Source organism: Nocardia sp. 852002-51101_SCH5132738 (genome assembly GCF_001665695.1).
GTDB lineage: Bacteria > Actinomycetota > Actinomycetes > Mycobacteriales > Mycobacteriaceae > Nocardia > Nocardia nova.
The window spans coordinates 1-55,333 of record NZ_LZML01000159.1 but is presented as its reverse complement, the minus strand read 5'-3'; the positions used below and the strand labels follow the sequence as shown (position 1 = coordinate 55,333).

Sequence of the window (55,333 nt, the reverse complement as noted above, 5' to 3'; positions counted from 1 at the left end):
CGTGGGCCGCCTTGCTCGAAATCCTCTTCCACGGCGGCTACTCGGCGTAGAAAAGAGGTCATGGGAAGACAGGCGACCGTTGTTGTCTACGTGCTCGCACTGGTGGCCGTCGTGGTCGGCGTGGACGTGCTGTTCTTCAGACACCATTTCTGGGCGCGGCTGCTGGTGAATATCGGGATCGTGCTGGTGTTCGCCGCGTTCTACCTCAGGTTCGTGCAGCGTTCGTGACGTGCCGGAATCGAGACGGTCGACGGTTCGGGCGCACACCGCCGATATCGCAACCGCCGAGCCGATGAATTCGCCTCCGCCCCTTCGTCTGTAGTGGGAACGCTCGTCCGCCCTGCGGGGACACCGTTGATCAGCGGCGCGGGCACCCGGACTGGAGGTCGTGGATGTCGAACAGGATCGCTCGCGCGGATATCTGGGCTATGGTCCGGGCCGAACGGGCAGCGCTGGCCGAAGAGCTCGCCGGCTTGGACGAGCAGCAATGGGACCGGCCGACGTTGTGCGGGGAGTGGACGGTGGAGGAGGTCGTCGCCCACCTCACCGCGACGGCCACCATCGGCCGGTTTCGCTGGCTCCGGAGTGTGCTCGGCGCCAGGTTCGACTTCGACGAGCACAACGATCGGCGACTCGCCGAGCATCGGGGCGCGACTCCCGCCGAAACTCTGGCCCGGTTTCGAGTCGTCGCCACCAGCACGGTCGCGCCGTCGGGACATACCGCGGCCTGGCTCGGTGAGGTGGTGGTCCACGCGCAGGACATCCGCCGCCCCCTCGGACTGTCCGGCACGCCCTCCGTGGACGCCGCCACCGTGGTCGCCCGCTTCTACGCCGGACGCAATTTCACCGTGTCCAGCCGCAGCAGGATCGAGGGGTTGCGGCTGGAGGCGACCGACGGCCCCTTTACAGCCGGGACCGGTTCACCGGTCGCCGGCAGCACGATCGCACTGACCATGGCGATGGCCGGCCGAATCACCTACTGCGACGACCTCTCCGGTTCCGGAGCGGCCGTTCTGCGCGATCGGCTGAGCACGGCCACCGATCACACCATCGCATGAGTCCGGACCGAGATGAGGCCCGGAATACGCTGTAGCTCAGTGTATTCCGGGCCTCCTCACGCGCGCGGTGCGGCGATCAGGGTTGAGGTTGCGCGCTGCGCGACATCCCGCGCCGGGTGAAGGGATTGCGCAGCCGCGGCTTCGGCGTGGCCGCCGATTCCGCGGGCGCGGTCTTCGCGACGGCCGGCTGCGCCGGCGGTGTCTTCGCGAGATCCTGACGAGTGGCGGTCATTTCGCGGCGCGACTGCCGCAGTTCGCGGCGTATCTCCGCATGCCGGCGCGCGGATGAGAACGCCCCGCTCAGGGCGATGCCCAGGCCGAGCATGCCGACGGCACCGACCGCGGCACCGGCGGCGAACAGTTCGTTCTGAGTAGGGGTGAAATGGGCTCCGAACACGGTGAATTCGCTCGCCAGCACGTGCGTGTCGCCGGAATTGGCCAACGCTGCGGCGATTCCGACGACCAGCGCGGCGAACAGAATGATCAACCCGATGAATACGATCATGGCTACTACCGATTCTCAACATCGATGGACTGGTGTAGTTGGGAAATAACCCGCTTCCGGATCGTCAAACAGCGGTCTCGACAAGCGCTTCGGATGCGCACTGGTGTCCCCGCCTCCGGAACCGGTCCCACTCAACGCTTTCGGACGGGGTCTACACCCTACGCGCGGTGGAGCTCCTGGACGCCGGGCCCGACCCCTTCCGGCACCCCGTCACGAACACCCAGCCGATCGAATATCCGAGAAAATCAAGAACAATTCATTGGCAAATACATCGCGCACGGCCGCACGCGCTCTTCGGTCGTGGGCGCAGCGTTCGACTGCTGTAACCGCATCTTCGAATGATGCGCGTCCCGGGGCGGTCGCGCGGCGACAATGGGCCCTCGAGAACGTGTCGTCGAGCATGCGGCTTCCGGCCGCAGCGAACGATCCGGTCAGCTCGGGTGACGATCCTCCACGGCGGACGACGACGGAGTCGCCGGTTGCGCGGGCGGCAGCGGTGCCGCGGGCGCCGGCCGGTGACCCGCACCCGGGGCGCTCGGGGATGCGGTGTTCGGTGGGCCGGAGTCGCCGGACTGCATTTCGCTCATTTCGCTCTTGAAGATGCGCAACGAGCGGCCGAGACCGCGGGCGGCGTCGGGCAGGCGTTTGGCGCCGAACAACACCACGATCACCAGTGCGATGATCAGCCAGTGGGTCGGACTCAACGAACCCATCGAAACCTCCGTTCGTGCGCCGCAGTCGCTCCGACGGCGACCACCGGCTCGGCGGATTCCGCCGACGAGATCGTTCGCTCCGGCGGCATCATTGAACGAGTCCATGATAACTTGCTGAGCCGATACGCACAGCGAATTGCTCTCTTACCTGCTTCGATCAGTCTCACCAAAAATGCCAGAGAGCGTGAATATGAAGTAACATACGTGCGTTGCCGACATGGTTGCCACCAGGCCGGCAGGTAGAGAGTCGAAGAACCGGCCGCGGTTGACGTGCGCCGGACCGCAGCTGGAGGTTGCCATGGGTGTCGAGATCGCCGCGGCCCCGTCGTCCGTCGAGCAGCTGCCCGTCCAGTGGGCCGAACACGATGGGGAACGAACCGCCCGGGCACCGAGCCCACACCTGCCGCACGCCACACCGGCCGACGAGATCACCGGGCTCTGCCACGAGGTGCTGCGCGAATTGTCCTCCGGTGGACGCTGTTCGAGCGCGGCCGCACGACTGGCCGAGGCCGCGGACCGCTGGGCCCGGCGCGGCTCGAGCCTGGAGACCGTTCATCACACGGTGTTCGAAACATTCCGGCTGCACCTGGAGGCGCTGCGGACTTCCGGCGACAACCTCGACACGATCATGACGTCGGTCGGCCGTGTGCTGGACGCCCTCGAAATCGTGACCACCGGTGTCGCGGACGCCTATTCGGCGACGGTCCCCGATGCGCCCGAGGACTACCGGCCGAGCAGCGACGCGGTGACCTCCGCGCTGCTCGGCGGCCGGTCCGCCGCAGCGGCGGCGAGGGAATGCGGAGTGGAACTCGCCGACCACTATCACGTGCTGGCGATCTCGCTGCCGGCCGAATCCGCCGGGCACGCTCCGGCGGCCGATGTGTCCGTTCAGGCGCGACTGGCGATGCGCCGGGCCCGGGCCGTCCTGGAACGAATGGGCAACGGCGCGGTGTTGTTCCAGTTGTCCCCGAGCGGCGGCACCGTCTTGCTGCCCTACCCGTTCGTCGGTTCCGACCGCTGTCTCGATCACGTCGTGCACACGCTGGCCACGGCGACTCGGACACCGATCACCGCCACCGCGGTCCACGCCGCCCGCGCGGCTGTCCCCGCGGCGGCCACCCAAGCCCACGAACTGCTGAACACCGTGCACGCGTTGCGATGCCGGCCCGGGCTCTACCGCATGCGCGACCTGGCCCTCGAATACCAGCTCACGCGGCCCGGACCGGCGCTGGAAATCCTCGGCACCCTCCTCGACCCGCTCGACGACCATCCGGAACTGACCGAAACGCTGGTGCGGCACTGCGGCAACGAACTGAATCGGCAACGCACCGCACACGAGATGCGGGTCCACACCAATACGGTCGACTACCGGCTCAAACGCATCGGCCGGCTGATCGGAGTGGATCCGACCTCCCCGTCCGGGCTGCTCCAGGTCCGCGCCGCGCTCGTCGCCCGCGCCTATCGTGCGCACACACCGGCCCGCTGAGAATCCGACGGGCCGGATGCGGCCGAGGTGGAGCGCGGCGCTGCGGCTCAATGCGCGGCACGGGCCCGCGGCCGGGGGCATCGCACCGTCGCACCGGACGGCGTACATACTGGCCACGGAGAGACCAGACACGACGACCTCGCACAACGCTGTGGCGCGTTCGGGGCGGCGTGGTCGACGACGAAAGTGGGCAGGTGCGTAGCGGATCGACGGATGACATGCCGGAAGACAGTGGCGCCCTGGCCCGTTCGACGGTCCCGGCACCACCCTCGTGGTCCTCGATCCCGCCCGGTGACCAGGATGTGCGACTGGTCGTCTGCGATATGGACGGCACTCTGCTCACGGATTCCGGTGCCGTGCCCGACACGTTCTGGCCGCTGCTCGACGTGATGCGGGCGCGGGGAGTGACCTTCGTGCCGGCCAGCGGGCGGCAATACGCGACACTCGCCGCCCTGTTCGAGCAGGCTCCGGACGAGGTCTCGTACATTGCCGAGAACGGTTGTCTCGTCGTGCATTCCGGCGTCACCGTGTCCGCGACCTGCCTCGATGTCGAGATCGTGCACCAGGTCGTGCGCGCGGTGCGGGAAGCACCCGCCGCCGCCGAGCTCGGTCTGGTGGTGTGCGGCTTGGACAGCGCCTATATCGAGCGTACGGATCCGGCATTCGTCGACGAGGCGGCGAAATACTACGCCCGCCTCGAGCGCGTCGACGACCTCACCGCGGTGACCGACAAGGTGCTGAAATTGGCGATCTACGACTTCACCGATGCCGAGCGGACAGCCGAGCGGGTGTTCGGATCGATCGCCGCCCGCGAGCAGGTCGTGGTGTCCGGGCACCACTGGATCGACATCATGAGCCGTGACGCGGACAAGGGTCGCGCGGTGCAGTCGCTGCAGGAGGCGCTCGGGATCCCGCCCGCCCGGACCGCGGTGTTCGGCGACTACCTCAACGACCTCGAGATGCTCGATGCCGCGCGGTGGTCGTTCGCGATGGCCAATGCGCACCCCGAGGTTCGTGCCCGCGCCCGCTACCTCGCACCCGCCAACCACGAGGACGGCGTCGTGACGGTGCTGGCGCGGATGTTCGGTTCCTGAGCACCGTTCGTCACACCGCGCGCTCGGGTGCGCCGGCCATCCGGAGCACCGCGGCGGCCACCTGATCCGGGCACTCGGCCGGCACGATGTGCTCGGAGTCGGCGTCCTCGAATCGGCCGCTCACCTGATCGGCGAATCGGCGTTGGTACTCGCGAATGGTGTCGTGGTGGCGAGCATGCAACCGGTTGGCGCGCCGCGCGGAGATAAGCACGACCTCGCCGCGCGGCGGCTGCGGCGGGTTGTCCCGGAACGGGCCGATGCCGGTGGCGAAGGCATCGAATTCGCTGCGCGTGCAGGCGATGCCGGCGGGGCTGAAATCCTCCCGCAGCATGGTCTCGTAGGTGTCGGCGGGAAACATCCGTCCGTAGGAGGCCGTCAGCACCCGCATCACCGGGCGCACCCGGGCGAGCGACTGTTGCACCGCGAGAACGCGATCCGTCTTCGCCGCGGTCGCCGCCCAGTCCGCGTAGAAGGGAGCCGCTTCCGGAGTCGGATCGACCAACACCATACCGATCGGCTGCGGCACAAGATTTTCCGCGGCGCGGCGCACGATCAGCCCGCCCATGCTGTGCCCGGCCAGGATCAGCCGACGCGGCGCCAGCGCCTCGACCAGCGCGGCCAGCGTGGCCGCCATCTCGTCGATGCTCTGCGGCGGCCGCACCCGGGCGCTGCGGCCGCGGCCGGCACGGTCGTAGGTGACGGTCCGCACGACATCGCCGAGCCGGGACACCACCGGATCCCACAGGGTGCGCCCGGCGCCGGCGCCGGATTCGAAGAGCACGCAGGTCTCCCCCGCACCGCCCTGCTCGACATAGATCTCGATGCCGCGCACCGTCATTCGTTCGCCTGGCACGTTCCGCATCCGAATCCCCTCTCGATCAATACCAACTTTGGAAATGGTACCAATAATGGGATAGTTGAGCGATGGACCCTGCCGATCTCCTTCTGCATCCGGTGCGACTGCGCATCGTGCACGCGCTGTCCGGGGACGCGCCGCGCAACGCGGGCGAGTTGTGCGACCGCCTGCACGACGTGCCCCGGACGACGATCTACCGGCACCTCGGCCTCCTGGTGGAGGGCGGCATCCTGGAGGTCGCCGACGAGCGGCGGGTTCGCGGTGCGGTCGAGCGGTCCTATCGGCTGCGCGCGGACCGTCCCGTGATCGACGCCGAAGCGGCCGCGGCCATGACACTCGACGACCACCGCCGCGGATTCGCCACCGCCATGGCCGTCCTGATCGCCGAATTCGACGCCTATCTCGCCGAGCCGGACGCCGATCCGGTCGCGGACTCGGTCGGCTATCGCCAAGGCACGCTGTGGCTTTCACCCGAGGAGCGCAACGCCATGCTCGACGGGTTCCGCCGCGTCGTCGCCTCGGTCAGCGGCAACGGTCCCGGCCCGGATCGCCGGCCCTATCTGATCAGCCCGATCATGTTTCCCGGCGCGCGAACGCCCGGCTGAGGCAGTCGCACGGCGTTCGTCATGCGTGCGGGAGGTGGACGTGCGAGGCTGAGCGACATGTCCGAACGTGCGGATGTCTCACCGAATCTCACCGAGCAGGGCCGCGGGCCGGCCATCGCGCGCGTCGCCATCGAACTGATCGCGTGGGTCGCGGCGCCGTGGGCGCTGGCGTCGTGATCCGTGGTGGCGGCGGTGATCGCGGTGGTCGTGCTGATCGGCGTCCCGGCGATCTTGGCGACCCGCGGCGACAAGAAGCAGGTCCTCGTCGCCGTCCCGGGCTGGGCCACCATCGCGATGATGCTGGTGCTGATCGCCGCGGCGGTGCTGGGCGCCTGGTTCGCCTGGCCAGCCTGGGTCGCCGTGCTCGTCACCGTACTGGCGGTCGCGACCGTCGGCACCGAGCTGCCGCGCTGGCGGTGGCTGGCCCGCGCGCCCTGACGCCGCTTTCTCTCCCGAGACGTTCTGTTTACGGCCTTCGAGGCCGGGTATCTGCGATTTGTTATCGCAGTACGGCCGAACGCGGCAGCGCCTGGATAACAAAAGGCAAAGGGAGAGTTTCACATGATTATTCTGGGAGTCATCCTCCTCGTACTCGGGTTCGTTTTCAGCATCCCGATCCTCTGGACTCTGGGCATCATCGCCGTCGTGATCGGCGCGATCCTGGCCCTGCTCGGAGCGTTCGGACGTCCGGTCGCCGGCCGCGCACATTATTTCTAGCGACGGCGAATTCCTTTCTCCGGAGCGCGTACTCCCACCGTGTGGCGGGAGTACGCGCTTCGCCGTTCGCGGGTGCGGACCGCATCGCTTCGGCTCAGGGAACAAAACCCGCGTCGGGCATCCTTGGACGGTATACGCCGACCCAGAAGGAGACCCGTAGTGACCGAACTGCTTCCGCTCACCCCGGACGAATTGCTGACCACCACGCGTGCGGTGCGCCGCCGTCTGGATCTGACCCGGCCCGTACCGCTGGACGTGATCCGCGAGGCGCTGGAGGTGGCCTTGCAGGCACCGTCCGGAGGCAACCGGCAGCATTGGCACTGGATCGTTCTCACCGATCCGGAAGTCAAGGCGCAGGTCGCGGAGCACTACCGGCGCTCACATCTGGCCTACCGGGAGGCCGGGGGCGAACCCGCCGACGAGAGCGCCGCCCGCATCGCCACCAGTTCGGATTATCTGCGCGAGGTGATGGCGGAGGTCCCGGTGCTGGTGATCGGCGCGATCAGCACGGGCACCAGCGGGGCGCTGCCCGACAACCAGGCGGGGCTGTGGGGTTCGCTGCTCCCGGCGGCGTGGAGCCTGGCGCTGGCACTACGCGCACGCGGCCTGGGAACCACTTGGACCACACTGCATTTGCAGTACGAGCGCGAGGTCGCGCAGATTCTCGGCATTCCCGACGACGTCCGTCAGGGTGTGCTCCTCCCGGTCGCCTACACCAAGGGCACCGACTTCCGGCCCGGCCCGCGCGTCGATCCGGACTCGGTGCTGCACATCAACGGTTGGTGAGCGCGTTCCGGAAGACGTTCGAAGCCACCGGGTTTCCGGATGTTGTGAGACAACCCATATGCCACTCGAGTGAGACATGTTGTGGCGCTTGGGGTTCGGGGTAGGTCTGGAGTATCGACCGATCGCGGAAGGAGAGAGCTCGTGAACGTTTCGATCACCGCTTCCCACCGTCGCCGCCGGGCCACCCCGAACGACACCGAGGACGACCGTTCCGCCGTCCTCGTCTTGATGGTCTGGGCCGCCTTGATCGTCGCGGCCGGGGTGCTGCTGATCTCGCTCTAGCGTTTGCCGCTCGGCTGTCGAGGTAGTCCGCTACGAACCTCGAGAAAGGACGCATCATGTCCCATCCGAATCATCCGAACGACGACGACACCGAGGAACCGCGGGGCGGGCGGCCCGGACCGGTGGACGAGGGCGACAACGGCGGGATGGCGACCCGGGAGGTCGCCGACGATGTCGGCACCGAGGAGAACGCCCAGGAACCACCCGACTGAGTCGGGACTTCAATCGGGCGGGCCGCTCGGCGGCGACGGACCACGCGAGGGCGGCACCCCAGTCGTGGCCGACCAGATGAAAGCGCTCGACGCCCGCCGCGTCCACCAGGGCGTACACGTCACTTGTCATGCGAGCCGTGGCATAAGCCGAACGCGCCACCGGGCGCGCACCCGGCGAGTAACCCCGCAGGTCCGGTGCCAGCACCCGATAGCCCGCCGCGGTGAGTGCGGGTGTCATCGCATCCCAGCAGTGGCGATCCTCCGGAAATCCGTGCAGCAGCAACACGGTGTCCGCCGCTTCGCTGCCCGAGTCGGCGGCGTATCGGTGACGTCGAAGACGAATCCTGCGTGCGTGATCGTGTCCATGTCCGTGCCTTCCCCTGACTGTGCGCGAACAAGTCACCGCCGCGAGCGTCAGGAGCCTTGTCCCCGGCGCGCTTCCGCCCGCTCCCCTGCCTCGTCCTCTCGCCGGCTGTCGTCGTGACGGGTGTCGCCGGATTCTTCCTCACCCGTGCCCGGAAAGAAGTGCTGCACGATCCGGTCGACGAGGAAGCCGAGGACGATCGCGCAGGCGATGCCGATCACGGCGGCCAGGAGTGGCTGATCGCGCAGCCAGCGCCCGAACGCACTGGCGATCGCCACCGAATACACCGCCCAGCTGACACCACCGATCACCGTCAGCGGCACGAATTTCCGGCGAGGGTATTCGGTGGCCCCGGCCGTCATGTTGACGGCGATGCGACCGACCGGGATATAGCGGCCGGTAATGACCAGCAGGGCCGCTCGTTTGTCGAGCATGCCGCGCGCCCAGTCGAACGCCCGCCGGATCTTCGGCTTGCGCATCCACGCGAACCGATCCGTGCCGATGGCGCGGCCGATCGTGTAGGCGAGGTTGTCGCCGATGATCGCGCCGACCGCGGCGGCGAGAATCAGCAGCCACACCGAGGGTTTCCCGGTCGAACTGCCGATGGCGGCCAGCGCGGCGATTACCGATTCGCTGGGGACCGGGGGGAAGAACGCGTCGACGATGCAGACGCCCAGCAGCGCGAAATACACCCATGGCGACCCGGCCGCGCCGGTGACGAGATCCTGCAGTTGGTTCATCCCATCGACACCTTCCTGGTCTTCTGGCGAGTGCCCAGGATCGCGCCCCCGAACCCGATCCGGCCGAGGGCGCACTCGGGTGGCGAGCGACCCGCTCATCGCTCCAGCGGGGCCCTCGCCACCACCTCGGTGCCAGCTCGAGGTTAGGCTAACCAATGTGATTGGGAGCACACAGGGGACTCGGCCGGGACGATCCGTACGACAGCGAGCCGATCCGGCCGCACCGCACAGCCAGGGCGCGGCGAGCACGGCGCCCACCCGCGACGGGCGCCGGCTGTACTACATGCATCGGCCGGGACGGAACGAAAACCGTTCGCCCTTGGTCGTTTTCGAGAGTGGACTCGCCTGCACCCGCTCGTACTGGGCGGCGGTGCAGCGAGAATTCGACGACTACGCGGCGACCGTCGTCTACGACCGCAGTGGTCTGGGCCGCAGTGCCCCCGACACCGCGCCGCGCGGACTCCGGCGCCTGGCCGACGACCTCGTGGATCTGCTCGACCACCTCACCGAGCGCTTCGCCGCACCGCGGCTCGTACTGGTCGGCCACAGCTGGGGCGGCCCGATCGTGCGAGTCGCCGCCGCGGACCGACCGGACCGAATCGTGGGCACGGTGCTGGTCGATCCCACCGACGAGTTCTGCGACGAGCTGTTCACCGCGGCGTCGCGCCGGGCGGCCAGGACCGGGCAGCGGCTCAGCGCCGCACTCGCACGTCTCGGCGCATTGCGACTGGCCTATCGCGACGTCCTCGCCGCGCTGCCCGCCGATGCCCGCGCCGACTTCCGCGCCGAGGGCTTCACGGTCGCGGCGATGCGCACCCGCGCCGCCGAATTAGCCTGTCACACCACCGATCTCGAACTTTTGCGGCGCACCGACCCCGACCGACGCGAGCTCGCCGTCACGATCGTGTCCGCCGACTCGCCCTCCACCGGTATCTCGGCCCGCTCGCGTGCGGCGATCGACGCCGCGCACCGACGGCGGGCCGCACGCCCGCACGGCAGGCATGTCGTCGCCGAGCGATGTGGCCATATGGTGCCGACCGAGCGGCCCGGGCTGGTCGCCGCCGAAATAGTCCGGATCATCGAGGAATACGGGCCGGGCGGCCGAATCGTCCGGTGACATCCGGCAGCCGCAGGGTATGCCCGGATCAGAACGGATCCGCCGCGACACCGGGCTCCGAAAGGCCCGGTCGGAGGAGAAGCCGATGGTTTCACACAGTGCCGCCGAGGCGTTGCCGGAATGGGAGGCCTTCGCCCGCGCCGTACAGTCGCGCCGGCCCGACGCGGGTACCTGGTGCGAAGGCTGGACCGTGCGCGATGTCCTGATCCACAACACCGGCAACGCGGAGGAGCTTGCCCGGGTGCTCGCCGCCCACGCGGCGGGCAGCCCGGTGCCGACCCGCGGTTTCGAGGAGCGGGAGGCGCCCTACCGCGCGATGCCGGACGCCGAGTTGTGGGCGGCGTTCGTGGACCGGTGCGAACAACTCGTCGAAACCGCCGAGGTGATCGACACGCTGTCTCCGCTGGAGGCGATCGGCTGGACCGGGCGAACCGTCGCCCCCGACTTCTTCCTCGAGCACATGCGTCAGGAGATGGTGTTGCACCGCTGGGATATGACCGGCGACGACGCGACGGCGATCGACATGCTCATGCAGCCGTGGATAACTCGCCACAGTGTGCGCGACGTCGGCCTCCCGTTGCTCGCGCGCGGCAGCAGGGATATCGATTTCGGCCCCGAGGGCCGCATCGAGGGCCGATTGCGCGCACCGGGTACCGACGACGTCCTGGTCGTCGCCGAGCCGGACGGCAACTCCATCGAGTTGGTGCCGCCGCACGGGCAGGCGACGGTGGAAAGCGATCCGGCCGTGCGCGCGCTGTTCCTGTGGGGCCGCCGCCCCGCCGATCCGACGCGCTGGCACAGCAGCGCCGGCCCCGAGGAACTGGGCCGGCTGCGCGCGCTGCTCGCCGGATACTGAATCCCCGTCCATCGGCCGGCGCCGTGCCGGGATTGCGCACCGCGGGGGCGGGTAGTCCGCGGAGATGGGTGCCGCAACCGATGTCGCCGTGGTCGGAGCCGGAATCGTCGGCCTGGCCACGGCTCACGCGCTACGCCGAGCCGGGCTCTCGGTCACCGTGTACGAGTCGGGCCGGCCCGGCGGCGGTCAATCGGCCGGTCAGTCCCGGATCTTCCGCCACGCCCACACCGATCCCCGGCTGGTCGAGATGGCGGTGGCCGCCCGTCGCATCTGGCGCGAGTGGGAAAGCGACTTCGGCATCGAACTGATTTCGCGGGACGGGGCGGTCGCGCTCGGGGCCGGCGTCGCGGACAAGCTGGAGATCCTGCGGCGGACGCCCGGAGTCGACGCCCGCAGTATCGACGCCGAGGAGCTGGCGACCCGGCTGCCACCGCTGGCCGACTACGACGGCCCGGCCATGCTGGACGCGACCGGCGGCTCCATCCGCACCGTCGCCGCGATCGACGCACTCACCGATCGGTTGCGCGATGCGCTGGTCACCGACCACGTCCTCACGCTGCGGCACACCGCCGCCGGGACCGTCGAAGTACGCACCGGCACAACCTGTTCGGAATTCGGCAGCGTCGTCGTCTGTGCGGGCCGCGGTACCGCGCCGCTGGCCCGGTCACTCGGCCTCGCCCTGCCGGTCCAGGTGTCAGCGCACGTCCGGGTGACCTTCCGCCCGCGATCGGCGCCGCCCACCACACTCGCCACGCTGCAGGACAGCAGCGGCGCATTCGGCGAAACCGGCATCTACGCCGCCGCCTTCCCCGGCAACACGCAGTACGGGCTCGGACTGAGCGATTCCGTGCCGAGCAGCGACGGCGGATCGGTCGATCCCGCGGCTCTGGCCGGGCTGGCCGACCGCGCCGCCGGCTACGTCTGCCGCGCACTCCCCGGACTCGCACCCGAACCGGACGGCTATGTGCACTGCTGGGTGACCCGGCTGCCGTGGGGTGAGGACGGTCTGGCCGCCTGGCAGGACGGCGCCGCCACCTTCCTCGCCGGGCACAATCTGTTCAAACTGGCCCCGGTCCTGGGCGCCACACTGGCCGACAGCATCACCACCGGACAGCCCGCCGCCACCGTGCACCCGTCGCGGCGCCTCGGCGATCCCGCCGCCGACCGGTAGAGCACTACCGTCGAAAGTACTTAAGCGCGACAGATTCCCGGTCGCCCGGAACTCCATAACTTTGTGGTCGGAACGTCACCACCACGAAGGAGAATCCCGTGAGCGACATCAACGACCTGGTCGAACGCTACCTCGCCGTCTGGAACGAGACCGATCCCACCGCCCGCGGCGCGCAGATCGCCGACCTGCTCACCGACGACGCCGAGTACACCGATCCGCTGGTGTCGGTGCGCGGTCACGCCGGCCTCGACGCGGCCGTCGCCGCGGTCCAGCAGCAGTTCGCCGGACTGGATTTCGGTCTCGGCGGCCCGATCGACAGCCACCACGGCATCGCCCGCTTCACCTGGCACCTGGGCCGGCCCGGTGAGGAGCCGCTGGTGATCGGATTCGACGTCGCCGTGCTCGGTGACGACGGCCGCATCCGCCAGATCCTCGGCTTCCTCGACAAGGTGCCCACCGGCGCCTGATCCCTCCCCGACACTTCTCTCCCCTCCCAGAAAAGGACCGGTCATGTACTTCACCACCACCGACGGAACCACCCTCGCCTACGAGGACTACGGCACGGGCGAGCCGATCGTCTTCGTCGCCGGCGCCATGCTCAACACCGAGATGTGGGAGTACCAGATTCCGTACTTCACCGATCGCGGCTACCGCTGCATCGCCCTCGACCGGCGCGGCCACGGCCGCTCGGATCGCCCGTCCACCGGCTACGACATCGACACCACCGCCGACGATCTCGGTGCCCTGCTCGATCATCTCGACCTGCACGACGCCACCCTGGTCGGGCACTCCACCGGCGGCGCGGAGATCGCCCGGTATCTGGCCCGCCACGGTGAAAGCCGCGTCGCCCGAGTGGTTTTCCTCGCGGCGATCCTGCCCTTCATGAAGGCCACCGACGACAACCCCGACGGCATCCCGGAGGCGATGCTCGACGCGCTGCTGGACAGTGTGCGCACCGATCGCGGCCGGTGGCTGGCCCGCCAGTCGCAGATCTACTTCAACACCCACCTCAACCCGGACGTCTCGCCGGAACAGGTCGACGTCACCTACCGTCAGTGCCTGTCCACCGCGCCGTGGGCGACGCTGCACATGCAGCAGGCGGTCTTCCACTGCGACAACCGGGAAGCGTTGCGCGGCATCACGGTTCCCGCGCTGATCGTGCACGGCGCCCTGGACTTCTCCGCACCCGCCGAGGTCACCGGCCGGCGCACCGCCGAACTGATGCCGCAGGCCGTCTACAAGGAGTACCCGACCGCCGGTCACGGCCTCTACACCTCGCACGCCGCCGAGTTCAACAACGATCTCCTGGAATTCGTCAAGGGCTGAGCGAACCCCTTTGTCCCGCAGCACAATCCCCGAGGAACACCCATGTCCACACCCACCCTGCTCGCCTCCGGCACCCGCCCGGCGAGCGCACCACCCGCACGCGCCACCCTGCTCGTCCTGCTGGCCGGGATCTTCATGGCCACTCTGGATTTCTTCATCGTCAACGTCGCGATCCCCGATACCCAGGCCGACCTGCACGCGAGCAGCGCCACCATGCAGTGGGTGGTCGCCGGCTACGGCCTCGCGGTCGCGGCCGGACTGATCACCGGCGGGCGACTCGGTGACCTGTACGGCCGCCGCCGGCTCTACGGCCTGGGCATGGCGGTGTTCACCGTCGCATCGCTGGCCTGCGCGCTGGCCGCGGGCGCCGGCGAACTGGTCGCCGCCCGGATCGCGCAGGGCGCCGGGATGGCGCTGCTGATGCCGCAGGTTCTGGGCATCATCAGCGTGGTGTTCACCGGCGCGCGCCGAGTGCGCGCCTTCGCCGCCTACGGGCTGGCGATGGGCCTGGCCGCGGTCTTCGGCCAGCTGATCGGCGGGCTGTTGATCCAGGCCGATCTGTTCGGACTGGGCTGGCGCACCATCTTCTGGATCAATGTGCCGGTGGGTGCGCTCACCCTCGCGGTGCTGGCCCGGCTGGTTCCCGAATCACGCGGAGACGGCGGCACCCGGCTGGACCGGCTCGGCGTCGGCCTGATCGCGACCGCTCTGGTGGCTGTGGTGTTGCCGCTGATCCAGGGCCGGGAACAGGGCTGGCCGCTGTGGACGTGGATCTCACTGGCCGCCGCGGCCGTGCTGGTCGCCGTCTTCGTCGCCGCGGCACGGCGATCGGCGGCCCGCGGCGGGGAGCCGCTGGTGAATCCCGCCCTGTTCGCCGAACGCTCGTTCGCGGTCGGTTCGATCATCGCGCTGAGCTACCAGATGACCATGGGATCGTTCTTCCTGTTCCTGGCGCTGTATCTGCAACAGGGGCGCGGCCTGTCGGCCCTGGGGTCGGGCCTGCTGTTCCTCGCGCTGGGCGCGGCGTACCTGTGCACCTCGATGCTGTCGGAGCGAGTGGCGGCACGGATCGGGCGGCAGGTCGTCGCCGTCGGGGCGATGCTGCAGGCCGGCGGATATCTGCTCCTCGCGCTCACCGCGCACGAACTCGGCGGCAGCGGTTCGGTGCTCGACCTGCTGCCGGCGATGATCGTCGCGGGGGCGGGGATGGGCCTGGCGTTGGTGCCGATGCCCGGCATCGTGCTGGCGGGCGTGACGCCGGAGCACGCGGCCGCCGCGGGGGGCGTGCTGGCCACCGCACAGCAGGTCGGTGGCGCGGTCGGGATCGCGGTGGTCGGCATCGTCTTCTACGACCGGCTCGCAGCGCCCGGCGGATTCGTCCCGGCGTTCGTCGCGAGCCTGGTGCCGATGGCGCTGCTGTGCCTGCTCACCGCGGTGCTGGTGCAACTGCTCCCGTCGCCTCGCCTCCGCAAGTAGACAATCGCGGCCCCCGGTGTTCGCCACCGGGGGCAGCGGCATGTCCGCATCCGTCAATGCAGTTGCTCCGCAATGGTTTTCAGCTCGCCGCGCGAGGTGACCCCGAGTTTCGGGTACGCCTTGTAGAGGTGGTAGCCGACGGTGCGATGACTGAGGAACAACTGGGCGGCGATATCGCGATTGGACAGGCCCTGGGCGGCGAGGCGAGCGATCTGCAATTCCTGCGGGGTGAGTCCCGTTACCGCGGGTCGCGAACCCGATGGTGTGCCGGGCCCTCCCGGGGCGGCGCCGGTCGCGACGAGCTCGGTGCGGGCGCGTTCGGCCCAGGGGCGCATGCCGATTCGCTCGAACATGTCCAGCGCCTCGGCCAGCACCGTTCGCGCCTCGCTCTTGCGGCGGGCCCGGCGCAACCATTCGCCGTAGAGTTGCGCGGTGCGGGCGTATTCGACCGGCCGCGCCTCGCGGTCGTGCAGCCCCAGCGCCCGTGTGAAATGCGCTTCGGCGCTGTCGTCATCGGACAGCAGTGCGCGGCAACGCAAGACGAGCGCCTCGGCCCACGGCTGCCGGACCGCCTCGGCCCAGTCGGCGAGCCGATCGGCGTGGGGTTCGGCCCGGCCGGCGGCGCCGACCCGCACCGCCGCCTCGACCAGATCGGGTATCGAGCGCATCGCGCACAGGTGATGGCGCAGCGGGTCGCGGGTCAGCCGCTCGAAGCGCGACAGCGCGGATTCGGCTCGGCCCGAACCGAGTTCGAGCAAACCCAGCGACCAATGCGCCCACGCCGCACCGGGCGAGACGGAACCCGGTGTGCTGTCGGCGAGCCCCGCCTCGGCGTACTGCCGGCACCGCTGCTCGTCGCCCTCGGCGGCGTGAATATGCGCGAGGACGCTGCTGAGCTGGCTGACCCATTGGCGCTGGCCCAGATCTTCGGCCAGCCGCAGCGCCTCGGCGGCGGTGGTTCGCGCATCGCGCAGACGACCGGTGAAGATCTCCACTTCGGCGGCGAAGAACAACGTGGTCGGCAGGCGGCCGGCGGCACCGGCGCTGCGATAATCCCGGGTCAGCGCGTCGGCCGGACCGTAGACGGCGGCATCCTGGCCGCTGGCCAGCGCCACGCCGCACAGCATCAGCCGCACCTGATCCGGTATCGGTCCGCGCCGCGCGGATTCTTCCAGCGTTTGCGTCAATTCCGGTGGCGCGCCGGCGGTGTCGCGAGGATCCAGAACGCTCGCCATATAGGTCACGACCGGACGCAGGGGATCCGTGTCGGCCAGCGACACGGCGGTCAACTGCGCCACGCAGTCGCGGACATGCTGTTCGCCCAGGTACCAGCCGGTGTGCAGGGCCTGGACGAGCATGGTCGCCGCCAGCGTGGGATCGCGGTCGGCGACCTGCGCGGCGCCGTCGCGCAGCAGGGCGTCCGCCTCCGCGAAACGGCCCTGCCAGAAGTGCGCGAGACCTTCGACATGCGCGAGGCGAGCCCGCAATTCGATTGTCGCACCGGCTCTTCCGACCGCACGGCGGGCGAGCCCCGCGGCGCGCTCCAGATCGCCCGCGTTCAAGGCGGATTGGGCGGCCAGCGCCTCGCGGTGCGCGCGCAGTCCGGGCTCCGCGGTGAGCCGGGCGGCGCGTTCGTAGGCCGCGGCGGCCGCTTCGTGGCCACTGCGGGCGAGCGCACGCGCGGCCGTATCCTCCAGGGCCGCGGCGACTTCCGTATCCGGGCCGGTGGCCGCGGCGGCGGCGTGCCAGGCGCGGCGGTCGGCGTCGGCGGGACCGTCGAGCGCGGCCGCCAGTGCGCGGTGCGCGGCCACTCGCTGTCCCAGCGGGGCTCGCTGGTACACGGCGGCCCGGATCAGCGGATGGCGGAAGGCGATCGTCTCCGCCGTCTCGCCGCGCACCAGCAGTCCTGCCTCCTCGGCCGGGGCCAGATCGTCGATTCCGGCGCCGACGGCGGCCGCGGCGCACAATACCGCCGACAATTCGCCGGACTCCTCGGCCGCGACGATCAGCAGCACGTCCTGCGTCGACTTCGGCATCCGGCTCACCTGGCCGTGGAAGGCCAGCTGCAAGCGATCGGTCAACGCCAGCGCGGCGGGTTGGGCCGCTCCGGGCCCCTCGCCGCGGGTGGCATCGGCCAATTCGAGCAATGCCAGCGGATTGCCCTGTGCCTCGGCCAGGACCTGCCGGCGTACCCCGGCGGGCAGTGCGCGACGGCCGAGCAGCGCGGCGGCGGCCTCGGAGTCGAGCCCGGCGATGCGGCGTTCGGGCAGATCGGCGGCCCGGGCGAACGCGGCACCGTCGCGGGCGGCGAGGATGATCACGACTCCCTCGGCGTACAGCCGCCGGGCGGCGAACAGGATCGTGTCCAGTGAGGCACGGTCGAGCCACTGTGCGTCGTCGATCAGGCAGACCAGCCCGGTCTCGCCGGCGTATTCGGTGAGCAGCGACAACACCGCCAATCCGACCAGCATCGCATCGCCGCCGGGATCGTCGCCCAGGCGCAGGGCCGCCTCCAGCGCCGCCCGCTGGCGCACCGGCAGGGCGGGCAGATGTGCCAGCGCCGGCCGCAGCAGCAACTGCAGTCCGGCGAACGGAAGTTCGGCCTCGATTTCCACCCCCACGCCGCGCAGCACCCGCAGGTCGCCGCTGAGGTCGGCGGCGTGGTCGAGCAGGGCGGTTTTACCGATTCCGGGTTCGCCGCGCAGGACCAGCCAGCCGCTCTCTCCCGCGCGGGCCCGGTCCAGCAGGGCGGCGATCGCCGCGGTATCGGCCGCGCGCCCGTACAGCTCAGCCATGGGACCGCGGGGTGGCGGCCGCCGCGAAATGGATCACGAACACCGGACCGATGATCGCATACCGCGCATCACCGGTATTCCCACGTGCGCGCCTCCCGCCGCGGACGCCGGTTCGACAGCAGAATGCAGCTCATGAGCGATTGGAACACCGCGATCATCGAGGAATTTCGAGCCAACGAGGGCCGCGTCGGCGGCGATTTCGAGGGCGCGCCGATGGTGCTGGTGCATCACCGCGGCCGCAAATCCGGCCGCGAACTGGTGACACCGATGATGTACCTGGCCGACGAGGAGAACCCCGACGCCATCTACATTTTCGCGTCCAAGGCCGGGGCTCCGACCAATCCGGACTGGTACTACAACCTGACCACCGCCGGGTCGGCGGAGATCGAACGCGGCACCGACCGCTATCCGGTGTCGGTGACCGAGGTGACCGGTGAGCGCCGCGACCGGATCTTCGCCGAACAGGCCCGCCGCTATCCCGGATTCGCCGGCTACGCCCGCAAAACCGAAGGCATCCGCACCATTCCGGTGCTGGAACTGCGACGCGCATGACCTGTCCGGTACTCGTCCGCGGCTGCGGACGAGTACCGGACACCGCCGATCACGCGGATTCGCGCACCGACTCCGTCGAAACAGCTTCTTCGTCAAGGGATTGCGCGCGTGCGGTCCGCTCGAGCACGGCCAGCGCGACGGCCGCGAGGGCCCCGATCGCGGCGAAGCCACCCCACACCAGCGCGTCGAGTCCGGCCGACCGCGCGGCGTCGACCACCACGCCGGTGACGAGGTTGCCGGTCAGGATCCCGACTCCGACCACCGTGTTGTACAACCCGTAGTGCGTGGCCACGAGTGCGCCTCCGGACAGCGAGACCACCGTATCCATTTCGAACGGGAAGACCGCCGCGGTTCCGACCGCCAGAATCGCCGCCGACATCAGCAGCGCCGCAACGGCAGCCACCGTGCCGAACGGCCGCGGCCCCGGTATCAGCAGCAGCGGCAGGAAGGACGCGGCCAGCACGCCCATGCCGGCCACGAGACCGCGGCCGGTCCCCCACCGGCGGCGAAACCATGCGGTGATGCGCAGCTGCCCGGCCACCGCGACCACCCCCGACACCACGAACAACGCCGAAGTCAACGCCTGCGCGTGGGCGGGGCTCAGATATTCGGCCTGCAACGGCAGCGCCAGATAGACCTGGAAGGACAGCACGTACGAGCCGATCATCGCGACGGCGAAGGCCAGGAATCGCCGGTTGGCGAGTACGGTCCGCCAATCCTCGAGCACCGTCGTGCGCACCGCGGGATCGCCCGCCCGCCGCGGCGGCAGCGCGAACAGTTGCGCGAGCGTCAGCACGGCGAAGACGACGGCGGCGGCCGCGGCGGTCACCCGGAAGTCGGTGACCAGCAGGGCGAGCCCGGCCAGCGGACCGACGAGGATACCGGCCTGATAGAAGATGTTGAAGACCGCGAATGCCTCGACCCGGCGTTCACCGGTCTCCGCGGCCAGGTACGCGCGCACCGCCGGATTGAACAGCGCACCAGCGAAACCCGTTGCGGCCGAGGCGATCAGCAGCATCGGCAGGGAGGTGGCGAAGATCAGCAGGGCGAATCCCGCCGTGCGCAGCAGACAGCCCGCCACGATGAGCGGTTTGTACCCGAGCCGGTCGGCGAGCGTGCCGCCGACGAGGAACATGCCCTGCTGGGAGAAGTTGCGCACGCCCAGCACCAGCCCGACCGCCCACGCCGCCAGACCGATCGGCCCGGCGAGATATCCGGCCAGGTACGGCATGAGCATGTAGAAGCCCAGGTTGATGCCGAACTGGTTGATCATCAGCAGCCGAGCCGCCGGGTCGAAGCTGCGGAATCGGGCGAACAGACTCATGCGGCGGGCTCCGGGTCGAAGGTGCGGGGGTCGACGACGGTGGTGCAGCGAGTCCACGAGGTCACCACTCGCTCGGCGGGATGGCCGATCGTGTCGGGTTCGACGGGTGGATCGGCATCGAGCAGACCGTGTTCGTCGCAGTAGGCGTCGTTGTAGACGGTGTCGGCGTAGCGATGCGGCCCGTCGGGAAAGACCGCGGCGATCCGGGTGCCGGTGTCGTGCACGCGCGCGGCCCAGCCCGCCACCAGCGCCACCGCGCCGACACTCCAGCCGCCGCTGGCGTGATGGGTGGCGGCCAGTGTCCGGCAGGCCCACACCGCCTCGGCCGGTGCCACCCAATGGATTTCGTCGAAGGCGGCGTAGTCGACGTTGCGCGGATGGATGCTCGAGCCCAGCCCACGCATGAGGCGCGGCCCGGCCGGCTGGCCGAAAATCGTCGAGGACACGGTGTCGACGCCGATCAGCCGCAGCCGCGGATTGTTCCGGCGCAGCACCCGCGCCACGCCCGCGGAATGCCCGCCGGTCCCGACCGCGCACACCAGCACATCGACGCGGCCCAATTGCTGCACCATTTCCAGGGCCAGCGATTCGTAGCCGTCCACATTGTCGGGATTGCTGTACTGGTCAGGACTCCAGGCCTCCGGTTCGGCGGCCAGGAGAGCCGCGACCCGGTCGCGTCGCGCCTGTTGCCAGCCGCCGGCCGGATGCGGCTCGGTGACCGTCTCCACCTGCGCGCCGTAGGCCCGCAGCAGTCGCACCACCATCGGTTCCATGCCGGGGTCGGTGACCACGGTCACCGGATGCGCGTACACCATCCCCGCCAGCGCAAGACCCAATCCCAAGGTGCCGCTCGATGATTCGACGATGCGCGCACCGGGGCGCAGGTCGCCGCGATGTTCGGCGCGGCGCACCATGTGCAACGCCGGGCGGTCTTTCATACCGCCCGGATTGGCGCCTTCGAGCTTGGCCCAGAAGCCGCGGCCGCGACCGCTCAGCGGTTCGCCGATCCACAGCACCGGTGTATTGCCCACCAGTCCGCGCGGACGCTGCGCCGGGATCGGTGCTGCCGGAATCGGCTGTGGGTGGTCGAGCACGATGTCGTCCATGACTGTCGCTTTCGGTGTCTCCGCCCGGTGCGGGCGGTACGGATGCGGGCAGCGGACACCGGCCGCCGGCATGAGGGCCGGCGGCCTGTCGCTGACCGATCAGCGGCGGGCGATACCGAAATGCGTCAGAATGTCGCGACCGGTGCGCGGCGGCGGGCCCGGCGGTCCGCGCACGGCGGTCGCGAGAAAATGCGACGTGGCGGCGGTGGCGGGCTCCGCCGCAGCCCACAGCTGACCCGGTGGCCAGAGTTTCGCCGGATCGGCCGGGAGCACCGAGTCCAGCACCATGTGCCGGTCGTGCGCACAGCAATCGTCCCAGGCGGGCAGATGGGAACCGAGGTGGACGAGTGCCGATTTCGCGGCGGCGGAGGAGGCAGCGGCGCCGGATGTCTCCGCCTCGGCGACCGTGCAATCGGTGTGCAGCGCGACGAGAGTGAGGAGGAAGACGAAGATCAGGGCCGCGACACCTCGCCGCGGCCGGGGCACGGGCCGGGTCGGACACCGATCCACCAACCCAGCCTCCTCACCGCGAGTGTCTTTGCCGCACAACACCTTCGCACGGCGCTGCCGAACACCGAACCGGTGGCCGTCCCAGCAATGGGGACCGCCACCGTAGCCTCGTTTACATCTACTACTTATGTACGTAACTAGTAGATCATAGCCGTCGAGAAGGCGGGCGCCGCCGCCGAAGCGACACCTCGCAATATACCCCTAGGGGGTAGAAATACCAACTACCGGGAAGCGGCTGCGCTCACTTCGTCTCGTCGCGCGACTTCTCCGAAAGTCTGGAACCGAGTGTTTTCAAACCGGCCCGGATACGGGCCTTCGCGGTAGGCAGCGGGATACCCAGATCCTGCGCCACCTCCGGATAGGTGCGACCACCGTAGAAGGCGAGCAGGATCGCCTCCCGCTGGCGATGACCCAGCCGGTGCACCTCCCCCGCGACCGACCGCTCGTCGAGCCGCTGCGTCACCTCGTCGAACACCACATCACATTCCGGCTGATACTGATTGCGACCGAACGCGCGCTCCCGGTCCGCCAGCGATTGCTCCGAGCGCACCCGGTCGACCGCACGCCGGTGCGCGAACATCATCAGCCAGGCCATCGGGCTGGCCCGCCCGGCGTCGTATTCGCCGGCCGCGGCCCACGCCTGCAGATAGACCTCCTGGCTCACCTCCTGAGCCAATCCGGGGCTGCGCAGAATAGCGGTCAACCGTGCCATCAGACGGGAATTGGTGCTGCGATAGAAGGCGGCGAAGGATTCGGCGTCCCCGGCCGCGGACTTGTGCAGCAAGGTAGCCAGCTCCGCTGCGGTGATGGTGGTCGAACTACTCTGACGGTAACGCTGATCGATGTCCATCGCACACCGTTTCGTTTCGCGGGATAGTCGTTACCTGCGGTGAGAATCGGCTTCATTGCCGAACCGCCCTGTTCAATCCTTGCGCCACCGAGCGCCGATGCTCGCGGCCGAACGCGTGATACCCGATCCGAACCGCCGGAACCGGCGGACCGGTGCCGTCACATTCAACGACATATCTAGCATCGAGAGATGAGTGCCAGATGTTAACCACAAAAATGGAACAATCTCGAGAACGTCGGAATTCCGCGATCGGAGCAGCCGCGGCGACCGAAATTCCCGAGGGCTTCTCGGGCTCCGCCTCCCGCACCTCCGCGAGGCGCGAATCCGAGCCCGAGAGTTTTCACACCCGCCCGACGCCGTACCGCGAAGACCGTGCCCGAACCCGGGCCGGCGGCTGAAGACATCGTGGTGTGCGGGGCCCGACAGCCGCGTAGGCCGGATCGATGATCCGGCCTACGCTGTCGAGTCCGTCGTGGCGATTCGGGTCAGCGACCGCCGTGGCTGTGCTGACCGCCGGCCTGCTTGGCCGCGGTCGGCTGCGCCTGGGCGCCCTTGCGCCCGGCTTCGTGCGGATCGGCGGCGTTGCGCTGGCCGAAGCTACCCGTGCTGGCCCGTCCGCCGCGACGAGCCTGTTCCTCGGTGTCGCTGCGGTTGCCGAACTGTCCGGGATTGTTCCGGTCGGCCATTGCGGACCTCCTTCGCAGTAGGGACTTCTTCGATCGCGACCGGCGTACTGCCCGGCCACATCAGAGGCTCTACCCGGGCCTCCCGAGGCTATGCGCCGAGATCTCGACCGATTGCGAAAGCACTGGTCGGACGCGGAAATATATTGCGGCACCACGCGATTCGGACACCGAGGCCGAGGACCGCAGCCGCGATCACGCGGCGGCCGGGTCGAGCACCACCTTCACCATGCCGTCGGCCTTGCGCTGGAAGTCGTGATACACCCGCGGCGCCTCCGACAGCGGAAGCCGATGGGTGGCAAAGGTTTCCACCCCCAGCGGATCACCGTCCTGCAGGAGCGGAAGGATGTCACCCACCCACCGCTTGACGTTGGCCTGACCCATCCGCAACTGAATCTGCTTGTCGAACAGGATGCGCATCGGCAACGGGTCGGCCATCCCGCCGTAGACCCCGGACAGCGAGATCGTGCCGCCGCGCCGCACGATGTCGATGGCGCTGTTCAATGCCGCGAGCCGGTCCATACCGACGGTGTCCATCAGCTTCTGCGACACCATCGCCGGAAGATAGCCGGCCGAGCGCTGCGCCAATTCCGCGACCGGTGATCCGTGCGCCTCCATACCTACCGCGTCGATCACACTGTCGGGGCCCCGCCCGTCGGTGCGGTCGCGGATCACATCCCCGATCGAGGCGCCGATCTGTTCCATATCGACCACCTCCACACCGCGATCGGCCACCCGGCGCAATCGTTCCGGCACCCGGTCCACGCCGATCACGCGGTATCCGCGATGGGCGGCGATCCGGCACGCCATATCCCCGATCGGCCCCAGCCCCAGCACCGCCACCGAGCCGCCGTCGGGCACGCCGGCGTATTCCACTGCCTGCCACGCCGTCGGCAGTACATCCGACAGATACAGGAAGCGGCTGTCGTCGGGGCCGGCCGGAATCGGGATGTGGGTGAAATCGGCGTGCGGAACCCGCAGGTACTGTGCCTGCGCGCCCGGCACCTGCCCGTAGAGCTTGGAGTATCCGAACAGGGCTGCGCCGCTGCCGTATTCGCGCACCTGGGTGGTCTCGCACTGCGTCGGCAAACCGGTATCGCACATGACACAGTGCCCGCAGGCGATCTGGAACGGCACCACCACCCGGTCACCCACCGACAGCGACCGCACTTCCGAGCCGACGTCGACCACCACCCCGATCGGCTCGTGGCCGAGGACATCGCCGGCACTCATGTACGGGCCGAGCACCTCGTAGAGGTGCAGATCCGACCCGCACACACCCGAGGAGGTCACGGCGATGATGGCATCGGTCGGTTCCTCGATCCGAGGGTCGGGCACCTCGTCCACCGAAATCTTGCGGCGGCCCTGCCACGTCACTGCTTTCATCGTGTCACCTCGATCTGCATGTGTGCTGGATACGGCCACCGTCGGCCTACCCGCCGCCCGGATGGCCAAACGAACGGGCGCGCCGCCGACGGTTTGCGGCAGGCGATTGGGGGCACGCGGAGCACATGGCTGGAAACGAATCCGACGAAGACCTGCTCACCTCGACCGAGGGACTGGACTCCGACGATGTGGGCAACGACGACGGCGACGAGATCGTGGAACCGCCCGACGACTGGTCGGGCGTCGACAGCTACGGCATGACGGCCGGCGAGCAGCGCACGGAACGGCCACTCTCCCAACGTCTGGCCGAAGAGGAACCCGATGTGGGGACCAGGCCGCCAGCCGAGCCGGCGCTTCCGGAATCCGGTGCGACCGAAGGCCTGGATTCGATCCGCACCGGCTCACCCGGCGGCGCGAGTGACACCGATGCCGTAGAGGAGATCGTGCGGCGCGAATCCGGCACCGACGACGATTCCTACTTCCCGCTGCCCGACGAGTAGCGACTCACCCGGGGGTGGCGGCGATCGCGGGCCCGGTCACGTCGTGCAGCGCACGGCTGACCGCGCTCACGACCGTCGAATGGATCGGCAGTTGCCGAGTCACCGAATCCAGTTCGGCGATCCGCTTGATCGTCCGGGACTGGGTGACCAGGCACAGATGCACGCCCGCGGACCGGTAATCCTCCGCCTCGCGGGCCAGCGTCAGCAGGGCGCGCCAAGACAAGAAGCTCAGGCAATTGGTGTCGATCACCACGATGCGCATACCGCTCTCGGCGGCGGACCGGATGCGTTCGCACCATCCGAACATCGTGTAGCTGTCGGCCTCACCGCGGAACGACAGCACCAACGCCGGGCCGCGAGTGCGCACAACTGCGGACAGGCGCGCTTCGGCAACGTGAGAGGTGCCGGGTTCACCGGCGGGGGTTACGGGTCGTACTTGGGCGCTCGAGCTCATTGAGGTCTCCAACCGGAGCCGAGGGCAACGGGCACGAGCCCGCTGCGGGCGTCCTACCACATGAAGACCGACCCGCCCTACCTTCATAACAGAGACACAGCAGTCTGTACAGCCGAAACGGCATAAGCCCAGCTCCAGCACATGTGCCGCGAGCGCCGCGGAACGCGGCGAGGCCCGGACCGGGCGCATCTGCTGCACCGGTCCGGGCCTCGGGAGGAGGAGTTGTGCCGGACGAGATCAGTGATCGAAGGCGTCCTTGACCTTCTCGCCCGCGTCCTTCAGGTTCGACTTGGTCTGATCGGCCTTGCCCTCGTTCTTCTTGTCCGGATCGCCGGTGGCGGCACCGAGCTTCTCCTTCGCCTGGCCGGCGGCGTCCTCGAGCTTGTTCTTGGCCTTATCGATGGCACTCATACCGTGCTCCTTCCGAATTTGCCGGACCACCCGCACGATGCGGGTCGCATTGATGGCGATAACCACGCAGATGCCGGTCAAACATGTGGCCGATCGTGGCGAAGATCCACTCCGAACGCCGTTTGTCCGGGGCGGGAACGGTTATTCTCCGACCGTGCCTCTGCCGGTCGTGGTGGGAGAGTGAAATGGTGCGTACTACCTACGCGGTGCTGCGGGCCGGACGGATCGCGCCGTGGACCCGCTCGCCGTTGATGCGCCGCGCCGACCGCTTCGAACAGGCGCTGCGGCTCGCACTGGTGGTGGGCGCGTTCGCCGCGATCCTGCTGGCCGTCGCCGCCGGCACCGCCCAGTATCGGGCCGAGCTCGCCTCGATCCACGCGGAAAACGCCACGAAAACCGCTGTGACAGCGGAGGTTACGAGCGATCCGATCCGGATGCCGGCACCCAGCGGTATGTTCGCCGATCAGCTCCGCGCCGAGGCGCAGTGGAGCCGCGACGGGCAACCGGGCCAGGCGATGGTCGACGTCGACGGCACCACGCATCGCGGCGACCGGATCCCGTTGTGGCTCACCACCCACGGTGATCCGACCACACCGCCGGTCGCCGACGACGCCGCGGTCGCCAAGGGCATCGCCACCGGCACGGCCGCCCTGCTCGCCTGCTGGGCGCTGGCCTACGCGCTCGCCCGAGGCACCGGTTACGCACTGGATCGGCGCCGGGCCGGCGAATGGGAACGCGAATGGCGGCGGATCAGCCCGCACGTGGGACACGGGCACTCCTGAGCGCCGACGTCGGCCGAAGGCCGTCGCACGTGTTGCCTCAATCCGGCAGTCGGCGCATCTCGATCAACGTCAGTCCCAGGGCATCGATGCGGGCCAGCACGCTGCGCATCGCGGTGTAGTCCTCGAGCGGGCCGAACAGCGCGGTGGTGCCGGGCGCGGCCACGCTACTGCGGGCCAGTTCGGGAAATTCGGCGCAGATGTCGCCGGACAGCTCCCCGGCGACGATGAATTCGTAGCGCACCGCATCGCCTCTCGATCCCCTGTGCCGTGCGGTGGGCGCAGGCACCCTGTCGTCACCGCGGCTCAGGCCAGGGCGCGGCTCTTCAGCTGCTCGAACTCCTGCGCGGTGATCGTGCCCTCGTCGAGGAGCCGTTTGGCGTCGGCGATCTGGGTGGCCGAATTGGTTCCGGCCACCTCCTTGATGTAGGCGTTCTGCGCCTCCTCGGCCTCCTTCGCCGCCCGGGCCGAACGCTGCGCCATGCCGCCGCCACGCACGATCAGGTAGACGAGCGAGGTGAGCAGCGGCAGCACGAACATGAACACCACCCACACCGCCTTCACCCAGCCGGACGTGCCGCGATCCCGGAACAGATCGGTGAAGATCCAGAACAGCAGTATCAGATACGCGGCGAACGCGAAACTCATGATGATCAGCCAGAACACATCCCACACGGGCATGACGTCTCCTCGATGACAGCGTCCGGCTTCCTCCGAACGGCTTCCCGCGACCGTGCTTCCACCGGGGCAGCGACCACCGCGGTACGCAGACCAGTTCACGCCGCGGACCCCGTGCGGCGCTTCACCCGTTGCGGGTGAGCTCGTGCGCGACGCCACCGGACTCGAGGGCCGGACCGTTCACCGGCGATCCGTTCAGCCTTCGCCGGGCAGCTCGGTGAGGAAATCTGTTACAGCGCGCCATATTTCCTCGTGCGGTGCACCGTGCTGGGTCAGATCCCCCAGATCTCGCACCTTGTCGACGACGTGTCGTATCCGGACGAGCGCGACGGGATCCTGCTCCCAGTGTTCCCGGTCGACTCGCAGGGTTGCGACCAGCAGGTCACCCGGAAACAGATCGCCCGCGAGCAGCGGATCCCAGTTCAGCCGGACCAGCACGCGCGGCAGCAGTACGCCGACACCTACGCGTTGCTGCAGAAGGCAGCGCATATCCTCGACGGTCAGATCGCCGATCGGCTTGCGCCGCAGTTCGTCGACGGTGCGCATCAGGGCGGTCGCATCCGCCGGCAAGGCCGGCCACACGTCGTCTTCGAACTGGTCCACCGACAGGTCCTCGTCGGCATCCGCGCACACCGTCCACCTCCCGGCTTCGTGCCGGAAGAACAGGACGGCGACGTTGTCCGGTGCGTGGGTGATGCGCGCGAGGGCCACATCGCCGTAGACGCGGATACCGGATACCTCGAAAGCGGGCGCACCGATCGGATCGACCGGCGGCTCGTCGTAGTCCGGATCGGACACGTCGTCCAGGAATTGTTCGGCTTCTTCGGCGCACATCAACGCCGCCATCTCGCGAGGAATCCCGCGCTCGGTCGCCACCCAGAACTCGGTGATCAGCTCCGAGATCACAGACGCGTCGTCCACCGAAGATCTCATGCCGACATCCTGCCCCGAATCGCCGACCGGACTCCTGCCCGTGATGGGAAACCCCCACGCCGCTGGGCTCACGGCGGCGACGCGAGCGGCGCCACCGCGAACCACAACATTCGTCCTGTCGACGCTATCGGCGCCGCCCGCTCAGGTAGTCCGACACCACTGCCGCACCCAGGCCGTCGAGATCCGGGGCGATGACGCGGCCGCCGCTGCGGCGGGCCATCAGGTCGACGAACGCGGCGAGCCTGGGGTTTTCGCCGAGGATGAACACCGAGACCGACGCACCGAGCTTCGCGAGGACGTCGACCTGGGCCATGGTGACCGCGAGGGTCCGCGAGTCGGGCGGCCAGTTGAAATACGAGCTGCCGTCGGGTTCCAGGTGGGCGGTGGGCTCGCCGTCGGTGACCACCAGGACCACCGGCACCGCGTCGGGGTGGCGGCGCAGGTGACGGGCGGCGAGCAACAGGGCGTGGTGCAGGTTGGTGCCCTGTTCCCAGACCGCCTCCAGGCCGGTCAGTTCCGCGATGTCGACCGTGGTGGCGTGGCGGCCGAAGGTCACGACTTCCAGTGCGTCGGAACGGAATCGGGTGCTGATCAGCTGATGCAGCGCCAGGGCGGTCCGCTTCATCGGCAGCCAGCGTCCGTCCTGCACCATCGACCACGACGTGTCGACACAGAGGGCCACCGCCGCGCGGGACCGCTGATCGGTTTCGGTGATCTCGACATCCGAGACCGACAGCGATACCCGGCGGCTACCCGTCGACGCCGACCGAAGAACCGCGTTGCGCACGGTCTTCGACACATCCCACGGTTCGGTGTCGCCGAAGCGCCACGGCCGCGTCGCGCCCGTGGGTTCGCCGGCCGCCCCGGCTGTCACCGTCGCCCGCTGTCCGCGCTGAGCGCGCAACCGCCCGATCACATCGCGCAGCGCCACCTCACCGAGACGGCGTAACACCTTGGGCGTCAAGCGAAGCGACCCGTCGGGAGCACGTTCGAACAGACCCTGGCGGCGCAGTTCGCGTTCCAGCTCGGCCAGCCGCGCGGCGTCGACGGCGGCGTCGGCACCGAGCTGACGGGTGAGGGCGTCGAGGTCGATATCCTCGAGCCGGGCGCCGGGATAGGACTGGCCGAGTTGTTCGGCCAGCGCGTCCATTTCGGCCAGATCCTGCATCGCCTGTGCGCCCTCGCCGAGACCGAGCGGATCCTGGCCCCGGAACCGCTGTCCCGAATCCCAGTCCTCACCCGGACGCAGCGCGCGCAGCGCGGCATCCAGCGCCGAAACCTGTTCGGCGATACGCGGATCGCCGAAGGCCTGGCCGATCAGTTCGCTCAACTCCGCCTGCTGCTGCGGCGAGAGCGAATTCATCATCCGCTGAGCGGCGGCCGCCCGCGCCGCCAGCGCGTCGATCAATTCCTCGGTGTTGCGGGGGTTTTCGGGAAAGAACTCGCCGTGTTCGGCCATGAACTCCGCGAACTGGCGCTCGGTGTTCTCCCCGCGGGCGTGGGCGGCGAGCAGCTGGTTCAGATCCGACATCATCTGCCGCACCCGCTCGACATCCTCGGGCGTGGCATTCTCGAGCGCCTGCTTCATTCCCTGGAAGCGGGAGTCGAGCAGTTCGCGGCCGAGCAGTTCCCGTATCCGCTCGTAGTTGGCGCGCCCCGTCTCCGAGCGCCACTGGTAGTCGGCGAGTTCGGTCACCGCGGCGGCGGTACTCGACGGCAGCGCGTCGAGTTGCGCCTCCGCGAAGCGGGCATCATCGGCCGGGTCGGGGAACAGCGCGGTGCGTTCGGCCTCCAATGCCTGGTCGAGCAGTTCCCGCACCTGCTGCAAGGTACCGTCGAGGCGGTGCTGCCGGGTGAGCTCGGCACGGCGTTGCCACAACCGCCGGGTCAGCTCGTCCAGCCCGGGCGTGCGGCCGGTGCCGCGGCGCAGCAGCTCCTCCAGGGCGGTGCGCGGGGAGCTGCCGTCCATCACGTCGCGGCCGATGGAATCCAGCGCGTCCCGGAGATCGACCGGCGGCGCCAGCGGGTCGGGACCGTCGTGATAGGGGCCGTAGGAGTAGCGGTCGGGGGTCGTCATGAGCCGTAGGTCGCTGTGCCGTCGTCGGAATCCTTGGCCAGCTGACGACTCAAATACAGTGACTCCAAAGCGAATTCGACGGCCGCGGCGATACGCGCCGGCGAATCGGTGGACTGGGTGCCGAGCCGCTCGGCCACCCGCGCCAGCACCGGCAGCTCGGGCAGCGCCGAGAGCACCTCCTGGCCCGGCACCCGTTCGCCGGTGGTGACCGGATGGCCGGCGCTCACCGCCTCGGCCAGCGGTCGCAGATCCACCCCGGCCAGCCGCCGGCGTGCCGTCTCGGCGAAGGCGCGCCGCAGCAGATGGGTGAGGTGCTCGGTTTCGCGGCCCTCCTCGCCGGATTCGAATTCCACCTTGCCGCGCAGCACCGCGGGCACCGACTCCAGGTCCACCGGGCGGGCGACGGCGGGATGTTCACCGGTCAGCGCGGTCCGGCGCAGTGCGGCGGCGGCCACGGTCTCGGCAGCCGCCACCGCGAAGCGCGCCGAGACACCGGAACGCTGATCGACCGCCGGCGATTCCCGCAGCTGGCGCACGAAGCGGGCCAGAACCTCGAGCAGCGGATCGCCGACCTCGGCGACCAGCTCGGCCTCCTGGCGCACCAGCGCGGTCTCGGCCTCCACATCGAGCGGATAGTGGGTGCGGATCTCGGCGCCGAAGCGGTCTTTGAGCGGAGTGATGATGCGGCCGCGGTTGGTGTAGTCCTCCGGGTTGGCGGTGGCGACCAGCAGCACGTCCAGCGGCAGCCGCAGCGTGTAACCGCGCACCTGGATGTCGCGTTCCTCCATCACGTTCAGCAGCGCGACCTGGATCCGTTCGGCGAGGTCGGGCAATTCGTTGATGGCGACGATGCCGCGGTGGGCGCGCGGGACCAGCCCGAAGTGGATGGTTTCCGGATCGCCCAGACTGCGGCCCTCGGCCACCTTCACCGGGTCGACATCGCCGATCAGGTCGCCGACCGAGGTGTCGGGTGTGGCGAGCTTCTCGGCGTAGCGTTCGCTGCGGTGACGCCACGCCACCGGCAGGTCGTCGCCCAGTTCGGCCGCGAGCCGCCGGCCCGCCGGGCTGATCGGCGCCAGCGGATGTTCGCCGAGTTCGGCGCCGTCGATCACCGGCGTCCATTCGTCGAGCAACCCCACCAGGGTGCGCAGCAGCCGGGTCTTGCCCTGGCCGCGCTCGCCGAGCAGGACCACGTCGTGGCCGGCGAGCAGCGCCCGTTCCAGTTGCGGGACGACGGTGCGGTCGAAGCCGACGATGCCGGGCCACGGATCGGTCCCGGATCGCAGTGCGGCGAGAAGATTCTCGCGGATTTCGGATTTCACCCCGCGCGGCTGATAACCGGCGGCGCGCAGTTCGCCCGCGGTGGCGGGCAGATGCTGAGGAACACTCACCCCAGCGACGCTACGACGATCTTGCGAGTCCGACAACGATTGTGTCGGCTCACTTCGCGGCGGCGGGCGGGGCGGGCAGGCTGTGCAAGGCGCCGACCACGGTGGAATGGATGGGCAATTCGGCGGTCAACGGGTCGACCGCCGCCATCCGCGCGATCGTCGGCGTGCGGCTGACCAGGCAGATCGCGACACCACGTCGACGCTGGTCGGCGGCCTCCTCGGCCAATACGACCAGTGCGCGCCAACCCAGGAAGCCGAGCCCGCCGGTATCCACGACGAGCGGCCCGCCGTGGGCTGCCGCGAGCGCCGCACCCTGGTGTACGAGGCGGCGCCAATCATCGAGAGTGCACGCATCGGCCTCGCCTCGCACCGACAGGACGACCGCGGCTCCGTGGGTGCGCATGATCGCACTGAGCCGGGCCTCGGGGCGACCCGGGACGGGAAGGGAACGGTGATGACCGATTCGGAATGTGGCGTTCGTCTTCATGTGCGATCTCCCAGGCGAAATCGACATGTGCAGTGCCCCGCTTTTTCGAGGCAAATCCCGCTGTCACATTTCTAACAAAGACGAAGCGGTCTGTATAGCCCGTCTGCGTACGGTTGCCGGCCGCGACGCTGGGTAGCCGAGACTCGACTGTCCCACGCATGTGAGGAGCCCCCGCAATGCAGATCGGTTACAAACTGGCGTCGGAATCCTATGGGCCGCGCGAACTGATCCGACAGGCGATTCGTGGTGAGGCGGCCGGATTCGACTTCGTGGAAATGAGCGATCACTATCATCCGTGGCTCGACAATCAGGGCCACTCCCCCTTCACCTGGACGGTCTTCGGCGCCATCGCCGAACGCACCGAACGCATCCGCCTGGTCACCGGCGTCACCTGCCCCACCATCCGGTATCACCCGGCGATCGTGGCGCAGGCCGCGGCCACCTTGGCGCTGGTGTCGGACGGACGCTTCGATCTCGGGGTCGGCTCCGGTGAGCGGCTCAACGAACACGTGGTGGGCCGGGAGTTCCCGCCGATCGATATCCGCCAGCGCATGTTGCGCGAGGCCCTCGAGATCATCCGGCTGCTCTGGCGCGGCGGGTATCACACGTATCGCGGTGAGTACCTGTCGATTTCGGACGCGCGGGTGTTCGACCTGCCCGAGCGGCTGCCCGACATCATCGTCGCCGCCGGTGGCCCCGACGCCGCCCGCCTCGCCGCCGAACTCGGCGACGGGCTGTTCGCGACCGACCCCGAAGCGCAGATCGTCGACACCTATCGCGGCGCCGGCGGGCGCGGCGGCGGCTACGCCGAGGTCGGAATGGCCTGGGCCCCCGACGAACAGACCGCGGCGCAGGCCGCATTGGACACCACCCGCTGGGCACTCACGGGATGGAAGGTGATGAGCGAGTTGCCGAATCCGGTGAATTTCGCCGCGGCGACCACCACCGTGCGGCGCGACGATATTCTCGAACAATTCGCGTGCGGTTCCGATCCGAAACGCTATCTGGAAGTCGCGCAGCAATATGTGGATGCCGGATTCGATCATCTGGTGATGCAGAACGCCGGACCCGATCCGGAAGGATTCATCGACTTCTATCGCAGCGAACTCGATGCCCCCCTGCGGGAATTGACTCCGGCGAGCTGAAATTCGACGGCCGGCGCGCAACTCGAGGGTCCGGCAATACGATTGCCGGACCCTCGCCGTGCCCCGTGCGGTGATACTCAGGCGGTGCTGCCGTGCCGGCGCAACCGCCGGAATTCCACCGTCACCGGATAACCGGCCACCGCCGAATCGAAGGGTGCCGTGGTGGCCTCTAGCGAGTCGGTGATGGAGGTGAGCACATGCCAGCCCAGTCCGTCCCGGTGCAGCGCCTCCGGCGTGACCGCTACCGCGGTCACCGCCACCGACATCCGGTCACCGTCGTAGCCGAAATCGCATTCGATCGACGATCCGGGCACGGCGCGTTCGATCAGCGCGGTGGCGATCTCGTCCAGCGCCACCCGTATATCGGTCACCTCGTCGAGTGCGAATTCGGCCATCAAAGCGACCGTTTCGGCCAGAGCGCGCAGCATGAGCAACTGGCGCGCTTGGGCGAGTACTCGCACGCCGACGACCGAACCCGCAGGCGCCGGGTCCGCCGACGGCGAAATCCACTCGCTCAAGGACACGTCCTCTCCTTCCGCCCCGCAGGCGCGTCTCCGCATTTTCCGCTCGTCGTCGCCGATACCCTGCCATCCGGGGAACCAAACGTCGGAGGGGGACCGGGCAGGCGGCGGTCCGCGATTGACGGCGGCATCGCCGGGTACCCGCAGGCCGAGCGGGTATGCGCCGTTCCGGTGCGGCCCTGAGGAGGAGGTGCGGATGCGGCGCGGCGGTGTCGTGGCGGAAGCGGCGGCCTGGTGGCTGATCTGTGTGCTCATCTGGCAAGCCACGGTGACGGTCGCGGCGTGGGAGGAGTTGATCGCCGCCGCGGTGCCGGCGCTGCCGTGCGCGGTGGCCGCGTGCGCGGCGCGACGTGCGGTCGGCGGGAGTTGGCGGCCCCCGGCCCGGTTGCCGCGGTGGGTGGCGCGCACCGCCCTCACCGTGGTTCGAGACGGCGCCGGAGCACTCGCGCTGGTGGCGCGCGGTCGGCGTCCGGCCGGGCGGTTCATCGAATTACCCTTGCCCGCAACCGGTTCGACCGCACAGCGAGACGGACGGGAAGCGGCCGCGACGATTCTGCTCTCGGCGACACCCGGTTCCCTGGTGGTCTACTCCGATCCCGAACATTCCCGGATCAGGCTGCACACCCTGCCGCTGCCCGAGTCCGCGCTGCAACGCGCGGTCCGCGACCCGGACCGGCGACGCTGATGTGGACCATCGCCTCGATCGCCCTGCTGGCGGGCGCCCTGCCGCCGGGAATCTGGTTGTCCGCGCGCGGTATCGCGGCCCACCGGCTGGTCGGAATGCAAATGGTCGGAACAGTCGCGGTGCTGGCGCTGATCACGATCAGCCTCGCCGTTCGCCGCCCCGACTATCTGATCGTGGCGACGGTGCTGGCATTGCTCGCCTTCGCCGGAACCCTGGTGTTCACCCGGTTGACCGGGGCCGGCGATGACTGATGCCGCCACGATCGCGGCCGGCGTCGTACTCGGCGCGGCGGTCGTGGTGGCGGTGGCGGCCTCCTGGTCGGCGCTGCGACCGCGCGGGGTGTACGCGCGGCTGCACTATCCCGGCATGCTCGCGTCGGTGACCGGGCCGCTGCTGACACTGGCGGTCCTGCTGGACTACGGCCCCGGTCTCACCACCGCGATCGTCGCCCTCACCGCGGCACTGCTATGGGTCACCGCGCCGGTGTCGTCGGCGGCGATCGGCAAGCTGAATGTCGTTCTGGGCGAACGGAAATCGTGATGGACGTACTGATCATCCTCGCACTGGTCCTGGTGGCGGTAGCGGCCACCGTCGTGGTCTGCACCGAGAACCCGCAGCGCCAGGCGGTGACGCTGGGCGTCTACGGGGCGCTGTTGTCGCCACTGTTCCTGCTGCTCGGCGCACCCGACGTCGCACTGTCGCAGATCGCGGTCGGCACCGCGGTGGTGCCACTGATGGTGTTGCTGGCCGTGCGGTCGGTGCGCCGGCGGAGACGCTCGTGAGCACCCGGGCGCGCCTCGTGGTGGTCGCCGCCGGAGCCCTCGGATTGGGTGTCGCGCTGATCGTCGCGATACTGCGAATTCCGGATTTCGGCAACGACTTCCACCCCTACCGCGATGCCGCGGTGACCGAGGCGCTGCACCGCAACAGCCCGAATGTGGTGTCCTCCATCAACTTCGATCAGCGCGGGTTCGACACCCTCGGCGAGGAAGCCATCCTGGTGGCGGCCGTGGTCGGGGCTGCCACACTGCTGCGCCGCACCTCCCAGCCCCGGCCACCGCGTCCGGCGATCGACCCGTCGTCGCGTCCACCGCTGCTGGCCGCCACCCGCCTGGCCGGCTATGTCCTGCTGCCGGTGACCTTGCTGATCGGCGCCGACGTCGTCGTGCACGGCCACCTGACCCCCGGCGGCGGCTTTCAGGGCGGGGTGGTGCTGGCCACCGGCCTGCACCTCTTATATGTGGCCGGCGACTATCGCGCACTGCGGCGGGTCCGGCCGCTGGTCTGGTACGAGACGGGGGAAGCGGTCGGCATGGGCGCGGTCCTCGCACTCGGCGCCGCCGGGCTGGCGGCCGGCACCGGATTCCTGTCCAACTTCCTGCCGAAGGGCACGAGCGGACATCTGTTCTCCGCGGGCACCGTCGCGCTGTTCAGCTGCGCGGTCGGCATCGCGGTGGGCAGCGGCATCGTCGTACTGCTCGCCCAGTTCCTCGACGAGTATCTGGGCGCCGACGAAGGGGCGAGATGAGCGTATTCCCGTATCTGGTCGCGGTGTGGATCCTGCTGATGGGACTGTTCGGCGTCGTCCGCAGCCGCCATCTGGTCCACACCGTGGTGTGCGTATCGGTGACCCAGTCGAGTACGTACGTGCTGCTGCTGGCCGTCGGATATCGGAAGGGGGCGACCGCACCCATTTTCGGGCAGGCCAATCCGCCCGGTTCGCCGGTGGTGGACCCGGTGGTGCAGGCCATGGCCCTGACCGACATCGTGGTCTCGGCGACGGTGAGCGCGCTGCTGCTGGCGCTGGTGATCCAGGTGGCCAAGCGGCACGGCACGGTGGTGCCCGATGAGCTGCACGCCCTGCGCGGCTGATGGGCGGTTCCGCGAGCGCGCTGCCGCCGTTGATCGTCACGGTGCCGATCGCCGGCGCCTGCGTACTGCTGCTCCTCGGGCGGATCGCACCCCGTCGCCCTGTCGACGCCCTGGCGCTGCTCACCGCATTGGCCACCGCGATCCTGGCCGGGTGGCTGCTGGCCGCGACGGGGTCGGGCGCGGTGGTGACCTGGGTCGGCGGCTGGCACCCCGGGCCGCGGTTCGCGGTGGGCATCGTGCTGATCGCCGACCGGCTGGGCGCGGCCATGGTGCTGCTGATCGCCGTGCTCGCGACCACGGCGCTGCTGTTCGGCTGGCGCTATTTCGACACCGTGCGCGCGCACTATCCGGCTCTGCTGTTGCTGTTCACCGCGGGCATGGCGGGCTACGCCCTCACCGGCGACCTGTTCGACATGTTCGTCTTCTTCGAGCTGATGAGCGTGGCCGCGTACGCCCTGACCGGTCTAGAGATCGAGGAGCCCGAAGCCGTGCAGGGCGGCTTGAACTTCGCGGTCGTCAATTCGCTGGGCGCCTATCTGTGCCTGTTCGGCATCGGACTGCTCTACGCGCGAACCGGTCAGCTGGGTCTGCCGCAGTTGAGCCTGGCGCTGTCGCAGCGCACGCCGGATGCGCTGGTGCTCATCGCATTCGGGCTGATCGCGACGGGCTGGCTGGTGAAAGCGGCGGCGGTGCCGTTTCATTTCTGGCTGGCCGACGCGCACGCGGTCGCCCCCACTCCGGTGTGCGTCCTGTTCTCGGGCGCGATGGCGCCGCTGGGGATCTACGGTGTGGCGCGGGTCTATTGGGCAGTGTTCGACACCGTGCTGCCGGCCGCGGGCGTCCATCGGATGATGCTGGTGCTGGCCGTGTGCACCGCGCTGCTGGGCACCGTGATGTGTGTCCTGCAGCGCCATATCAAGCGACTGCTCGCCTATTCGACCATCGCGCACATCGGACTGTTCCTGCTCGGCCTGGCCGCATTGACTCCGGAGGGCGTGGCGGCCGCGGCGGTGTATCTGGCCGGGCACGCCGCGGTGAAGGGCGCGCTGTTCCTCATGGCGGGAATTCTGTTGTCGCGGTATCGATCTCTCGACGAGGTGCGGCTGTACGGTCGCGCCCGGCGACACCGGGTGGTGGGTGCGGCGTTCCTGCTGGGCGGACTCATGCTGATCGGAATTCCGCTGTCGGGCACCGGTTTCGGTAAATCGCTGCTGGAGGAGTCCGCGCATTCGGTACCGCTGACCGTGCTCGTGGTCGCGGTGTCGGCGCTGACCGGCGCCGCGGTGCTGCGGGTGGGGTTGCGCGTATTCTTCGGCGTCGGCCGTCCACCCCGGCCGGCGTCGGAGGCGGACGAAACCACCGGTGCGCACGAGACTCCCGATGCCGACACCCCGCCCGGCCGCATTCCGGCGACGATGCTCGCGGCGGTGTTCGCGCTGTTGAGTGCCGGTGTGCTGAGCGGACTTCCGGGACGATTCGGCCGTGAAGTGGCCGCGGCGGCCGCGCAATTCTGCGATCGGATCGGCTATCGAGACCGGGCGTTGTCGGGAGTCGTCTCGGCGCAGTCCGCGCCGGACCTGAGCTGGACGCTGCACGGAACGATCCTCGGCCTGGTGTCCGCCGGGGCCGCGGTGACGCTCGCCCTGCTCGGCATCCACCGGCGAAACAGACTGGGCGACAATACTTCTCGATCATCCGCGGTGATGGCGGTGCGGCAGGGACTGCACCGATTGCACAGCGGGCATCTGGGCGACTACGCGGCGTGGCTGGTGTTCGGCTGCGCGGCCGTCATCGGACTGCTGTGGGTGGGATGAGGCGGTCTACTCCCCCGGCGCCTCGAGCCGACCCAGCACATGCCGCAGCGCCGGTTCGAGACGGTCGGTGCGGAAGTGATGGCCCGTGGCCAGCAGCCGGGCCGGCTCCACCCGCTGACTCGCCGCGGCCAGCTCCCGCGCGCCCTGCCCGCCCAGCAGCAGCGCCGGACCGACCTGCGGCACCGGCAGAATCGCGGGCCGGTGGACGACGCGGGCCAGCGTGCGGGTGTATTCGGCGTTGCGGACCGGATGCGGTGCCACCGCGTTCACCGGACCCGACAGCGCGGTATCCCACAGCGTGCGGTGGTAGATGTCGATCATGTCGTCGATGCCGATCCACGACATCCATTGCCGCCCACCGGCGATGGGCCCGCCCAATCCGGCACTGAACAACGGCCGCAACAAGCGCAGCAGCCCGCCGGCCGGCGACTGCACCAGCCCGGTCCGCACCCGCACCACCCGGACCCCGGCCTCACGGGCGGGCCGATCGGCCTCCTCCCAGGCCGAGACCACCTCGGCCAGAAATCCGTCACCGGCCGGACTGTCCTCGGTGAGCACGCGATCGCCGAGGTCGTAACCGTAATAGCCGATCGCGGAGGCCCCGACGAAGGTCGGCAATCCGGTTCGCGCGGCCAGCTCCGCGAGCGCGCGCGTGGGTCCCACGCGGCTGTCGCGCACGCGGCGTTTGTGCTCGTCGGTGAACCGGCCCGCGATCGGCGCCCCGGCCAGATGGATCAGCGCGTCCACTCCGTCCAGCAGATCGGCGGCGGGCGCGGCCGGATCCCACTGCCGCTCGTCGCGTTCGCGCGCGGTCCCGCGCACCAGCCGGATCACGCGATGGCCGCCGGTTCGCAGAAATGCGGTCAGGGCCGTCCCGACCAGTCCCGAGGCGCCGGTGATCGCGATGGTCGACGATCGCAGGCCGTTCTCGGCGGCCCGGGCGTGGGCCGCCAGATCACCGGCCAGCTGCCGGTGACGATATTCGAACATGGGCCGCAGCAGCGCGGCGGGCACGGGCGTATCCACCTCGTCGACGATCCGGGTGCGCCCCGCGTCGACGGCCTCGAAGCCGTGGGTGTGGCGCCACGGCACCACGTGCGCGAAGGCCGAGGCGGGGCCCTCGGCGACGAGTTCGTCGGCGAAACGGTGCGGCGGGTCGTAGGCGACCGGGTCGTGGCGGGCCACCCAGCGCAGGTTGCCGGGCAGCGCCAGTTCGGCGCGCCCGTCCTTCAGCGATCCCGCCTCGCGGACCACCCGCACCGGTTGCCACGGCGGCGCCAGCCTGGTCAGCGCACCGGGCCGGGTGAACCATTCGAAGACCTCGGCCTGCGGAAAGTCCACGACATTCGCCGATTCGAAACCCATGAGGCGGCAGTACCCCCGCCACACCGGCCCGAAACTGCCGGCCACCGGCATCGCCGGGCGGCGTCGCCGTTCTCACCGCAGCGGGTCGCCCCACGTCGTCCGCTCCCGCAACGCGGCCTTGAGCAGTTTGCCGCCGGCGTTGCGCGGCAACGGCTCGCCCACCACGGTCACATACTGCGGCACTTTGAAGTCGGCCAGCCGTTGCCGGCAGTGCTCGATCAGAGCGGGGATGTCGAGCCCGCCCGGATCGGGGACCACCACGGCGCCGACCTTCTCCCCCATGACCGCGTCCGGCACGGCGAGTACGGCGGCGTCGGTGACACCCGGCGCCGCGAGCAGGACCGCTTCGACCTCGACGCTGGAGACGTTCTCCCCGCCACGGTTGATGATGTCCTTGATCCTGTCGACGATGTGCACCCGCCCCGCGTCGTCGACGCGGACCACGTCACCGGTGTGCAGCCAGCCGTCGATGATGGTGACGGCGTCGGCCTCGGGCCGATTCCAATAGCAGCCGGTGACATTCGCCCCGCGCACGACCAGTTCGCCGACGCCGGGCTCCTCGCCCAGGGGGGCGATGCCGAGTTGGACGGAGGGCACCGCGTAGCCGACCGAATCGGCGTGGTCGACGGCGTCGCCGTCGGGCAGCACCGTCATCAGGGACGCGGTCTCGGTCATGCCGTATCCGTTGAAGACCTGAGCGTTGGGGAACGCGTCTTTCAACGACAGCACCAGCGACGGTGCGATCGGCGCGCCGCCGTAGCCCACCCAGCGCACGGTGGCGGTGTCCGCGCCGGCGAAGTCGGGGTGCCGCAACATCAGCGCATAGACCGCCGGCACCGTCACCAGGAACGAAATCCGCTCCGTCGACAGCGCGGCGATCAGCTCTGGAACACCGAGCGCCGGCATGATCACCGCGGTCCCACCAAGATGGACGGCGGTCAGCAGCTGGGAGTTGCAGCCGGTCACGTGGAACAGCGGCACAGAGATCAGCGTCCGCATACCCTCGCCGATATCGCGGGGCAGTCCGATGCAGCGCACCATGTTCTCGGCATTGGTCACGAACGCCTCGTGCGTGGTGGGCACACCCTTGGGATGGCCCGTGGTGCCCGAGGTGTAAAAGATCGCCGCGCTGTCGGAAGCCGAAAGATCCTGCGTCACAACCGGTTCGCCGTCGGGAAGCGGTACGCCGGGAGCGAGGTCGATCCGTGCGCCCGAATCCGCCAGCACGAACTCGACCTCCGGCCCGGCCGAGCGGATGTTGACCGCGACGGCGATTCCGCCCGCCATCACCGTGCCCCAGAAGGCGAGCACCCAGTCGACCCCGGCCGGATACCGCACCGCGACACGGTCTCCGCGTTCCAATCCGGCCGCACGCAGACCGCCGGCGACCCGAGCGGCACGCTCCCACAACTGCCGATAGGTCAGGCGATCCGCTCCGAGTTCGACGACCGCTTCACTCTCGGGCCGCGTCTCCACCTGGGCGCGCAGCATATCCAGCAGTGTCGCCGGGAGGCCGGTGTAGTGCGCGACACCGTCACGTTCGGCGATGCCGGTGCGCGGAAAGGGATTGTCGCGGCGCGAAATCTCGATCACCGCGGGTTCGGTTGTCATCAGTGCATCTCCTCGATCGGCCGCGTTCGCACTTCGCCGGGCGCGCAACACATCACGGCCCGTGCAGAGCTCAGGCACCGAAATAGCGGCGCGGGTTGTGGACGAGCATGGTGTCGATCTGCTCGTCGGTGACGCCGCGCGCCCGCAGCGCCGGCAGCACGTCGTCGCTGATATGGGTGAAGTTCCAGTTCGGCACGGCGGCGGCCTTGCCCTCCTCGGAGAACCAGTCGATGAAACACGCCGCGTCGTGGGCGAGGACCATCTTCTCGGCGTACCCCCGCTCGACCAGTCGCACCACGGTGTCGACTCGCTGCTCGAACGGCAGCAAGACGTCGAGTCCGAATCGGTCCATGCCGAGATAGGAGCCGGCGTCGGCGAGTGCGCACAGATAATCCAGATCGGTGCTGTCGCCCGAGTGCCCGATGACGACCTTGCCGAGATCCACCCCCTCCTCCGCGAGCACCTTCTGCGCGATCAGGCCGGACTGGTTGTGGACGTTCGTGTGCACCGTGATCGGCGCCCCGGTCTCCACGTGGGCCTGGCCGACCGCGCGCATCACCCGCTCGACTCCGGGCGTCAGGCCCTGTTCCTCGATCGCGCATTTCAGGAATGCGGCCTTCACGCCGGTTCCGGCGATCCCTTCGCGGATGTCCTTGACGAACAGCTCGACCAACGGCTCGTCGACGTCGAACAGCAGGCCCGGGCCGGTGTAGTGGAACTGGAACGGCACCTCGTTGTAGGTGTAGAGACCGGTCGCCACGACGATATTGATGTCGACCTGCTCATTGATCCGCTGGATCCGCGGAATGTAGCGACCGAGCCCGATCACCGTCGGATCGACGATCGTGTCGATCCCGCGCGCGGCGCATGCACGCAACTTCGCGACCGCATCCGCGACCCGCGCGTCCTCATCCCACTGATTCGGATATTCGGGATAGTTCTGCCGCATCTCCTCGCCGAGCACGAAAACGTGCTCGTGCATCAGCACCTTGCCCAGGGCGGCGGTGTCGAGGGGTCCACGGACGGTTTCAACGGTAGACATCGAATTCCTCGGGGGTATCGGCGACGAGCAGGACAGCCATGAAGACCACCGGAACAATGTGATCCACGCCATCCTGTGTGAGACACTGCGCAAGTGTGTCTCAGAGTCGAGGATTCGTCAACCAGCTCGATACGGCCGCCGAGCCGGCACGGCCTGCCGCGGTATGAGGAGATGGACGACATGATCGCTACTTCCGAGGGGCGTCGCGCCGTCGACGCGGCGACGAAGCTGTACCTGGCAGGCGAACAACTCGACATGTCGGTGCTCGCCCGCGACCTGGGCATCGGACGCGCGACGCTGTACCGGCACGTCGGCAACCGGGACGACCTCATCGCGACCGTGCTGGCCGAAGCCACCGAACGCACCTACCGCAAGGTCTTCACCACCGCCACGGGATCCGGTGCGGCCCTCGTTCTCGACACCCTCGAACGGGTGATGAACGCGGTCGCCGAGTCCGAACCGCTGCGGACGCTCACCAGTCGCGAACCGGCGCTGTTCATCCGGCTCGCGCTGCTCCCCGGCAGGATCGAATCGACGTCGGCGCGCATGGTCGCCGAACTGCTCGACAGCGAACAGCGCCAGGGAAATCTGACGTTGCCCTTGGCCCCCGACGTCCTGGCCGAGGCCATCGTCCGCATCTGCGACGCGCACCTCTACGCACCCCTGCTCGGCGGCGATCGACCACGGATCGACACCGCGCTGGCCATCGTCGCCCTGCTCCTCGGCGAACGCCGGGCGTGAAGGACCGGTGAGCTCAGTCGGTGGGCAGTTCGATGCCGTCGGCGGCGACCTTGGCGGCCACCTCCTCGGGGAAGATGTTGCGGAACAGGTACAGATCCTGACCGAGCCGCCAGCCCGGGGCCAGCGCGACCGCATAGCGTTCGAAGTAGCCGAGCTGTTTGCCCATCAGCAGCAACTGCTGCGGGCCCGAGGCGCCCCGGCGTTTGCCGAATTCCACCAGCCGGGCCGCGACCTTGCCCATATCCAGTTTCGCCAGCTTGTCCGACAGCACCGGCGCCAGCGCGGTCGCCAGCTGCCGGCCGATGGTGGCGTCGTCACCGTCGTCGCCGTCGAGCAGATCCAGTTCCCGCAGTGCCCGCGCGACCGGTCGGAAGTCACCGTCGATGGCGCTGGCGTGGAACAGCGCGCGCACGAAGGCGCGCCACTGCGGCGTCATGGTGCCGACGATGCCGAAGTCGAGCATGGCGGCGCGGCCGTCGTCGAGCAGCCAGAGGTTTCCGGCGTGCACGTCGCCGTGGAAAAGGCCGTGCACCACAACACTTTCCACCCAAGCCTTGACCAGACGGCGGATCAGCAGCTCGGGGTCGGGATGGGCGGCGCGGATGTCGTCGAAGCGGTCGAGCGGCATGCCGCTCATCCGCTCCATGCACAGCACGCGCGGACCGCAGTACTCCCAGTACACCTCGGGCACGACCACACCGGTGTTGTCGCCGAAGGCGGCCAGATCGGCCCTCGCCTGCGCCTGATTGCGGGCCTCGTTGCGGAAGTCCAGCTCGGCGACGGTCGTGTCGTACAGGTCGCGCACCACGCCTTCGGCATTGGCGATGCGTGCGTTCTCCGAGCGTTTGGTCAGCGCACCGGCCAGCCGGTACGCGGCGCGCAGATCGACGATCATGCGGCGGGCGATGTCGGGGCGCTGCACCTTCAGCACCGCCGGGCGGCCGTCGGCGAGCACGCAGGCGTGCACCTGAGCCACCGAGGCGGCCGAGAGCGGTTCGTCGTCGAATTCCCGGAACAGCCGGTCGATCGGAGCGCCGAGATCGGCCTCGATCACCGCGCGGGCGTCGGTGGCGGGAAACGGCGGCACGTCGTCGAGGCAGCGCAGGCACGCGTCGGCGAGCTCGTCCGGAAACGAGGCCGGCGACGAGGCGATGAGCTGGCCGAGTTTGACGAACATCGGGCCCAGCGCCTCGAAACCGTCGACCGTGCCGTCGGCCATCGCCCGTCGGCGCTTGGCCGGGCGCAGACCCTCACGCAGGACCCGGCGCGTCACCCGGCTGCCGATCGTCGTGCCGATCGCGGCGGTACGCCGGAACTCCGCGAATCCGAATTTCTCCAGCGCCGGTACCGGCTGCGGCGGAGTCGCCCCCGCGCCCGGTCCGGAGGCGGTCTGCGTGGCCGCCGCCGTCACCGCAGGACCCCGCCGGTCACCTGCTCACCTGCCCGAATCATTCGTTGCGACCGTCCCATCGTCGTATCGTTCGTGCACAGTCTACGACTGCCGGGCCACCGTACCGGCCGATGTGACCCGCCGCACCCGAACCGCCCCGCTCGCAGCACGCCACCGTCACGGCGTGACCGGCCGGTTCACGGCGCGATGCCGAGACCCGCGGCGAGTACCGGCCAGGAGCGTTTCAGCGCGTCCTGCCAGTAGCCCCACGAGTGTGTGCCCGTGGGTTCGAAGTCGAAGGTCGCCGGAATACCCAACTCCCCCAGACGAGTCGACATATTGTGCGTACACCAGTTCACCGCGGCCTCGATCACCCCGCCGATCACGAGCTGATCCAGATATCCGCGCGGACCGGGCTGCATGTGGTCGCCGCCGTACACGTCGTACATACCGGGCACACCGGTTCCGGTGGAGATGAACAGATTCAGTCCCCGCAGCCCGTCGGCGTGCACGTACGGGTCGTTGGCCGCCCACATCGGATCGTCGTCGGGGCCGTACATGTTCTCCACATCGCCGCCGCCCCAGGTCTGTACCGCCATCTTGACGAATTCCCGGCCGATCGGATCACTGATCTGCGCACATCCGGAATACGCGGCCACCGACCGATACAGCCCCGGAGCGGCGATCGGCAACTGCAACACCGAGGTTCCCGAGGTCGACAACCCGGCCAGCGCGTTGGCGCCGGTGGTGCGATAGCGCCCGTCGATCAGCGGCGGCAGTTCCGCGGTGAGAAACGTCTTCCATTTGTACACACCGAGTTTCGGATCCGGCGCGCGCCAATCGGTGTAGTAGCTCCAGCGGCCCCCGACCGGCTGCACGACGTAGGTCTGCTTCGCCGACAGGAAGCCCGCGACATCGGTGTTGCGCTCCCACGTGGCCGAATCCTGGCCTCCCCCACCGCCGTTGAGCAGATACAGCACCGGCGCGGGCGCCTGGTCGTCGGCGGGCAATTGCACCTTCACCATGATGTCGGTGTTCATCGCCGCCGAATGCACCCGCAACTGCTCGGTGCGCGGATCGAGCCGCCAGCTGCCGGTGACCGCCGACCCGTCCGCGGCGACCGGTTCGGGTCGCGCACCGGCGGGCGCGGCCCCCAGCACCGCGCCCGCGAGCACCAGAACGACGGGAATGATGCTGCCGCGCAACATCTTTCCGAACATGAGAACTCCTTCGTGAAGTAACGGATCGCCGCAGCGGCGGGCCGAGACGAAAAGGCCCGCCGGGCGATGCGGTGTGAGGGCATCGCCCGGCGGGCGCACCACCGTGGGTGTGTGCACTCCTGAGCGCGGATACGAGGCCGGCGTGTCCTCGATCCGCGCCGGACCCCACGGCGGCGTGCGGCCCGCCGGAACACGATGGGAATTCAGGGTTTTCGCGTTCCGGCGGGCAGGTCGCCACGACTCAGAGCTTGCCGCCGCCGCCCAGCAGCCACGGGTTGAAGCTGCAGGTCAGCGCCGGAGTCTGGGCCGGATCGAGGGTGTTGAGGATGATCGACAACACCCGCGGCGAGTACATCATCGTCAGGTGATCCGACAGATCCTGCTCGCATCCGTCCTGCAAGGTGACGTTCTCGACCGTCGCACCGGGCCCGGGCTGCAGGAAGGTCAGGTCGTACGGCGTGGTGACCTCGTCGTAGCGGGTGCCGACCACCGTGTAGTCCACACCGGGCATGGTGTCGCCACCGGCGTTGAGCTGATTGACGAAATCCGAACCGACCGTCTGCTGGATACCGGAGTGGCCCACGAAGATCTCGACCAGTCCGAGCACGTCGATGCCGAAGTTGTTGATGGCCCGGCCCAGCGCACCGATACCGTCGAGGGTCGTGCCGTGGTTGGTGGCGCCGAAGGTCATCATGTGATGCACCTTCGCCGCACCACCGTCGAACTTCAGATACCACCGCGACATCGCGCCACCTTGAGAATGGCCGACCAGATTCACCTTCTGCGACCCGGTCGCCGCCAGCACCCGATCCACGAACTGCGCCAACTGCTTCGACGAATCCTGAATCAAACCGGTGCCGTTGGCGCCCGGCAGCACCGATCCGAGACCGCCGCCCTGAATGAGATTGGATTTGCCGTAATTGAAGGTGAATACGCAGTAGCCGGCGTCCTTGATGGGCTGACTGACGAAGGAGAAGTTGTCGTAGGCGTTCTCCCATGTCCCGTGCACCAGCACCACCGGCTCCGGATGCGCCGCGGTCGGCTTGCAGTTCCAGTCGTTGGTTCCCGGCGGGGCCACATCCGGATGCAGCAGGCCGTAGCCGAAGGCGGCCAGGAACGAGCTCTGTGCCGGGCCGTAGCCGATGGTGTCGCTGGAGGTTCCACCCGATGATCCCGAGCTGGACCCGGAGCCGCCGTAGCAGTCGCCGGAGCCGTTGCCCGAGCCCGCGCCACTGCCCGAGGTGCAGGCCGAACCGGTGCCGGCGCTACCGGTGTCGGCGATCGGGTGGGCGGCGGGATTCTTCAGTCCCTGGTCGATGAAGTCGACCAGTTGCTGCTCCTGCTGCTGATCGTTCGACGCCCCCGCCGGCTCGGCGTCGGCGCCGACCCCCGCGAAGCCCATCATCAACAGCGAAACCCCCACGACGACCGCGGCGCTCAGCGACCTGCGGCGGGTGTTTGGTCTCATGGGTGAACCTTTCGTCAGAACATCGGCGTTCTTTGTTGCGATGCGCGACCGCGAGCCGCGCGGCCGAAACCGAACTCAGACGCTAAAGTCGCTGACGAGCCGCCGATACGGACAAAGGCAGTCTCTTCGGAATCTCACGAGACGCCGAACGGACCGCAGTGAAGTTGCACAGCCGGGCGAATTGTCCGGCGACGCCGGAGCTTTTCCCGAATCGGCGCAGTCACAGCAGTAATCCCGAATGTGCCGTGAAATATCCAGCGATACAACCAATTACGACGCAATCACGAACAGATATCGGATTCTCACTGGGAGTTGTCCGTCCGGTCCGGTCCACGTGAGCACGTGGCACGGCCCCACGTCGTCTGGAGTCCTGATGCCCGGCATTCGTATCACTGTGCGACCCACCGGTTTTCGCTTGCTCGCCGCCGCCGCGCTGGCCGTCGGCGCTCTCACCGCGGTCGCGCTTCCCGCCGCCGCGGCCGATCCGCTCACCGATGCGGCCGGCGTCATCGAACAGCTGCGCGCCGTCGGCGATCCGCTGCCGCCGCTGCCCGCCCCGCACGGGCCGACCACCGCGATCGTGGTGCTCGGTTACGGGCTGATGCCCGACGGGACCATGCGCCCCGAACTCGTCGCCCGGCTGGAGGCGGCGCTCGTGCAGGCGATGGTGTCGCCGGCCTCGCCGATCATCGTCACCGGCGGAAATCCGCAGGGCGGCACCACCGAAGCCGACGCCATGGCCCGCTGGCTCGTCGCCCACGGCACGGCCCCCGACCGGATCCACATCGAATCACGTGCCGGCGATACCGTCGAAAACGCCACCAACTCCGCGGAAATGATGCACGCGCTGGGCGCCGGCGATGCGGTGGTCGTCACCTCGGCCGACCACATGCCCCGCGCCGTAGCCGATTTCGTCGATGCGGGCGTGCCGGTGGTCGGCACGGTCAGCCCGCAGGATCTGCCGCCGGTGGTACTGGAGGTGTTCGGGCCCCGACAGTGAAACCGGAGTCGCCGGTCGTCTCAGCGCGGACCCCAGGTCCGCGCTATCCCGAGCCCGACGGCCAGCGCATCCCACGCCGACGGCAAGGCGGCGGTGAAATCGGGCCACGAATGCGTCCCCGCGGGGATGTAGCGCACGGTGGCCGGGATGTTCAGCTGAGCGAGCCGCGCGGCGAAGCGCTCGGTGCACGTGCGCGCCCCCGCCTCCAGCGCCACGCCACCACCCGCGGACCGCAGCGCACCGGCGACGTCGTGCGCGGTGGCGATCGCGGTCAGATCCGGTGGGCTCGGCAGGCCCGTGGCCGCCGACAGATAGATCGGGGTGCCGCGCAGGGTATCGGCGCCCAGATAACTGTCGTGGGCCGCCCACTCCGGCGAATTCGTTGGGCCCCAGAGGTTTTCGGGGTTGCCGCCACGCGAGGCCACGGTAATGCGAGTGACGGCCTGGCCGACCTCGTCCGCGGTGGAATAACAGCCGCTGATGCCCGCCACCGCGCGATAGAAGCCGGGGTGGCGCTGTGCCAGCATCATCGCCGCCTGCGCTCCCATCGACACTCCCGCGATGGCCCGGCGCCCGTCGGCATGCAGATATTTCTCCACGATCGGCGGCAATTCGTCGACGAGGAAGGTCTCCCAGCGGTTGAGGCCCAGGTTCTGGTCGTAATGGTCCCAATCGGCGTACATACTGCCCACGCCGTCACCGGGCAGCACCACGTCGACCGGCTTGCCGGCGAAGAAGCGCGCGGCGTCGCCGTCGGTGAGCCAGCCCGAGGTCGCCGCACCCTCCACACCGTCGAGAAGATAGAGGGTGGGCCGGGGTTCGCTCCCGGCGCCGTGCAGCACATCGATGGGCACCACTCGATGCATCGCGGCGGAGGCGACGTACAGCCGATCCCAGCCCGGCCCGCGAGTTTCGGTGCGCACCAATTCCGTTCGCGTCACGGCGGGATCGATCGCCGGCGGGGCCAGAGGCGGGGGCGCTGCCGGATCGGCGCACACCGGAGCCGCCGCCATCGCGCCGGCGGCCACGGCCAAGGCAGCGCTCAGCGCCGCACGAGTGATCACCGCTGCACCACCGCCGGACCGTCCGCGAACGCCGTCTCCCGGGCGCGCGCTCGTTCCCGCCGTTCCCGGAAGCGGACGGCCGTCTTCTCCAGAGCGGTCAGATAGGCGGCCAGTTCGTCGCGGGCCCGCTCCCCCGTACCGGTCAGATCGGTGCGCTCGAACACATGCCAGTTGCGCAACACCGGACGCAGCACCGTCTCCAGATGCTGCGGCGGATCGTAGATGCCGTGGGCGGCCAGCAGCAGCGCGTGCCGCCGGAAGCCGGGCCCTGCCGACCCGGGCAGGCGGAAACCGGTGACCGCCTCGGTGATCGCACGCATCATCGCGTCCGGAGCCAGCTCGAGGGCGGCCCGGGAGATATTGCGATAGAAGATCATATGCAGGTTCTCGTCGGTGGCGATGCGCGACAGCATCCGGTCGGCGATCGGTTCACCACAGGCGATGCCGGTGTTGCGGTGACTGATCCGGGTGGCCAGCTCCTGCAGTGTCACACAGGCCAACCCGCGCAGCAACCGCGGGACCTCCGGCGCGGCGACGCCGCTGGTCAGCCGAGTCATCCGGGCGCGTTCCAGCGCAACGGGATCCACCGCGCGGGTCACCACCAGGTAGTCGCGGATCACAATCGCGTGGCGGTTCTCCTCCGCGGTCCAGCATCCCACCCACGTTCCCCAGGGCCCGTCGCCGCCGACCATCTCGGTGATCGCGCGATGGCAGGAGGGCAGATCGTCCTCGGCGAGCAGATTGGTGACCAACGCCACCCGCGCCACCTCCGGCAACGCCGATTGTCGCGGCTCCCAATCGTTTCCGCCCAGTGCCGCGAAATTGCGGCCCTCACCCCAGGGCACGTAGTCGTGCGGATGCCAGGCACGTGCCTTGCGCAGATGATCCGCGAGGCAGCGTTCGGCGACGGGTTCCAACTCGCGGAGCAGATCGCGATCGGTCACGGCGAGGCTCACGCATACTCCTCGGCGCGCGAATCGGTTGCGAGGTCGAAGGCCAGCAACGCCAGGCTCGCCCGCGCCAGACCATCCGGGCGGGCCAGCTCGATTCCGGTCAGTCGCTCGATGCGCCGCACCCGGTGCGCGACGCTGTTCGGGTGGATCGCCAGCCGCACCGCGGTCGATTTGCGATCCAGACCCGAATCCACATAGGCGCGAAGGGTTTCCAGCAGATCCGGATGCGGCCGCAACGGACCGAGCACCGCGGCCAGATGCGCACGCGCCGGCCCGGGCCGGGTCAGCTGGTACTCCACCGCGACGTCGGCGATCTCGTACAGCCCCGGCGGGCGGCCCAGTGCGCGTACCAGTTCCAGCAGTTCATGAGCCTGGGCGGCCAGCTCCGGGATGCGTGCGGTGGGACCGGCGACGACGGTCGCGGTCAGCGGCACCGAGGCCGCCGCGGACAGTACGTCCAGGGTGTCGGCGGTCAATACCGGGGCGTCGATGCGGGCGGTGGCATCGGGGTCGTCGACCGGCACCAGCACGGTGCCGCCGTCGACGGAGAGCAGTGACAGCGCCCGTGAACCCAGCACCGGCGCCAGCGCGCTCTGCAGTCGGCGCAGTTTGCGGCGGGCCACCGTTTCGGCATTGCGACGTGGATCGGATTCGCCGGGATGCGGGGCGATCGACAGCGCCACCACCTGATAGGCGGGCGCGACCGCGATCCCGGTGCGGCGGGCCAGCGCCGCGCGGCCGTGTCCGCTGAGCAGCGCGGTGACCAGGGTCTGGGCCGCGGTCTGATGATGCCGGGCGGCCGAACGGTGTTCGTCGAGATAGGCGGCCGAGGTCGCCACCGTCACCGTCTCCAGCAGGCGCAGGGCCTGCTCGGCGTCGGCGAACAACGTCTCGCCGTCACCGCGGCCACCGGCGATATCGCTGAACGCGCGCCGCACCGCCTCGTGGTAGGCGCGCAGCACGGTGTCGAGGTCGATGCCCTCACGTGCCCAGGCGCCGGCCCGGCCGACCAGTTCGGCCAGCCGCGCGGCATCCGCCGGTTCAGGATCGGGTTCGGCGACCATATCGGCGGCCAGGGCGAGACATTCCCGCACCCCGGCGCCGAATTCGGCGCTGGTGTCGGAATGCGGCGCCGGCGCGTCGGTGCGCACACTTCGGGTCAGAGTCGCCGCCAGGCTGGGTGCGGATGGTGTCATCGGGTCGCTCCAGAATCTGTCCCCGCGCGAAGTGTGCCCGCCGGATGCCTTGGGGTGAGGGTGCACCCGGCGGGCGGTTCCACTGCTACGCACAGTGACCGCGTCGAGGAAGGGGTTGGAAGTCCTGGTGCCGCGGGTCGAGCTGTGCGCCGTGAGCGGCGGCTTCGAGTTGGGAGCCGCTCACCGGTGGCCGGTCCGGCGTCCGCACTGCCGACCTCCTCTCCTTACAGAAGGTGCGGGTGCGCCGGTTGCCGAACGCGGCACCGTCCGCGCAAAAACCGGTGCCGCGTTCACATCACGGTACGGCCACGGAATCGCCTCGAACCCGAAACACCGGCGATCCGATGACAATTCATGAATCGCACCGGGGGCGGCTGGGGTCGCGGCACAAAATCATCCGCGACCCGGCGCGAGAGAAAGACGCCGCCGTTTCAGCATTCACTCGGGGCGGAAACGCCCTGCAATCGCTGATCGACCCAGCCCATGGCCTCCGGATACCCCAATCCCGCTGCGATGATGTGCTCGCCCGGCACGCTGCGATACACCGCCGCCACGCCCAGTGAGCATTGGTCGCGATAGAATTCGCGGGCCCCGGCGGCCGGAATCCAGAATTCCTGTTCGCCGTTGTAGACATACAGCGGCACAGCGGATTTCATGCCCTGCATCCGCGTCACCCGGTAGATGTCACCGGCCAGTGCGCTGTGCAGCGGATCGGGGGTGTCGGCGGCGATATCGATCGGCAGTGACAGCACCCCGGGAACGGCGAACACACCGGCGCAGGTGTCCTTGAGCGGCGAGAGGGCCGCCCACCGGGCCAGATTGTTCATCCTGGCCAGGATTTCCGGCCGCTCCCGTCCCACTCCGAAGGTGGCTGCCAGGAACACACCCGAGGCGAAGTTGGCGTTCATGCTCTGCGAGAGGATCTGATAGTCGGCCGGCACGCCGCCCAATGCGGCACCGACGATCAGCGGCGCCAATTCCGGTGCGTAGGAATCGATCAGCGCCACCGCGCCGCGGGTGGCGATGGCACCACCGGAGTATCCGTGCATGGCGTAGCGGCTGGCGCCGAATTCCGCGGGCAGCTCCCCGCGCATCGCCCGGATCGCGTCGAGCACGGCGTGGCCGGCCACGAAGGGTTCGGCATAGGCCATTCGCGGACCCTCGTGATCGGGAATCAGCACCGCGTACCCGCGCAACAGCGCCAATTGCGTGGTGGGCGGGACGAAATCGGTGGTGCCGGTATCCCCGGAGAAACCGTGCGCGAGTGTGTAGCCGGGCGTGCAGGTCCGGCCCAGCGCGTCGATGGGAAGATTGTTCACCAGCACCGGCCGCGATCCGGGACCCGTCCACGGTGCGGCCGGAATCGCCAGTGTCGCAGTCGCATACGAGGGCGCGTCGTGTGCGTCGGTGGTCCGGTATTTCACCTGCAACGCCTGCCGCACGGGCACCACCAGCAGCGGAGCGGCGGTCGCCGTCACGTCCCGGGTCGCGATCACATCACCGGGCCGCAGCCCCGCGAGATCCGCGGGCCAGTCGTCGAGCAGCGGATCGCCCACCGGCGAGGGCATGACGGCCTGCTGCAGCCGGGCCAGGTCGGCGGTGACGCCGGTCTCCCCGGCGGCCGCCTGATCGGCCACCGGGATGGGTGGCGGCGGCACCAGGACGTTGATCCACTGCTGCAGCTGCGCGAGCCCCGGCGCCGGCGGATTCGACCGCGCTGGATCCGGATCCTGGGGTGCGAGCGGTGGCCCCGGCAACCCGGGTAAGGCGATCGCGGGTAACGGCAAGGCGGGCAGGGGAATCGGCGGCTGGGCCGCTGCGGTACCCGCAACAGGACCGCAACCGATCAGCAATGCCGTGACCAGTACATGCCGGATTCGCATGGCGCACCCCACTAAAGCTCACCGCTGGTTCCCGTGCGCTGCCAACCCGAGTTCCGCGCTGAACCAGGTGTTTCGAGACTACCGGGGCGAATCCGGCTGTCCGGGCGGCGTGTTCGGATCGTGCGCGCCGCGAGTCCGCATCGATATCGAATCCGGCACGCCCCCGCGGTGCGGGGCCGGCGCGCTCAGCAGTTGCTCGGCACCGGCTGAGCGTGCATGCGGCCGTCGAGCCAGCTCAGCACCTGCGGCAGACCCAGCACGGCCGCGGTGAGGTGGTCGGGCACCGGAATGGCCTCCGACTGGACCGTGACCCCGGCCTGGCACCAGCGCCGATCGGTATTGACGATCGAATCCACCGGGATCAGGCCGTCGATGGGCGAATGCCATTCGAAGACCGGCATATTCGGCACGCTGTCGGTGTAGAGCTCGAGGCTGTTGTCCTCGACCACCTTGCGCGCGACCGGATCCTCGGTCATCGACGTGGTTTTCGCGAACTCGCTCACCCCGTGTCCCGCGCCCGCGGCCAGCAGTCCGTTGGTGCAACTGTTCGCCATCACCTGCCGCACCGCCATGCCCTTGTCGTTGAGCTGGTCCGACAGCGGGAACCGGTCGGGGTATTCACGTTCCAGGCCGAGTCCGGCCGCCATCGCCAGGCCGAAGGCCGGATGCGAGCCGTACCCCAGGCCCTCCAGCATCTTCACCATGTTCATCGGCACGCCACCGGCCGCGGCCCCTGCGATGCGCAGTTCCGGTGCGTAGACCGGCGCCAGCGCGGCCGCCCATGCGGTGGCCATGCCGCCGCCGGAGTAGCCGGCCATCGTCACCGGGCTGTGCTCGAGTTTCAGATCGGCCGCGTGCTGCACCGCGCGAATGCCGTCCAGGGTGATCTGGCCGCCCAGACGCGCTGCGCCGTAGGCGAACTGCGGCCCGAGATGGTCGGGCATCGCGATACTCCAGCCGCGCTGCAACACCACGTTGTAGGCGGGCGCCTCGCGGACCATCAGATCCGGGTTCTTGGTGTAGAGCACATGGGAGACACTGCAATCGGCGCCGAGTCCGTTGATGATCGTCTGATACGACAGCAGCGGCCCGTCGGCCGCCCGCTTGCGCGGCGTCAGGACGGTGGTGGTCGCCGCGATCGGCTTGCCCTCGGAATTGGTCGAGCGGAACTTGATCAGCGTGATGTCGGTGTCGGGGAAGATGTCCAGCGGCGGTAGCGGTTTCGTCGCCAGCACATCGCCCGGCTTGTGTTCGGCGATATCGGCCGGCGCGGCGTAGAACGGATCCGGGTCCGGTGCCGGGTAGATCGGTTGCGCCGGTGCGGAAGTCGTGGCGGCAGCGAACAGCAACAGACTGCCGGCGGCGACGCTCAGCGCCCGCCGGACCGCGGTGAGGCCCATGGGCAAGAGATTATCGCGCGCGCGAGGCAACCCGAAATCGGCACCGCAGCTCCTGAGAAATCACAAGTTTGCCGCGCGGCGGTATGTGTCACGCGATGAATTCCGCGCTGAAACCTGTTCGGGTTACCCGCGAGTACGTAGCTTCGTTCCTGCACCGATGCAAAGGAGCACGGCTATGGACATCTCCGAAACGGCCCCCGACATCCCCACTCGCCGGATCACGGTCTACTTCGGCGGCACCGGCCCCGACGGCGACATGGTGCTCGAATACGCCGCCACCCGCGCCGAGGCCTGGGAGTTCGCCGCCGCCGCCGTGCATTCCGGGCTGGCGGTCACCGTGGACGGCATGGTCCGGCCCGGATTGCGACCGCTGCCCTGCCGCCGATTGTGGCATTGAGGAACCGATCCGCGTCCCGGCGACTGTGAGCGATCACAACGGCCCGCCGACCTGCTTCGATTTCCGCACAGACGATTCGCGAAGCACCCTCGGTTCCCGGCCCGCCGGTTAGCGTTAACCGCCGGAACAGATAGTTCGGGAGTAGAAGGAGTCAGTGATGACCGTCGACAGCTCCAACCGGTCCAGTCTCACCTTCTCGGGACGGCCCATGTCGTCGCCGTTGAAGGATGTGTGGTCGCTGTCGCGGCACATGGTCGGCCACTTCGTCGAAAACGTCGCCCCCTGC

Annotated in this window: 61 protein-coding genes and 1 pseudogene; 30 read left to right on the top strand and 32 right to left on the bottom strand. The window is 69.1% G+C overall.

Features of this window, described 5'->3' with window-relative positions; translation table 11 throughout:
- Window positions 1-60 precede the first annotated feature (60 nt).
- Window positions 61-228, top strand: coding sequence for a hypothetical protein (locus A5789_RS37440; protein WP_167356756.1), 168 nt, complete (start codon window positions 61-63; stop codon window positions 226-228).
- A 164-nt stretch (window positions 229-392) separates the two neighbouring features.
- Entirely contained in the window at window positions 393-1,058 is a 666-nt protein-coding gene (locus tag A5789_RS24685) for a maleylpyruvate isomerase family mycothiol-dependent enzyme (protein WP_064906932.1), read from the top strand.
- A gap of 76 nt (window positions 1,059-1,134) precedes the next feature.
- Here A5789_RS24685 and A5789_RS24680 read toward each other — a convergent pair whose 3' ends face one another.
- A complete protein-coding gene (locus A5789_RS24680) occupies window positions 1,135-1,563 on the bottom strand; it encodes a hypothetical protein (protein ID WP_082940929.1) in 429 nt (142 codons plus the stop codon).
- Between the two features lie 431 nt (window positions 1,564-1,994).
- On the bottom strand, window positions 1,995-2,276 hold the full coding sequence (tatA, locus tag A5789_RS24675) for a Sec-independent protein translocase subunit TatA (RefSeq protein WP_064906964.1): 282 nt from the start codon (window positions 2,274-2,276) through the stop codon (window positions 1,995-1,997).
- Between the two features lie 298 nt (window positions 2,277-2,574).
- Between tatA and A5789_RS24670 the strand changes: the two genes are divergently transcribed.
- Both A5789_RS24670 and A5789_RS24665 read left to right on the top strand, forming a co-directional pair.
- Window positions 2,575-3,762: a CdaR family transcriptional regulator gene (locus A5789_RS24670; protein ID WP_064906933.1), complete on the top strand. Its 1,188-nt coding sequence runs from the start codon at window positions 2,575-2,577 to the stop codon at window positions 3,760-3,762.
- 218 nt (window positions 3,763-3,980) lie between these two features.
- Entirely contained in the window at window positions 3,981-4,856 is an 876-nt protein-coding gene (locus tag A5789_RS24665; protein WP_064906934.1) for a Cof-type HAD-IIB family hydrolase, read from the top strand.
- Window positions 4,857-4,866: 10 nt separating this feature from the next.
- Here A5789_RS24665 and A5789_RS24660 read toward each other — a convergent pair whose 3' ends face one another.
- The gene (locus A5789_RS24660; protein WP_195063930.1) at window positions 4,867-5,709 is read right to left on the bottom strand and encodes an alpha/beta fold hydrolase; all 843 of its coding nucleotides are present in this window, start codon (window positions 5,707-5,709) and stop codon (window positions 4,867-4,869) included.
- 71 nt (window positions 5,710-5,780) lie between these two features.
- On the opposite strand from A5789_RS24660, the gene A5789_RS24655 reads away from it, so the two are divergent.
- The 6 genes from A5789_RS24655 to A5789_RS38080 all read left to right on the top strand — a co-directional run bounded on the left by A5789_RS24655 (window position 5,781) and on the right by A5789_RS38080 (window position 8,314).
- Entirely contained in the window at window positions 5,781-6,317 is a 537-nt protein-coding gene (locus A5789_RS24655; protein WP_063015759.1) for a helix-turn-helix domain-containing protein, read from the top strand.
- A gap of 192 nt (window positions 6,318-6,509) precedes the next feature.
- A complete protein-coding gene (locus A5789_RS24650) occupies window positions 6,510-6,755 on the top strand; it encodes a hypothetical protein (RefSeq protein ID WP_197516707.1) in 246 nt (81 codons plus the stop codon).
- Window positions 6,756-6,878: 123 nt separating this feature from the next.
- A complete protein-coding gene (locus A5789_RS37435) occupies window positions 6,879-7,034 on the top strand; it encodes a hypothetical protein (RefSeq protein ID WP_086007330.1) in 156 nt (51 codons plus the stop codon).
- Window positions 7,035-7,193: 159 nt separating this feature from the next.
- A complete protein-coding gene (locus A5789_RS24645; RefSeq protein ID WP_063015760.1) occupies window positions 7,194-7,820 on the top strand; it encodes a nitroreductase family protein in 627 nt (208 codons plus the stop codon).
- A 141-nt stretch (window positions 7,821-7,961) separates the two neighbouring features.
- The gene (locus A5789_RS36875; protein WP_156055825.1) at window positions 7,962-8,102 is read left to right on the top strand and encodes a hypothetical protein; all 141 of its coding nucleotides are present in this window, start codon (window positions 7,962-7,964) and stop codon (window positions 8,100-8,102) included.
- A 56-nt stretch (window positions 8,103-8,158) separates the two neighbouring features.
- Entirely contained in the window at window positions 8,159-8,314 is a 156-nt protein-coding gene (locus tag A5789_RS38080; RefSeq protein ID WP_227463019.1) for a hypothetical protein, read from the top strand.
- A gap of 16 nt (window positions 8,315-8,330) precedes the next feature.
- On the opposite strand, the pseudogene A5789_RS38075 reads toward A5789_RS38080, so the two are convergent.
- Together A5789_RS38075 and A5789_RS24640 are read right to left on the bottom strand one after the other, a co-directional pair.
- Window positions 8,331-8,600: pseudogene (locus A5789_RS38075) on the bottom strand (alpha/beta fold hydrolase); the annotation flags it as partial.
- Window positions 8,601-8,728: 128 nt separating this feature from the next.
- A complete protein-coding gene (locus A5789_RS24640) occupies window positions 8,729-9,418 on the bottom strand; it encodes a DedA family protein (RefSeq protein ID WP_064906936.1) in 690 nt (229 codons plus the stop codon).
- A gap of 319 nt (window positions 9,419-9,737) precedes the next feature.
- Here A5789_RS24640 and A5789_RS24635 point away from each other — a divergent pair, with 319 nt between their 5' ends.
- The 6 genes from A5789_RS24635 to A5789_RS24610 all read left to right on the top strand — a co-directional run bounded on the left by A5789_RS24635 (window position 9,738) and on the right by A5789_RS24610 (window position 15,364).
- Window positions 9,738-10,535 carry an alpha/beta fold hydrolase gene (locus A5789_RS24635; protein WP_197516705.1) on the top strand — a complete coding sequence of 266 codons (798 nt, stop codon included), beginning with the start codon at window positions 9,738-9,740 and terminating at the stop codon, window positions 10,533-10,535.
- Window positions 10,536-10,620: 85 nt separating this feature from the next.
- A complete protein-coding gene (locus A5789_RS24630; protein ID WP_064906966.1) occupies window positions 10,621-11,391 on the top strand; it encodes a maleylpyruvate isomerase N-terminal domain-containing protein in 771 nt (256 codons plus the stop codon).
- Between the two features lie 64 nt (window positions 11,392-11,455).
- Window positions 11,456-12,562 (top strand): FAD-binding oxidoreductase, encoded by a 1,107-nt coding sequence (locus A5789_RS24625; protein WP_064906937.1) that lies wholly within the window; start codon window positions 11,456-11,458, stop codon window positions 12,560-12,562.
- Window positions 12,563-12,660: 98 nt separating this feature from the next.
- A complete protein-coding gene (locus tag A5789_RS24620; protein WP_064906938.1) occupies window positions 12,661-13,029 on the top strand; it encodes a nuclear transport factor 2 family protein in 369 nt (122 codons plus the stop codon).
- A 43-nt stretch (window positions 13,030-13,072) separates the two neighbouring features.
- Window positions 13,073-13,888: an alpha/beta fold hydrolase gene (locus tag A5789_RS24615; protein WP_063015762.1), complete on the top strand. Its 816-nt coding sequence runs from the start codon at window positions 13,073-13,075 to the stop codon at window positions 13,886-13,888.
- A gap of 42 nt (window positions 13,889-13,930) precedes the next feature.
- A complete protein-coding gene (locus A5789_RS24610; protein WP_064906939.1) occupies window positions 13,931-15,364 on the top strand; it encodes an MFS transporter in 1,434 nt (477 codons plus the stop codon).
- 53 nt (window positions 15,365-15,417) lie between these two features.
- Here A5789_RS24610 and A5789_RS24605 read toward each other — a convergent pair whose 3' ends face one another.
- Window positions 15,418-18,159 (bottom strand): AAA family ATPase, encoded by a 2,742-nt coding sequence (locus tag A5789_RS24605; RefSeq protein ID WP_064906940.1) that lies wholly within the window; start codon window positions 18,157-18,159, stop codon window positions 15,418-15,420.
- Between the two features lie 123 nt (window positions 18,160-18,282).
- Between A5789_RS24605 and A5789_RS24600 the strand changes: the two genes are divergently transcribed.
- Complete coding sequence (locus A5789_RS24600) at window positions 18,283-18,711, top strand: nitroreductase family deazaflavin-dependent oxidoreductase (protein WP_063019192.1); 429 nt, start codon at window positions 18,283-18,285, stop codon at window positions 18,709-18,711.
- Window positions 18,712-18,760: 49 nt separating this feature from the next.
- Here the strand turns inward: A5789_RS24600 and A5789_RS24595 are convergent, their stop codons facing one another.
- The 6 genes from A5789_RS24595 to A5789_RS24565 all read right to left on the bottom strand — a co-directional run bounded on the left by A5789_RS24595 (window position 18,761) and on the right by A5789_RS24565 (window position 24,570).
- Window positions 18,761-20,035 carry an MFS transporter gene (locus A5789_RS24595; RefSeq protein ID WP_063019163.1) on the bottom strand — a complete coding sequence of 425 codons (1,275 nt, stop codon included), beginning with the start codon at window positions 20,033-20,035 and terminating at the stop codon, window positions 18,761-18,763.
- The gene (locus A5789_RS24590; protein WP_063032123.1) at window positions 20,032-21,141 is read right to left on the bottom strand and encodes a PLP-dependent cysteine synthase family protein; all 1,110 of its coding nucleotides are present in this window, start codon (window positions 21,139-21,141) and stop codon (window positions 20,032-20,034) included. The genes A5789_RS24595 and A5789_RS24590 overlap by 4 nt, the downstream gene beginning before the upstream one ends.
- A 99-nt stretch (window positions 21,142-21,240) precedes the next feature.
- A complete protein-coding gene (locus tag A5789_RS24585; RefSeq protein ID WP_146101039.1) occupies window positions 21,241-21,651 on the bottom strand; it encodes a hypothetical protein in 411 nt (136 codons plus the stop codon).
- A gap of 241 nt (window positions 21,652-21,892) precedes the next feature.
- Complete coding sequence (locus A5789_RS24580) at window positions 21,893-22,501, bottom strand: sigma-70 family RNA polymerase sigma factor (RefSeq protein WP_063019167.1); 609 nt, start codon at window positions 22,499-22,501, stop codon at window positions 21,893-21,895.
- A 485-nt stretch (window positions 22,502-22,986) separates the two neighbouring features.
- Complete coding sequence (locus A5789_RS24570) at window positions 22,987-23,187, bottom strand: hypothetical protein (protein WP_064906942.1); 201 nt, start codon at window positions 23,185-23,187, stop codon at window positions 22,987-22,989.
- Window positions 23,188-23,379: 192 nt separating this feature from the next.
- Window positions 23,380-24,570, bottom strand: coding sequence for an alcohol dehydrogenase catalytic domain-containing protein (locus A5789_RS24565; RefSeq protein ID WP_063019173.1), 1,191 nt, complete (start codon window positions 24,568-24,570; stop codon window positions 23,380-23,382).
- A 125-nt stretch (window positions 24,571-24,695) separates the two neighbouring features.
- Here A5789_RS24565 and A5789_RS24560 point away from each other — a divergent pair, with 125 nt between their 5' ends.
- Entirely contained in the window at window positions 24,696-25,070 is a 375-nt protein-coding gene (locus A5789_RS24560) for a hypothetical protein (protein WP_063019175.1), read from the top strand.
- 4 nt (window positions 25,071-25,074) lie between these two features.
- On the opposite strand, the gene A5789_RS35940 is transcribed toward A5789_RS24560, so the two are convergent.
- Window positions 25,075-25,524, bottom strand: coding sequence for an STAS domain-containing protein (locus A5789_RS35940; protein WP_193615564.1), 450 nt, complete (start codon window positions 25,522-25,524; stop codon window positions 25,075-25,077).
- Window positions 25,525-25,761: 237 nt separating this feature from the next.
- Entirely contained in the window at window positions 25,762-25,935 is a 174-nt protein-coding gene (locus A5789_RS24550; protein WP_030518399.1) for a CsbD family protein, read from the bottom strand.
- Between the two features lie 185 nt (window positions 25,936-26,120).
- Between A5789_RS24550 and A5789_RS24545 the strand changes: the two genes are divergently transcribed.
- Window positions 26,121-26,717 carry a hypothetical protein gene (locus A5789_RS24545; RefSeq protein WP_063019179.1) on the top strand — a complete coding sequence of 199 codons (597 nt, stop codon included), beginning with the start codon at window positions 26,121-26,123 and terminating at the stop codon, window positions 26,715-26,717.
- A 37-nt stretch (window positions 26,718-26,754) separates the two neighbouring features.
- On the opposite strand, the gene A5789_RS24540 is transcribed toward A5789_RS24545, so the two are convergent.
- The 6 genes from A5789_RS24540 to A5789_RS24515 all read right to left on the bottom strand — a co-directional run bounded on the left by A5789_RS24540 (window position 26,755) and on the right by A5789_RS24515 (window position 32,196).
- Entirely contained in the window at window positions 26,755-26,958 is a 204-nt protein-coding gene (locus A5789_RS24540; protein ID WP_030518397.1) for a hypothetical protein, read from the bottom strand.
- Window positions 26,959-27,020: 62 nt separating this feature from the next.
- Window positions 27,021-27,395: a PLDc N-terminal domain-containing protein gene (locus A5789_RS24535; RefSeq protein ID WP_063019181.1), complete on the bottom strand. Its 375-nt coding sequence runs from the start codon at window positions 27,393-27,395 to the stop codon at window positions 27,021-27,023.
- 192 nt (window positions 27,396-27,587) lie between these two features.
- Window positions 27,588-28,325, bottom strand: coding sequence for a contact-dependent growth inhibition system immunity protein (locus tag A5789_RS37430; protein ID WP_227463020.1), 738 nt, complete (start codon window positions 28,323-28,325; stop codon window positions 27,588-27,590).
- 124 nt (window positions 28,326-28,449) lie between these two features.
- The gene (locus tag A5789_RS24525; RefSeq protein WP_064906944.1) at window positions 28,450-30,402 is read right to left on the bottom strand and encodes a VWA domain-containing protein; all 1,953 of its coding nucleotides are present in this window, start codon (window positions 30,400-30,402) and stop codon (window positions 28,450-28,452) included.
- The gene (locus A5789_RS24520) at window positions 30,399-31,793 is read right to left on the bottom strand and encodes an ATP-binding protein (protein WP_064906945.1); all 1,395 of its coding nucleotides are present in this window, start codon (window positions 31,791-31,793) and stop codon (window positions 30,399-30,401) included. The genes A5789_RS24525 and A5789_RS24520 overlap by 4 nt, the downstream gene beginning before the upstream one ends.
- A 49-nt stretch (window positions 31,794-31,842) precedes the next feature.
- Window positions 31,843-32,196, bottom strand: coding sequence for an STAS domain-containing protein (locus tag A5789_RS24515; protein ID WP_146101037.1), 354 nt, complete (start codon window positions 32,194-32,196; stop codon window positions 31,843-31,845).
- A gap of 260 nt (window positions 32,197-32,456) precedes the next feature.
- Between A5789_RS24515 and A5789_RS24510 the strand changes: the two genes are divergently transcribed.
- Window positions 32,457-33,425: a TIGR03557 family F420-dependent LLM class oxidoreductase gene (locus A5789_RS24510; RefSeq protein WP_064906947.1), complete on the top strand. Its 969-nt coding sequence runs from the start codon at window positions 32,457-32,459 to the stop codon at window positions 33,423-33,425.
- Window positions 33,426-33,502: 77 nt separating this feature from the next.
- On the opposite strand, the gene A5789_RS24505 is transcribed toward A5789_RS24510, so the two are convergent.
- Window positions 33,503-33,949 (bottom strand): ATP-binding protein, encoded by a 447-nt coding sequence (locus tag A5789_RS24505; RefSeq protein ID WP_227463021.1) that lies wholly within the window; start codon window positions 33,947-33,949, stop codon window positions 33,503-33,505.
- A gap of 193 nt (window positions 33,950-34,142) precedes the next feature.
- Here A5789_RS24505 and A5789_RS37425 point away from each other — a divergent pair, with 193 nt between their 5' ends.
- Genes A5789_RS37425 through A5789_RS24470 form a run of 7 tightly spaced genes read left to right on the top strand, consistent with a single transcriptional unit; the run spans window position 34,143 to window position 38,317 of the window.
- Window positions 34,143-34,631 (top strand): Na+/H+ antiporter subunit E, encoded by a 489-nt coding sequence (locus A5789_RS37425; RefSeq protein WP_064906949.1) that lies wholly within the window; start codon window positions 34,143-34,145, stop codon window positions 34,629-34,631.
- The gene (locus tag A5789_RS24495; RefSeq protein ID WP_064906950.1) at window positions 34,631-34,882 is read left to right on the top strand and encodes an MrpF/PhaF family protein; all 252 of its coding nucleotides are present in this window, start codon (window positions 34,631-34,633) and stop codon (window positions 34,880-34,882) included. The genes A5789_RS37425 and A5789_RS24495 overlap by 1 nt, the downstream gene beginning before the upstream one ends.
- Window positions 34,875-35,171, top strand: coding sequence for a monovalent cation/H(+) antiporter subunit G (locus A5789_RS24490; protein ID WP_064906951.1), 297 nt, complete (start codon window positions 34,875-34,877; stop codon window positions 35,169-35,171). The genes A5789_RS24495 and A5789_RS24490 overlap by 8 nt, the downstream gene beginning before the upstream one ends.
- On the top strand, window positions 35,171-35,413 hold the full coding sequence (locus A5789_RS24485; protein ID WP_064906952.1) for a DUF4040 domain-containing protein: 243 nt from the start codon (window positions 35,171-35,173) through the stop codon (window positions 35,411-35,413). The genes A5789_RS24490 and A5789_RS24485 overlap by 1 nt, the downstream gene beginning before the upstream one ends.
- The gene (mbhE, locus tag A5789_RS24480; RefSeq protein WP_064906953.1) at window positions 35,410-36,159 is read left to right on the top strand and encodes a hydrogen gas-evolving membrane-bound hydrogenase subunit E; all 750 of its coding nucleotides are present in this window, start codon (window positions 35,410-35,412) and stop codon (window positions 36,157-36,159) included. Before A5789_RS24485 ends, mbhE begins: the two co-directional genes overlap by 4 nt.
- Window positions 36,156-36,503: a sodium:proton antiporter gene (locus tag A5789_RS24475; protein ID WP_063018968.1), complete on the top strand. Its 348-nt coding sequence runs from the start codon at window positions 36,156-36,158 to the stop codon at window positions 36,501-36,503. Before mbhE ends, A5789_RS24475 begins: the two co-directional genes overlap by 4 nt.
- Entirely contained in the window at window positions 36,503-38,317 is a 1,815-nt protein-coding gene (locus tag A5789_RS24470; protein ID WP_064906954.1) for a complex I subunit 5 family protein, read from the top strand. Before A5789_RS24475 ends, A5789_RS24470 begins: the two co-directional genes overlap by 1 nt.
- Before the next feature lie 6 nt (window positions 38,318-38,323).
- On the opposite strand, the gene A5789_RS24465 is transcribed toward A5789_RS24470, so the two are convergent.
- From A5789_RS24465 to A5789_RS24455, 3 genes are all read right to left on the bottom strand, one after another.
- Window positions 38,324-39,682 carry a TIGR01777 family oxidoreductase gene (locus A5789_RS24465; RefSeq protein ID WP_064906955.1) on the bottom strand — a complete coding sequence of 453 codons (1,359 nt, stop codon included), beginning with the start codon at window positions 39,680-39,682 and terminating at the stop codon, window positions 38,324-38,326.
- Window positions 39,683-39,754: 72 nt separating this feature from the next.
- The gene (locus tag A5789_RS24460; RefSeq protein WP_064906968.1) at window positions 39,755-41,275 is read right to left on the bottom strand and encodes a class I adenylate-forming enzyme family protein; all 1,521 of its coding nucleotides are present in this window, start codon (window positions 41,273-41,275) and stop codon (window positions 39,755-39,757) included.
- An 88-nt stretch (window positions 41,276-41,363) separates the two neighbouring features.
- Window positions 41,364-42,335 carry a phosphotriesterase gene (locus A5789_RS24455; RefSeq protein ID WP_064906956.1) on the bottom strand — a complete coding sequence of 324 codons (972 nt, stop codon included), beginning with the start codon at window positions 42,333-42,335 and terminating at the stop codon, window positions 41,364-41,366.
- A gap of 180 nt (window positions 42,336-42,515) precedes the next feature.
- On the opposite strand from A5789_RS24455, the gene A5789_RS24450 reads away from it, so the two are divergent.
- Entirely contained in the window at window positions 42,516-43,076 is a 561-nt protein-coding gene (locus tag A5789_RS24450) for a QsdR family transcriptional regulator (protein WP_064906969.1), read from the top strand.
- A gap of 13 nt (window positions 43,077-43,089) precedes the next feature.
- Here the strand turns inward: A5789_RS24450 and A5789_RS24445 are convergent, their stop codons facing one another.
- The 3 genes from A5789_RS24445 to A5789_RS24435 form a co-directional block, all read right to left on the bottom strand.
- Window positions 43,090-44,487, bottom strand: a complete 1,398-nt coding sequence (locus A5789_RS24445; protein ID WP_064906957.1) for an AarF/ABC1/UbiB kinase family protein — start codon at window positions 44,485-44,487, stop codon at window positions 43,090-43,092.
- Between the two features lie 176 nt (window positions 44,488-44,663).
- On the bottom strand, window positions 44,664-45,686 hold the full coding sequence (locus tag A5789_RS24440; RefSeq protein WP_064906970.1) for an alpha/beta hydrolase family protein: 1,023 nt from the start codon (window positions 45,684-45,686) through the stop codon (window positions 44,664-44,666).
- Window positions 45,687-45,927: 241 nt separating this feature from the next.
- The gene (locus tag A5789_RS24435) at window positions 45,928-47,154 is read right to left on the bottom strand and encodes a triacylglycerol lipase (protein ID WP_064923310.1); all 1,227 of its coding nucleotides are present in this window, start codon (window positions 47,152-47,154) and stop codon (window positions 45,928-45,930) included.
- Window positions 47,155-47,527: 373 nt separating this feature from the next.
- Between A5789_RS24435 and A5789_RS24430 the strand changes: the two genes are divergently transcribed.
- Window positions 47,528-48,154, top strand: coding sequence for a YdcF family protein (locus A5789_RS24430; RefSeq protein ID WP_064902745.1), 627 nt, complete (start codon window positions 47,528-47,530; stop codon window positions 48,152-48,154).
- A gap of 20 nt (window positions 48,155-48,174) precedes the next feature.
- Here A5789_RS24430 and A5789_RS24425 read toward each other — a convergent pair whose 3' ends face one another.
- The 5 genes from A5789_RS24425 to A5789_RS24405 form a co-directional block, all read right to left on the bottom strand.
- Window positions 48,175-49,218 (bottom strand): alpha/beta hydrolase family protein, encoded by a 1,044-nt coding sequence (locus A5789_RS24425; protein WP_064902744.1) that lies wholly within the window; start codon window positions 49,216-49,218, stop codon window positions 48,175-48,177.
- The gene (locus A5789_RS24420) at window positions 49,215-50,174 is read right to left on the bottom strand and encodes an acyl-ACP desaturase (protein WP_064902743.1); all 960 of its coding nucleotides are present in this window, start codon (window positions 50,172-50,174) and stop codon (window positions 49,215-49,217) included. The genes A5789_RS24425 and A5789_RS24420 overlap by 4 nt, the downstream gene beginning before the upstream one ends.
- Complete coding sequence (locus A5789_RS24415; RefSeq protein ID WP_082955833.1) at window positions 50,171-51,367, bottom strand: CdaR family transcriptional regulator; 1,197 nt, start codon at window positions 51,365-51,367, stop codon at window positions 50,171-50,173. Before A5789_RS24415 ends, A5789_RS24420 begins: the two co-directional genes overlap by 4 nt.
- Window positions 51,368-51,798: 431 nt before the next feature.
- The gene (locus A5789_RS24410; RefSeq protein WP_082940924.1) at window positions 51,799-53,250 is read right to left on the bottom strand and encodes a lipase family protein; all 1,452 of its coding nucleotides are present in this window, start codon (window positions 53,248-53,250) and stop codon (window positions 51,799-51,801) included.
- Between the two features lie 185 nt (window positions 53,251-53,435).
- Entirely contained in the window at window positions 53,436-54,650 is a 1,215-nt protein-coding gene (locus A5789_RS24405) for a lipase family protein (RefSeq protein WP_030518371.1), read from the bottom strand.
- Window positions 54,651-54,825: 175 nt separating this feature from the next.
- Here A5789_RS24405 and A5789_RS24400 point away from each other — a divergent pair, with 175 nt between their 5' ends.
- Window positions 54,826-55,047 (top strand): hypothetical protein, encoded by a 222-nt coding sequence (locus A5789_RS24400; protein WP_030518370.1) that lies wholly within the window; start codon window positions 54,826-54,828, stop codon window positions 55,045-55,047.
- Window positions 55,048-55,333 lie beyond the last annotated feature (286 nt).

Coding starts and splice junctions, on each gene's coding strand:
- A5789_RS37430 (WP_227463020.1), bottom strand. CDS start 28,325: ATGAGATCTTCGGTGGACGACGCGTCTGTGATCTCGGAGCTGATCACC.
- A5789_RS24685 (WP_064906932.1), top strand. CDS start 393: ATGTCGAACAGGATCGCTCGCGCGGATATCTGGGCTATGGTCCGGGCC.
- A5789_RS24465 (WP_064906955.1), bottom strand. CDS start 39,682: ATGGGTTTCGAATCGGCGAATGTCGTGGACTTTCCGCAGGCCGAGGTC.
- A5789_RS24630 (WP_064906966.1), top strand. CDS start 10,621: ATGGTTTCACACAGTGCCGCCGAGGCGTTGCCGGAATGGGAGGCCTTC.
- A5789_RS24430 (WP_064902745.1), top strand. CDS start 47,528: ATGCCCGGCATTCGTATCACTGTGCGACCCACCGGTTTTCGCTTGCTC.
- A5789_RS24605 (WP_064906940.1), bottom strand. CDS start 18,159: ATGGCTGAGCTGTACGGGCGCGCGGCCGATACCGCGGCGATCGCCGCC.
- A5789_RS38080 (WP_227463019.1), top strand. CDS start 8,159: ATGTCCCATCCGAATCATCCGAACGACGACGACACCGAGGAACCGCGG.
- A5789_RS24665 (WP_064906934.1), top strand. CDS start 3,981: ATGCCGGAAGACAGTGGCGCCCTGGCCCGTTCGACGGTCCCGGCACCA.
- A5789_RS24550 (WP_030518399.1), bottom strand. CDS start 25,935: ATGAGTGCCATCGATAAGGCCAAGAACAAGCTCGAGGACGCCGCCGGC.
- A5789_RS24680 (WP_082940929.1), bottom strand. CDS start 1,563: ATGATCGTATTCATCGGGTTGATCATTCTGTTCGCCGCGCTGGTCGTC.
- A5789_RS37440 (WP_167356756.1), top strand. CDS start 61: ATGGGAAGACAGGCGACCGTTGTTGTCTACGTGCTCGCACTGGTGGCC.
- A5789_RS24475 (WP_063018968.1), top strand. CDS start 36,156: ATGAGCGTATTCCCGTATCTGGTCGCGGTGTGGATCCTGCTGATGGGA.
- A5789_RS24405 (WP_030518371.1), bottom strand. CDS start 54,650: ATGGGCCTCACCGCGGTCCGGCGGGCGCTGAGCGTCGCCGCCGGCAGT.
- A5789_RS24415 (WP_082955833.1), bottom strand. CDS start 51,367: ATGACACCATCCGCACCCAGCCTGGCGGCGACTCTGACCCGAAGTGTG.
- A5789_RS24510 (WP_064906947.1), top strand. CDS start 32,457: ATGCAGATCGGTTACAAACTGGCGTCGGAATCCTATGGGCCGCGCGAA.
- A5789_RS24600 (WP_063019192.1), top strand. CDS start 18,283: ATGCAGCTCATGAGCGATTGGAACACCGCGATCATCGAGGAATTTCGA.
- A5789_RS24570 (WP_064906942.1), bottom strand. CDS start 23,187: ATGGCCGACCGGAACAATCCCGGACAGTTCGGCAACCGCAGCGACACC.
- A5789_RS24485 (WP_064906952.1), top strand. CDS start 35,171: ATGGACGTACTGATCATCCTCGCACTGGTCCTGGTGGCGGTAGCGGCC.
- A5789_RS24590 (WP_063032123.1), bottom strand. CDS start 21,141: ATGGACGACATCGTGCTCGACCACCCACAGCCGATTCCGGCAGCACCG.
- A5789_RS24535 (WP_063019181.1), bottom strand. CDS start 27,395: ATGCCCGTGTGGGATGTGTTCTGGCTGATCATCATGAGTTTCGCGTTC.
- A5789_RS24450 (WP_064906969.1), top strand. CDS start 42,516: ATGATCGCTACTTCCGAGGGGCGTCGCGCCGTCGACGCGGCGACGAAG.
- A5789_RS24560 (WP_063019175.1), top strand. CDS start 24,696: ATGGCTGGAAACGAATCCGACGAAGACCTGCTCACCTCGACCGAGGGA.
- A5789_RS24455 (WP_064906956.1), bottom strand. CDS start 42,335: ATGTCTACCGTTGAAACCGTCCGTGGACCCCTCGACACCGCCGCCCTG.
- A5789_RS24625 (WP_064906937.1), top strand. CDS start 11,456: ATGGGTGCCGCAACCGATGTCGCCGTGGTCGGAGCCGGAATCGTCGGC.
- A5789_RS24595 (WP_063019163.1), bottom strand. CDS start 20,035: ATGAGTCTGTTCGCCCGATTCCGCAGCTTCGACCCGGCGGCTCGGCTG.
- A5789_RS35940 (WP_193615564.1), bottom strand. CDS start 25,524: ATGAGCTCGAGCGCCCAAGTACGACCCGTAACCCCCGCCGGTGAACCC.
- A5789_RS24490 (WP_064906951.1), top strand. CDS start 34,875: ATGACTGATGCCGCCACGATCGCGGCCGGCGTCGTACTCGGCGCGGCG.
- A5789_RS24580 (WP_063019167.1), bottom strand. CDS start 22,501: ATGGACATCGATCAGCGTTACCGTCAGAGTAGTTCGACCACCATCACC.
- A5789_RS24515 (WP_146101037.1), bottom strand. CDS start 32,196: ATGCGCACCCACGGAGCCGCGGTCGTCCTGTCGGTGCGAGGCGAGGCC.
- A5789_RS37435 (WP_086007330.1), top strand. CDS start 6,879: ATGATTATTCTGGGAGTCATCCTCCTCGTACTCGGGTTCGTTTTCAGC.
- A5789_RS24525 (WP_064906944.1), bottom strand. CDS start 30,402: ATGACGACCCCCGACCGCTACTCCTACGGCCCCTATCACGACGGTCCC.
- A5789_RS24410 (WP_082940924.1), bottom strand. CDS start 53,250: ATGCGAATCCGGCATGTACTGGTCACGGCATTGCTGATCGGTTGCGGT.
- A5789_RS24470 (WP_064906954.1), top strand. CDS start 36,503: ATGGGCGGTTCCGCGAGCGCGCTGCCGCCGTTGATCGTCACGGTGCCG.
- A5789_RS24440 (WP_064906970.1), bottom strand. CDS start 45,686: ATGTTCGGAAAGATGTTGCGCGGCAGCATCATTCCCGTCGTTCTGGTG.
- A5789_RS37425 (WP_064906949.1), top strand. CDS start 34,143: ATGCGGCGCGGCGGTGTCGTGGCGGAAGCGGCGGCCTGGTGGCTGATC.
- A5789_RS24400 (WP_030518370.1), top strand. CDS start 54,826: ATGGACATCTCCGAAACGGCCCCCGACATCCCCACTCGCCGGATCACG.
- A5789_RS24565 (WP_063019173.1), bottom strand. CDS start 24,570: ATGAAAGCAGTGACGTGGCAGGGCCGCCGCAAGATTTCGGTGGACGAG.
- tatA (WP_064906964.1), bottom strand. CDS start 2,276: ATGGGTTCGTTGAGTCCGACCCACTGGCTGATCATCGCACTGGTGATC.
- A5789_RS24495 (WP_064906950.1), top strand. CDS start 34,631: ATGTGGACCATCGCCTCGATCGCCCTGCTGGCGGGCGCCCTGCCGCCG.
- A5789_RS24615 (WP_063015762.1), top strand. CDS start 13,073: ATGTACTTCACCACCACCGACGGAACCACCCTCGCCTACGAGGACTAC.
- A5789_RS24435 (WP_064923310.1), bottom strand. CDS start 47,154: ATGAGACCAAACACCCGCCGCAGGTCGCTGAGCGCCGCGGTCGTCGTG.
- A5789_RS24610 (WP_064906939.1), top strand. CDS start 13,931: ATGTCCACACCCACCCTGCTCGCCTCCGGCACCCGCCCGGCGAGCGCA.
- A5789_RS24670 (WP_064906933.1), top strand. CDS start 2,575: ATGGGTGTCGAGATCGCCGCGGCCCCGTCGTCCGTCGAGCAGCTGCCC.
- A5789_RS24655 (WP_063015759.1), top strand. CDS start 5,781: ATGGACCCTGCCGATCTCCTTCTGCATCCGGTGCGACTGCGCATCGTG.
- A5789_RS24640 (WP_064906936.1), bottom strand. CDS start 9,418: ATGAACCAACTGCAGGATCTCGTCACCGGCGCGGCCGGGTCGCCATGG.
- A5789_RS24545 (WP_063019179.1), top strand. CDS start 26,121: ATGGTGCGTACTACCTACGCGGTGCTGCGGGCCGGACGGATCGCGCCG.